This window comes from Alistipes sp. i18-0019-D1, from assembly GCF_042852885.1.
Classification (GTDB): domain Bacteria; phylum Bacteroidota; class Bacteroidia; order Bacteroidales; family Rikenellaceae; genus Alistipes.
In genome coordinates, this window is record NZ_AP031424.1 from 1,840,815 (window position 1) to 1,898,485 (window position 57,671).

General features: G+C 62.2%; 51 protein-coding genes (2 of these 51 cut by a window edge). 29 read left to right on the forward strand and 22 right to left on the reverse strand.

The window, feature by feature from the left end:
- The 3 genes from prmA to ACGHP5_RS07645 form a co-directional block, all read left to right on the forward strand.
- Window positions 1-607, forward strand: partial view of a 50S ribosomal protein L11 methyltransferase gene (prmA, locus tag ACGHP5_RS07635; RefSeq protein WP_295901064.1) — the 3' portion only. It extends 224 nt beyond the left edge of the window; only the last 607 of its 831 coding nucleotides appear in the window; its start codon lies beyond the left edge, outside the window; the stop codon is at window positions 605-607.
- 133 nt (window positions 608-740) lie between these two features.
- Window positions 741-1,466, forward strand: a complete 726-nt coding sequence (locus ACGHP5_RS07640; RefSeq protein ID WP_290532291.1) for a DNA repair protein RecO — start codon at window positions 741-743, stop codon at window positions 1,464-1,466.
- Window positions 1,467-1,498: 32 nt separating this feature from the next.
- Window positions 1,499-1,873 (forward strand): hypothetical protein, encoded by a 375-nt coding sequence (locus ACGHP5_RS07645; protein WP_290532292.1) that lies wholly within the window; start codon window positions 1,499-1,501, stop codon window positions 1,871-1,873.
- A 66-nt stretch (window positions 1,874-1,939) separates the two neighbouring features.
- On the opposite strand, the gene ACGHP5_RS07650 is transcribed toward ACGHP5_RS07645, so the two are convergent.
- Both ACGHP5_RS07650 and ACGHP5_RS07655 read right to left on the reverse strand, forming a co-directional pair.
- Window positions 1,940-2,785 (reverse strand): hypothetical protein, encoded by an 846-nt coding sequence (locus tag ACGHP5_RS07650; protein ID WP_390568302.1) that lies wholly within the window; start codon window positions 2,783-2,785, stop codon window positions 1,940-1,942.
- A 3-nt stretch (window positions 2,786-2,788) separates the two neighbouring features.
- Window positions 2,789-3,766: a hypothetical protein gene (locus ACGHP5_RS07655; RefSeq protein WP_337755650.1), complete on the reverse strand. Its 978-nt coding sequence runs from the start codon at window positions 3,764-3,766 to the stop codon at window positions 2,789-2,791.
- A gap of 368 nt (window positions 3,767-4,134) precedes the next feature.
- Between ACGHP5_RS07655 and ACGHP5_RS07660 the strand changes: the two genes are divergently transcribed.
- Window positions 4,135-5,202, forward strand: a complete 1,068-nt coding sequence (locus tag ACGHP5_RS07660) for a porin (RefSeq protein WP_337657541.1) — start codon at window positions 4,135-4,137, stop codon at window positions 5,200-5,202.
- Window positions 5,203-5,212: 10 nt separating this feature from the next.
- Window positions 5,213-6,490, forward strand: coding sequence for a putative sulfate exporter family transporter (locus ACGHP5_RS07665; protein WP_337772414.1), 1,278 nt, complete (start codon window positions 5,213-5,215; stop codon window positions 6,488-6,490).
- 91 nt (window positions 6,491-6,581) lie between these two features.
- Here ACGHP5_RS07665 and ACGHP5_RS07670 read toward each other — a convergent pair whose 3' ends face one another.
- From ACGHP5_RS07670 to tgt, 5 genes are all read right to left on the reverse strand, one after another.
- The gene (locus ACGHP5_RS07670; RefSeq protein WP_390568305.1) at window positions 6,582-8,366 is read right to left on the reverse strand and encodes a YgiQ family radical SAM protein; all 1,785 of its coding nucleotides are present in this window, start codon (window positions 8,364-8,366) and stop codon (window positions 6,582-6,584) included.
- Window positions 8,367-8,506: 140 nt separating this feature from the next.
- A complete protein-coding gene (locus ACGHP5_RS07675; protein WP_390568307.1) occupies window positions 8,507-9,592 on the reverse strand; it encodes an RluA family pseudouridine synthase in 1,086 nt (361 codons plus the stop codon).
- Window positions 9,592-10,551, reverse strand: a complete 960-nt coding sequence (locus ACGHP5_RS07680) for a PASTA domain-containing protein (protein WP_390568309.1) — start codon at window positions 10,549-10,551, stop codon at window positions 9,592-9,594. Before ACGHP5_RS07680 ends, ACGHP5_RS07675 begins: the two co-directional genes overlap by 1 nt.
- A 10-nt stretch (window positions 10,552-10,561) precedes the next feature.
- A complete protein-coding gene (locus tag ACGHP5_RS07685; protein WP_290532300.1) occupies window positions 10,562-11,665 on the reverse strand; it encodes an LptF/LptG family permease in 1,104 nt (367 codons plus the stop codon).
- A 3-nt stretch (window positions 11,666-11,668) separates the two neighbouring features.
- Window positions 11,669-12,799, reverse strand: coding sequence for a tRNA guanosine(34) transglycosylase Tgt (gene tgt / locus ACGHP5_RS07690; protein ID WP_390568311.1), 1,131 nt, complete (start codon window positions 12,797-12,799; stop codon window positions 11,669-11,671).
- A gap of 59 nt (window positions 12,800-12,858) precedes the next feature.
- Between tgt and ACGHP5_RS07695 the strand changes: the two genes are divergently transcribed.
- From ACGHP5_RS07695 to ACGHP5_RS07710, 4 genes are all read left to right on the forward strand, one after another.
- On the forward strand, window positions 12,859-14,013 hold the full coding sequence (locus ACGHP5_RS07695) for a glycosyltransferase family 2 protein (protein ID WP_290532302.1): 1,155 nt from the start codon (window positions 12,859-12,861) through the stop codon (window positions 14,011-14,013).
- Window positions 14,004-14,567, forward strand: coding sequence for an RNA polymerase sigma factor (locus ACGHP5_RS07700; RefSeq protein WP_290532303.1), 564 nt, complete (start codon window positions 14,004-14,006; stop codon window positions 14,565-14,567). Before ACGHP5_RS07695 ends, ACGHP5_RS07700 begins: the two co-directional genes overlap by 10 nt.
- A 25-nt stretch (window positions 14,568-14,592) precedes the next feature.
- Entirely contained in the window at window positions 14,593-15,216 is a 624-nt protein-coding gene (rsmG, locus tag ACGHP5_RS07705) for a 16S rRNA (guanine(527)-N(7))-methyltransferase RsmG (protein ID WP_290532381.1), read from the forward strand.
- A gap of 103 nt (window positions 15,217-15,319) precedes the next feature.
- Window positions 15,320-15,760: a hypothetical protein gene (locus ACGHP5_RS07710; RefSeq protein WP_390568313.1), complete on the forward strand. Its 441-nt coding sequence runs from the start codon at window positions 15,320-15,322 to the stop codon at window positions 15,758-15,760.
- A 52-nt stretch (window positions 15,761-15,812) separates the two neighbouring features.
- On the opposite strand, the gene ACGHP5_RS07715 is transcribed toward ACGHP5_RS07710, so the two are convergent.
- Together ACGHP5_RS07715 and rlmN are read right to left on the reverse strand one after the other, a co-directional pair.
- The gene (locus ACGHP5_RS07715) at window positions 15,813-16,241 is read right to left on the reverse strand and encodes a thioredoxin fold domain-containing protein (protein WP_290532305.1); all 429 of its coding nucleotides are present in this window, start codon (window positions 16,239-16,241) and stop codon (window positions 15,813-15,815) included.
- Between the two features lie 192 nt (window positions 16,242-16,433).
- Complete coding sequence (rlmN, locus tag ACGHP5_RS07720; protein ID WP_337657754.1) at window positions 16,434-17,462, reverse strand: 23S rRNA (adenine(2503)-C(2))-methyltransferase RlmN; 1,029 nt, start codon at window positions 17,460-17,462, stop codon at window positions 16,434-16,436.
- 157 nt (window positions 17,463-17,619) lie between these two features.
- On the opposite strand from rlmN, the gene ACGHP5_RS07725 reads away from it, so the two are divergent.
- The 7 genes from ACGHP5_RS07725 to ACGHP5_RS07755 all read left to right on the forward strand — a co-directional run bounded on the left by ACGHP5_RS07725 (window position 17,620) and on the right by ACGHP5_RS07755 (window position 24,971).
- A complete protein-coding gene (locus ACGHP5_RS07725; protein WP_253011805.1) occupies window positions 17,620-18,303 on the forward strand; it encodes an energy transducer TonB in 684 nt (227 codons plus the stop codon).
- A 148-nt stretch (window positions 18,304-18,451) separates the two neighbouring features.
- The gene (locus ACGHP5_RS07730; RefSeq protein ID WP_290532307.1) at window positions 18,452-19,081 is read left to right on the forward strand and encodes an energy transducer TonB; all 630 of its coding nucleotides are present in this window, start codon (window positions 18,452-18,454) and stop codon (window positions 19,079-19,081) included.
- A 129-nt stretch (window positions 19,082-19,210) separates the two neighbouring features.
- The gene (gene hflX / locus ACGHP5_RS07735) at window positions 19,211-20,425 is read left to right on the forward strand and encodes a GTPase HflX (protein ID WP_290532308.1); all 1,215 of its coding nucleotides are present in this window, start codon (window positions 19,211-19,213) and stop codon (window positions 20,423-20,425) included.
- 19 nt (window positions 20,426-20,444) lie between these two features.
- The gene (gene upp, locus ACGHP5_RS07740) at window positions 20,445-21,101 is read left to right on the forward strand and encodes a uracil phosphoribosyltransferase (protein WP_290532309.1); all 657 of its coding nucleotides are present in this window, start codon (window positions 20,445-20,447) and stop codon (window positions 21,099-21,101) included.
- Window positions 21,102-21,236: 135 nt separating this feature from the next.
- Window positions 21,237-23,072, forward strand: coding sequence for an LTA synthase family protein (locus ACGHP5_RS07745; RefSeq protein ID WP_390568318.1), 1,836 nt, complete (start codon window positions 21,237-21,239; stop codon window positions 23,070-23,072).
- A 76-nt stretch (window positions 23,073-23,148) separates the two neighbouring features.
- Window positions 23,149-24,081 (forward strand): LuxR C-terminal-related transcriptional regulator, encoded by a 933-nt coding sequence (locus tag ACGHP5_RS07750; protein ID WP_390568320.1) that lies wholly within the window; start codon window positions 23,149-23,151, stop codon window positions 24,079-24,081.
- Window positions 24,078-24,971, forward strand: a complete 894-nt coding sequence (locus tag ACGHP5_RS07755; protein ID WP_390568325.1) for a cation diffusion facilitator family transporter — start codon at window positions 24,078-24,080, stop codon at window positions 24,969-24,971. The genes ACGHP5_RS07750 and ACGHP5_RS07755 overlap by 4 nt, the downstream gene beginning before the upstream one ends.
- A gap of 192 nt (window positions 24,972-25,163) precedes the next feature.
- On the opposite strand, the gene yidD is transcribed toward ACGHP5_RS07755, so the two are convergent.
- The 10 genes from yidD to ACGHP5_RS07805 all read right to left on the reverse strand — a co-directional run bounded on the left by yidD (window position 25,164) and on the right by ACGHP5_RS07805 (window position 33,279).
- The gene (gene yidD, locus ACGHP5_RS07760; RefSeq protein ID WP_290532313.1) at window positions 25,164-25,424 is read right to left on the reverse strand and encodes a membrane protein insertion efficiency factor YidD; all 261 of its coding nucleotides are present in this window, start codon (window positions 25,422-25,424) and stop codon (window positions 25,164-25,166) included.
- Window positions 25,381-25,749, reverse strand: coding sequence for a ribonuclease P protein component (locus ACGHP5_RS07765; protein WP_295901106.1), 369 nt, complete (start codon window positions 25,747-25,749; stop codon window positions 25,381-25,383). The genes yidD and ACGHP5_RS07765 overlap by 44 nt, the downstream gene beginning before the upstream one ends.
- 22 nt (window positions 25,750-25,771) lie before the next feature.
- A complete protein-coding gene (locus ACGHP5_RS07770) occupies window positions 25,772-26,566 on the reverse strand; it encodes a uroporphyrinogen-III synthase (protein WP_295901108.1) in 795 nt (264 codons plus the stop codon).
- A 103-nt stretch (window positions 26,567-26,669) separates the two neighbouring features.
- The gene (locus ACGHP5_RS07775) at window positions 26,670-27,605 is read right to left on the reverse strand and encodes a DUF4271 domain-containing protein (RefSeq protein WP_337755643.1); all 936 of its coding nucleotides are present in this window, start codon (window positions 27,603-27,605) and stop codon (window positions 26,670-26,672) included.
- Window positions 27,605-28,780 carry a PAS domain-containing sensor histidine kinase gene (locus tag ACGHP5_RS07780; protein ID WP_290532317.1) on the reverse strand — a complete coding sequence of 392 codons (1,176 nt, stop codon included), beginning with the start codon at window positions 28,778-28,780 and terminating at the stop codon, window positions 27,605-27,607. Before ACGHP5_RS07780 ends, ACGHP5_RS07775 begins: the two co-directional genes overlap by 1 nt.
- A 4-nt stretch (window positions 28,781-28,784) precedes the next feature.
- Entirely contained in the window at window positions 28,785-30,446 is a 1,662-nt protein-coding gene (locus ACGHP5_RS07785) for a S41 family peptidase (RefSeq protein ID WP_337755641.1), read from the reverse strand.
- On the reverse strand, window positions 30,439-30,909 hold the full coding sequence (locus ACGHP5_RS07790; RefSeq protein ID WP_337657255.1) for a hypothetical protein: 471 nt from the start codon (window positions 30,907-30,909) through the stop codon (window positions 30,439-30,441). Before ACGHP5_RS07790 ends, ACGHP5_RS07785 begins: the two co-directional genes overlap by 8 nt.
- Before the next feature lie 102 nt (window positions 30,910-31,011).
- Window positions 31,012-31,881 carry a 4-hydroxy-3-methylbut-2-enyl diphosphate reductase gene (locus ACGHP5_RS07795; protein ID WP_337755640.1) on the reverse strand — a complete coding sequence of 290 codons (870 nt, stop codon included), beginning with the start codon at window positions 31,879-31,881 and terminating at the stop codon, window positions 31,012-31,014.
- 35 nt (window positions 31,882-31,916) lie between these two features.
- Window positions 31,917-32,615 carry a (d)CMP kinase gene (cmk, locus tag ACGHP5_RS07800; RefSeq protein WP_290532321.1) on the reverse strand — a complete coding sequence of 233 codons (699 nt, stop codon included), beginning with the start codon at window positions 32,613-32,615 and terminating at the stop codon, window positions 31,917-31,919.
- Window positions 32,602-33,279, reverse strand: coding sequence for a LysE family translocator (locus tag ACGHP5_RS07805; RefSeq protein WP_290532322.1), 678 nt, complete (start codon window positions 33,277-33,279; stop codon window positions 32,602-32,604). Before ACGHP5_RS07805 ends, cmk begins: the two co-directional genes overlap by 14 nt.
- A 281-nt stretch (window positions 33,280-33,560) precedes the next feature.
- Here ACGHP5_RS07805 and ACGHP5_RS07810 point away from each other — a divergent pair, with 281 nt between their 5' ends.
- From ACGHP5_RS07810 to ACGHP5_RS07865, 12 genes are all read left to right on the forward strand, one after another.
- Window positions 33,561-33,866 carry a DUF3467 domain-containing protein gene (locus ACGHP5_RS07810; protein WP_015546810.1) on the forward strand — a complete coding sequence of 102 codons (306 nt, stop codon included), beginning with the start codon at window positions 33,561-33,563 and terminating at the stop codon, window positions 33,864-33,866.
- 127 nt (window positions 33,867-33,993) lie between these two features.
- Window positions 33,994-34,617: an RNA polymerase sigma-70 factor gene (locus ACGHP5_RS07815; protein WP_290532323.1), complete on the forward strand. Its 624-nt coding sequence runs from the start codon at window positions 33,994-33,996 to the stop codon at window positions 34,615-34,617.
- A 147-nt stretch (window positions 34,618-34,764) separates the two neighbouring features.
- Window positions 34,765-35,766, forward strand: coding sequence for a FecR domain-containing protein (locus ACGHP5_RS07820; RefSeq protein WP_337657258.1), 1,002 nt, complete (start codon window positions 34,765-34,767; stop codon window positions 35,764-35,766).
- 46 nt (window positions 35,767-35,812) lie between these two features.
- Window positions 35,813-36,154, forward strand: coding sequence for a DUF4974 domain-containing protein (locus tag ACGHP5_RS07825; RefSeq protein WP_390568331.1), 342 nt, complete (start codon window positions 35,813-35,815; stop codon window positions 36,152-36,154).
- A gap of 16 nt (window positions 36,155-36,170) precedes the next feature.
- Window positions 36,171-39,137: a SusC/RagA family TonB-linked outer membrane protein gene (locus ACGHP5_RS07830; protein ID WP_390568333.1), complete on the forward strand. Its 2,967-nt coding sequence runs from the start codon at window positions 36,171-36,173 to the stop codon at window positions 39,135-39,137.
- A gap of 25 nt (window positions 39,138-39,162) precedes the next feature.
- Window positions 39,163-40,830 carry a RagB/SusD family nutrient uptake outer membrane protein gene (locus tag ACGHP5_RS07835; RefSeq protein ID WP_290532326.1) on the forward strand — a complete coding sequence of 556 codons (1,668 nt, stop codon included), beginning with the start codon at window positions 39,163-39,165 and terminating at the stop codon, window positions 40,828-40,830.
- Between the two features lie 12 nt (window positions 40,831-40,842).
- Window positions 40,843-43,572, forward strand: a complete 2,730-nt coding sequence (locus ACGHP5_RS07840; RefSeq protein ID WP_390568335.1) for a BACON domain-containing protein — start codon at window positions 40,843-40,845, stop codon at window positions 43,570-43,572.
- Between the two features lie 9 nt (window positions 43,573-43,581).
- The gene (locus tag ACGHP5_RS07845; protein ID WP_390568337.1) at window positions 43,582-45,213 is read left to right on the forward strand and encodes a hypothetical protein; all 1,632 of its coding nucleotides are present in this window, start codon (window positions 43,582-43,584) and stop codon (window positions 45,211-45,213) included.
- A gap of 20 nt (window positions 45,214-45,233) precedes the next feature.
- On the forward strand, window positions 45,234-47,483 hold the full coding sequence (locus ACGHP5_RS07850; RefSeq protein WP_390568339.1) for a DUF5689 domain-containing protein: 2,250 nt from the start codon (window positions 45,234-45,236) through the stop codon (window positions 47,481-47,483).
- A gap of 4 nt (window positions 47,484-47,487) precedes the next feature.
- Window positions 47,488-50,028, forward strand: a complete 2,541-nt coding sequence (locus tag ACGHP5_RS07855) for a sugar phosphate isomerase/epimerase family protein (protein WP_390568341.1) — start codon at window positions 47,488-47,490, stop codon at window positions 50,026-50,028.
- Window positions 50,029-50,033: 5 nt separating this feature from the next.
- A complete protein-coding gene (locus ACGHP5_RS07860) occupies window positions 50,034-50,834 on the forward strand; it encodes a S1/P1 nuclease (RefSeq protein WP_390568343.1) in 801 nt (266 codons plus the stop codon).
- Between the two features lie 12 nt (window positions 50,835-50,846).
- Complete coding sequence (locus ACGHP5_RS07865) at window positions 50,847-52,439, forward strand: hypothetical protein (RefSeq protein WP_390568345.1); 1,593 nt, start codon at window positions 50,847-50,849, stop codon at window positions 52,437-52,439.
- Window positions 52,440-52,488: 49 nt separating this feature from the next.
- Here the strand turns inward: ACGHP5_RS07865 and ACGHP5_RS07870 are convergent, their stop codons facing one another.
- The gene (locus ACGHP5_RS07870; RefSeq protein ID WP_290532333.1) at window positions 52,489-53,778 is read right to left on the reverse strand and encodes a folylpolyglutamate synthase/dihydrofolate synthase family protein; all 1,290 of its coding nucleotides are present in this window, start codon (window positions 53,776-53,778) and stop codon (window positions 52,489-52,491) included.
- Between the two features lie 13 nt (window positions 53,779-53,791).
- Complete coding sequence (gene lnt / locus ACGHP5_RS07875; RefSeq protein WP_337772377.1) at window positions 53,792-55,375, reverse strand: apolipoprotein N-acyltransferase; 1,584 nt, start codon at window positions 55,373-55,375, stop codon at window positions 53,792-53,794.
- Window positions 55,376-55,471: 96 nt separating this feature from the next.
- On the opposite strand from lnt, the gene ACGHP5_RS07880 reads away from it, so the two are divergent.
- Window positions 55,472-56,875 (forward strand): Gfo/Idh/MocA family protein, encoded by a 1,404-nt coding sequence (locus tag ACGHP5_RS07880; protein WP_290532335.1) that lies wholly within the window; start codon window positions 55,472-55,474, stop codon window positions 56,873-56,875.
- Window positions 56,876-56,946: 71 nt separating this feature from the next.
- Here ACGHP5_RS07880 and ACGHP5_RS07885 read toward each other — a convergent pair whose 3' ends face one another.
- Window positions 56,947-57,671, reverse strand: partial view of an ROK family transcriptional regulator gene (locus ACGHP5_RS07885; RefSeq protein WP_290532336.1) — the 3' portion only. 502 nt of this gene lie beyond the right edge of the window; the window shows 725 of its 1,227 coding nt (coding positions 503-1,227); its start codon lies beyond the right edge, outside the window; the stop codon is at window positions 56,947-56,949.

Genomic DNA, 57,671 nt, shown 5'->3' on the forward strand with positions numbered 1-57,671 from the left:
GAATGCCGCCTGGGAGAGCGATTTCCCGCCGGTCGACGTCGAAGGCCGCCTGCGCATCCGCGCCCCGTTCCACGATCCGGTCCCTGCGGGGGAGATGGAGGTGGTCGTGCTGCCCCGGATGTCGTTCGGCACGGGCCATCACGCCACCACGTGGCTCATGTCGCGTGCGGTGCTCGGCCTCGGGGTCGCGGGCCGCACGGGACTCGACATGGGCAGCGGCACGGGCGTGCTGGCTATCGTCGCCGCCAAATGCGGCGCGGCGCACGTCGACGCCGTGGACATCGACGACTGGGCGGACGGGAACTGCCGTGAAAATGTCGCCATGAACGGTGTCGCGGACCGGGTCGAACCGATGCTGGGCGACGTCGGCCGCATCGCGGGACGGCGTTACGACTTCATCCTGGCCAATATCAACCGCAACATCCTCGTGGCCGACATGCCGGCCTACGCCGCGGCGCTGGCTCCGGGCGGCGATCTGGTGATGAGCGGTTTCCTCGAAGCGGACACTGCGGCCGTCACCCAAGCCGCTGCGAAACTGGGCATGGAGACCGTCGCGGCCGAAACCCGCGAAGGCTGGATGATGATACGTGTTAAAAAGAAGAAGTAATCCCGGTCGCATGCGATAAGTCCCCGCCGAGGCGGGGATTTAGGGGTGGGTCAGACTTGTAAACGCGGCGGAACGCCGCGGGAACAGCGGTCCGATCCGGAAAGCGTTCAGGAAAAGAGATTAATTCTGTGATTTGAAAACCTACAAAGGCCGCGGCATCGTGCTGCATACGCTCAAATACGGCGACACGTCGATGGTCGCCTACCTGCTGACCGACGTCGGGGGCCGCCGCAGCTATATGGTGCAGGGAGTCCGCAGCCGCAACGGCCGGGGTTCGAAACTGGCGCTGTTCCAGCCGATGTTTCCCGTCGAGTTCGAGGGACTGGAATCCCCGCGGCAGCAGATGGACCGCTTTAAGGAAGTGCGTGCGGGTTTTGTGCTGCAAAGTCTTCCGTTCGACGTCCGAAAATCGACCATGGCGCTGTTTATGGCCGAGGTTTTGTACCGCCTCGTCCGGGAGAGCGAGCCGAACGAAGCGCTTTTCGATTTCGTGTGGGGTTCGGCCGAGGCGCTGGACGCCATGAACGACGGAGTTCCGAATTTCCACCTCTGGTTCCTGGCCAACCTGAGCCGCCTGCTGGGCTTCCGTCCCGGCAACGACTATACGCCGGGAGCGTGGTTCGACATCCGCGAGGGGCTGTATACGCCCGTGCGGCCGGCGCATCCCGGGGTGATGACCCAGGAGTGCGCCTGCCTGCTGGAGAGGATGCTCTCCTGCGACGTGCGGCGTCTGGGCGACGTGGGGCTGAACCGCGACCGGCGGTCGGAGTTCCTCAACGCCATGCTGGCCTATTTCGGCTATCACCTCGACGCCATCAGTGCCGTGCAGTCGGTGCGCATACTAAAAGAGGTGTTTTAACGTTAAGTTTTAAGATAAAAGGGAAGAAAATTATGAGAAAGATGTTGCTTGCGGCCGCAGCGCTCGCCGTAGCGCTGGCCGCCTCGGCCCAGGAGCCGAAATTCGATTTCAGGCGCGACTCGACCCGTACTTCGGGCTTCACGCTTCCCGATTCGCTGGCGCACATGTCGCCGTGGAAACCCGACTACAAGACGATGGCTCCGGTGAAGACCAAACCCTCGGTGTCGATGACCTCGGTGGTGGTTATCCAGAAGGAGAACCTGCCTTCGCGCGTCACCGTCATCGACAACAATACGCTGCGTCTGGGGCAGCACTTCACCCTTTCGAACGGGCAGGCCTGGAACTGGAGTCCTTTTCCCGACGCCTTCCTCGACGCACGTACGCTTTCCTTCCCCATGCCGCGGTAGCGCCTCGGAAAGATTGTTCTTCAAACACAGGCTCCTGTTTTTCGCAGGAGCCTGTGTTTTTATGCGTCAGAACTTGTGCACGGCGCGCACGCATGTCTGACCGGCCTTCGGGTATCCGGCCTCCGTTTTGTCAGGGCTGTAAAAATCCCGGTTGCCGCAGATCGCCGATGCGGATTCCGAGACTTCGGTCGAGGACCATATCAGCAGCGAATACATCCCTCCCGGGTCCCCTCCGTAGGATTCCATCAAATCCTTATTCCGCTTCCGGACGCGGTTCCAGTCGCCGAAACTTATTTTTCCCGACATGTCGACGTCCAGCAGCCGCCAGAAATCGTGCAGTTCGTCTGCCGCAGGCATATACCACCCTTCGCCCTGCGATTCACACCATTCGAAAGCCGGGAAATCGGCCCATGTCAGTTCGGTTCCGGCGATCCACTCCGTCACCCTGCGGCGGTTGTTCCAGCCGTCGGTACGGTCGGAAAGTCCGAGCCGCAGGTTGTTCAGCCTCGTTGTTTCGGCCCACGCCAGCCTGGCCTGCCCGAGCGACAGGATCAGCCCGTGGCGACCTTCGTCCGTCGTCGAGATCACCACTCCCCGCACGCCGTCCTCGTCGAACAGGTCGCCGGGACGGTAGGAGCGTGTCACCCCAGGCCACGGGTAGTCCGCCGCCGCGGACTTCTCCTCCACGAACAGCTCCCGCTCGCCGTTGGCATAGGTGATCGAAAATACCTCGGCCCGCGCAATGCGCAGCATTTTCGCGGGATCGTCCCACATCTTGCAGAGAACATCCGTTTCGGTGATTTCCGTCACACGGGCCTTTATCTCATCCGCATTGCGCAACAGGATCACATCCTGCGCGGCGACTCCGTGCCATGCCGCAAGGGCTGTCAGGAACAGTAGCATTTTTTTCATGGCTTAAAAACGGTAAGCGTAGGTCAGCCCCAGCGACCAGGGATTGCTGCCGATCGCCTCGTGCGGGGAGACGAAGTTTTGCAGCCATTGCAATCCGATCTCGGAATGGCCGAACTTGTAGCCGTATTCGAGAACGGCCGCCACGACGGCCGATTTGACCATGTCGCCCGGAACCTTATGCCACGTATCGAGCGGGTACGCCTGTAAATCTTCGTCCTGCTGCCATCGTTCCGCAACCTCGGGCGAAGCCTCGAAGCGGACTTTCATGGCCGTCGGCACGGAAACCCGGAATCCGATCCGCATGGAAAATCCTTTTTTTACGGGCGTCAGTCCATAGTAAACATGGGCGAAGACGGCGTCGAATTTGTTTTTGAACGTGACCGAGAGGTTTTCCGCCTTGAGCTGGGTCGCACCGCCCGTCTGCATGTATCCCAGTCCGAACCCGATATGCCCTTCGCCGGTCTTCCGGAAATAGCGTTCGCCGAAAACCGACAGCCCGGCTCCGATGCGCGGGCTTTGGCTCGTGGAAAAAGCATCCGGACGGGCCGAGGACAGCGATCCGATCATGCCGTTGATGTCATCCTTCATCGACCAGAAGCTCAATCCTATATCGGCGCGCACACCCCATTCCCACAACTTCGCGCGTTCCTTCTTTTTCGTTTGGGCGGCGGCGCGCGAGACTGCCGCCTGCGACGGGACGGCGGCTCCCGGGTCCGGTCTCTTTCCGGCTGCGGCAGGCCGGTCGAGCGGCGTGATTATGTCCTTGGCCCCCGATTCGTAGCGGATAACGAAGACTTCGCTGCGGGAGATCGAATAGACGGGTCCCGTTAGGTTCGTGAATTTGCGGTAGCGGATCGACCGTTCGCCGACCTCTTCCACCTTCGCACGGATCTCCTCGCCGTTTTTCTTCACAATGATGTCCTGCGCCGAGGCAGCCATCGACAGCAGCATGAACGCCGCCAGAAACAAGATACGCTTCATAAAATTTAAGTTTTAAGGGTTGATAAATTTTACAAAGGCACGTAAAAACGTGGACAATTTTCAATATCCACAAGAGAGGCCCTGGATAGCCCATGCAGTAGAATACAGATAAAATGCCCACGCCGTAAAACAGCGAGAGCACCAACTCTTATTCCTTACTGCATTAGAAATTTTCCAGGTTTCTCTTGTAAGAAAAAAGCCGATGCGCTTTTATGTCCCATGTATGCAGTCCTCACAGGCTGCATTGACAAATATAGCGATTAATCCGGGAAATGCAAAACGTTTCCGGACGGGTTTTTACGTATTTTCGCGTATTGATCCGCAGCGGCGAAATTCCGAATTTTGTACCCTGAAAAGAAACGCCGCTTATGAAACCGATTCTTCTGCTGTTGTTATCGCTGCTCCCGTTCGGGGCATTCGCCGGGGAGCCGGTTCCTGCGCCCGCAGCGGGCGAACCCACCGCCGCCGAACTTTCTGCCGGGATCGAAGCCCTGAAAGCCAGGGCCTCGGCATGGGACAAAATCCTGGCACGTCTGCCCAAAATCTCGGGCTACGTGCAGACCGGCTACGAGTGGTCGGAGACCTCCTCGACCTTCTTCATCAAGCGCGTGCGCCTGAACCTGGCGGGGGACATCGCCGAAAAACTCGACTACCGCGTGCAGATCGAGTTCTGCGGCCCGAAAATCGTCGACGCCTACATCCGTTACCGGCCTTTCGAGCAGCTGAATTTCCAGCTGGGAGAGTACAAACTGCCCTTTTCGATCGAGAATACCGACTACGTGCCCCTTAAGTACGAGTTCATCGAATATCCGCTGCCGCTGCGCCGGCTGATGGGTTTCAACGACGTGTGCGGACTCTCGGCCACGGGCCGCGACATGGGCGCCATGCTCTACGGCGGGTTCTTCAACCGCAAAGGGTACAGCGTCCTGGGCTACAACTTCGGCGTGTTCAACGGCGAGGGCCTGAACGTCAAGGACAGGAACAAATCGAAGGACCTTGTGGCGCGGCTGACGCTGCGTCCCGTCCGGGGATTGCAGATCGCCGGTTCCTACTACTGGGGCGAGTACGGCGCCGACTACCTCAAGCGCGTCCGCTACGGTGCGGGCGCCTGCTACGACGAGGGGCCGTTGGTCGTGCGCGCCGAGTGGATCTGCGGCACGACGGGGCTTCCCGCGGGCGGCGAACTCGACAGCGACGGCTGGTACGCCGTCGGCGGGTGGCGCGTGACGCCGTCGCTGATGTCCGTGGTGCGTTACGATACGTTCCTCGAAAACTCTTCGGAGAGCGCCTCGCGCCAGACCAACTACACGGCGGGCGTCGTGTGGCAGCCCGTGAAATACCTGCGCTGCCAGCTCAACTATACCTATGAAGATTACGCGTCCCGCGCCGCCGCCAACCGCAATGTGGTGTCGCTGATGCTCTCCGGAATTTTTTAATTGAATTGCCATGAAAAACTTTTTCGAAAAACTCCGTGTCGAGGACTGGGTGGTGGTCTGGGTCTCGATCCCGCTGCTGCTGCTTGCGGCGCTCATTCCCGCCGACCTGCCGAGCGTGCCCGCGACCCTCGTGGGCGAAGTGGCGTGGTATAACATCGGCCTGCTGTTCGCCATCGTGCTGGCGGTGCTCTACGTCGGCTGCCTGCTGCTGCTGCGTCCCCTCAAGGGGTTGCTGCCGTCGCTGGTCGTGGTCTTCGCCGTCTCGCTGCTGGCGCAGGTCGTGGCCAAAATCCCGGCCGTCTCCTACTACGGTTTCGAGTCGGTCTTCTTCTCGGTGCTGTTCGGTCTGGTGATCCGCAACGTGTGGCGCGTCCCCGCGTGGATGAAGCCCGCCATTCAGGGCGAGTTCTTCATCAAGATCGGCGTGGTGTGCCTCGGCGCCACGATCCTTTTCAGCGACGTGATGAAATCGGGGGTCTTCGGACTCGTGCAGGCCTGCCTCGTGGTGGCCGTCGTGTGGTTTTTCGCCTTCTGGTTCTCGCGCCGCATGAAGGTCGACGAGCGTTCGGCGATGATCCTTTCGAGCGGACTCTCGATCTGCGGCGTCTCGGCTTCGATCACCGCGGCGCGCGTGGTCGGCGGCGACGACCGCAAACTTTCGTATATCGTTTCGCTGGTGCTGATTGTCGTCGTGCCGATGATCTACCTCATGCCGTGGCTGGCCGGCCTGATCCTGCCGCACCTGTTCGCTCCCGAAGTGGCCGAGGAGGTCGCCGGGGCGTGGATCGGCGGCACGATCGACACCACCTCGGGCGTCGCCGCGTCGAGCATGATCGTCGGCGAGGTCGCCAACCAGCACGCCGTGATCATCAAGGCGGCGCAGAATGTGCTGATCGGCGTGGTGGCGTTCTTCATTGCGCTTTACCTTTCGACCCGCGGCGAGAAGGGCGGGCAGGCTCCCTCGCTGGGCATCGTGTGGGAGAAGTTCCCCAAATTCATTCTCGGATTCGTCGCCGCGTCGCTCGTCTTCAGCCTCTGCCAGTCGAACGGCCTCTTTACGCTCAACGCCAAGGGCAAGCTGATCGAACCGGGTGTGGCGAAGATGTTTTCGACGGTCTTTTTCTCGCTGGCCTTCGTCTGCATCGGTCTCGACACGCGCCTCAAGGACATCGTGTCGAAGGAGAACCGCAACGTCCTCTGGTCGTTCCTCGTGGCGCAGACCTTCAATATCGTGGTGACGTTCCTTATCGCCTGCCTGCTCTTCGGCATCCTCAAACCAGCGCTTTAAGAAAGCGCGTTTAGGGGCGGTGGTTGGTATTCCCGTTTTGGGAGTGAGTCTGCGTTGCGACTGCCATTAATAAGAAAGGCTAACGAATCCGTTAGCCTTTCTTATTGAATTTCCGGAATCCCGGATTGTCTTTCCGGGGTGTTCGCTGCTCCGGGCGTCCTTTTCCGGCGGCGGGTTTTCCGCCGAAGAAATACGCCTTTTGCCGCCGCTTCTCGTCCTGCGACCGGGCGACATGGACTTTCTCGTGCGTGTAGGGGTTCTCTCCCGTGTAGAACATTACCGAGGAGAGGGTCATCGGCGTGGGCGTGAGGTCCTGCACCTGTTCGAGGTTGAAGTGCATTTTCCCCAACACCTTCTCCGACAGCGACTTCATATCCCGCTCGGTGCATCCCGGGTGTGACGAGATGAAGTAAGGGATCAGCTGATAGGGCAGATGTTCCTGACTGCAAATGCGATGGAAGTCGGCGGTCAGCCGCTCGAAGAGCGCGAACGGCGGTTTGCGCATCAGGCGCAGCACGTTATCCTCGGTGTGTTCGGGCGCCACTTTAAGCCGTCCCGAGGTGTGGTGCTTCAGCACAGTCTCCAGATAGGGCGAGCGGTCGAACAGGTCGTAGCGGATGCCGCTGCCGATAAAGGCCTTCTTGACGCCCTTGACGGCCCGGATTTTTTCATACAGGGCCAACAGCGGCCGGTGGTCGTTGTCGAGATTGGGGCACATCTTCGGGTGGAGGCACGACGCCCGGCGGCACTTGCGGCACAGCTCCCTGTCGCGGCCGCCCATGCGGTACATGTTGGCCGAGGGTGCGCCGACATCCGAGAGATAGCCCTTGAAACCGGGCGATTTCACCACATGCTCCACTTCGGCGAGGATCGACCGCTCGCTGCGCGAATTGATGAACTTGCCCTGATGCGCCGAAATGGTGCAGAACGAGCAGCCGCCGAAGCAGCCGCGGTGGATGTTGACCGAATGGCGGATCATCTCCCAGGCCGGAATGTCGCCCTTGCCCGCGTAACGCGGATGCGGGGCGCGCTCGTAGGGGAGATCGAACGAGTGGTCGAGTTCCTCGGTCGTGAGCGTCGTGTTGGCGGGCGTCACGACCACGCACCGGTCGCCGACGGCCTCCACGAGTGTCGCTGTGGGTTCCATCAGGTTGCTCTGGGTCTCGATGACGGTGAAGTTCTCGCCGAAGGCGGTCTTGTCGGCCAGACACTCCTCGTAGCTGCGGAGGCGGATCGTCGCGGCGGGGTCGAGCCGCGCGACGTAGCTTTCGTCGGAGAGGAACGCCACCTGCCGGATTTTGCGCAGCAGTTTGGCGTTATAGCCGTTGCGCATCGCCCGGGCCACCTGCTGCACGACCCGTTCGCCCATGCCGTAGATCAGCAGGTCGGCGCCCGATTCGGCCAGGATGGAGGGTTTCAGCGCGTCGCTCCAGTAGTCGTAGTGGGTCAGGCGGCGCAGCGAGGCTTCGATGCCCCCGATGACCACCGGAACGTGGGGGTAGAGGCGCTTGAGGATCTGCGAATAGACCGTCACGGCACGATCGGGGCGGAATCCCGCCTTGCCGCCGGGCGTGTAGGCGTCGTCGTGGCGCAGGCGGAGGTTGGCGGTGTAATGGTTGACCATCGAGTCCATCGAGCCGCCCGAAATGCCGAAAAACAGGCGCGGCGCGCCCAGTTTGCGGAAGTCGCGCAGGTCGTCGCGCCAGTTGGGCTGGGGAACGATCGCCACGCGGTAGCCCTCGGCTTCGAGCAGGCGTCCCACGACGGCCGCCCCGAAAGCCGGGTGGTCGATGTAGGCGTCGCCCGAGAAGAGGATCACGTCCAACTGATCCCATCCGCGTTCGCGGACCTCCTTGATGGTCGTAGGCAGAAACAAGATCGTGCGTTATTTGTTTTGTTTCGGTTGCATTTCTTGCAACCGGTGTTGTTCGCGGCTCTGCCGCGTTTGCAAGTCTGACCCCACCCCAAACCCCTCCCTCGGGAGGGGCTTGTCGCATCGCGACCGGAATGCGGCGATTAATTTTCTTCGGTTTCTTTTGCCGCTGAAGTGTAAATATTCCATTTTGTCAGCAGGGACTGGAAATCGGCCGGAAGCGGGCTTTCGAACAGCACGTTTTCGTGCGTTGCGGGGTGTTCGAAGCCCAGCAGGCGGGCGTGCAGCGCGTGGCGCGGCATCACCGCGAAGCAGTTTTCGATGAACTGCCGGTATTTGGCGAAGGTCGTGCCCTTGAGGATGCGGTCGCCGCCGTAGCGTTCGTCGTTGAACAGCGGATGGCCGATCCACGCCATGTGGACGCGGATCTGGTGCGTGCGTCCCGTCTCGAGGCGGCACTCCACCAAGGTCACGTAACCGTAGCGTTTCAACACCTTCCAGTGCGTCACGGCGTGCTTGCCGTCCGACCCGTCGGCGAAGACGAACATCTTCTGCCGGTCGCGGGGACTGCGGCCGATGTTGCCCGTGATCGTCCCCTCGTCCTCCTCGAAATTGCCCCACACGAGGGCCACGTAGCGGCGCTGGATCGTGTGGTCGAAGAACTGCTTGGCCAGCCGCGCGTGGGTCTGCTCGTCCTTGGCGATCACCAGCAGTCCCGAGGTGTTCTTGTCGATGCGGTGCACCAGTCCCGCACGGTTCTGCTCCTCGGCCGGGATTCCCTGCTTGTTGAGGTGGTGCATCAGCGCGTTGACCAGCGTGCCGCTGTAATTGCCCACCCCCGGATGCACGACCAGACCGGCCGGTTTGTCGACCAGCAGCAGCCATCGGTCCTCATAGGGGATGTCGAGCGGAATGTCTTCGGCGACGAGTTCCACCTCGCGCCGCGGGTAGGGCATCACGATCTGGATGCGGTCCAGCGGCTTGACCTTGTAGCTCGACTTGGCCGCCTTGCCGTTGACGAGGATGTTTCCGCTGTCGGCCGCTGCCTGGATGCGGTTGCGCGAGCAGTGCTCCATCCTTACGGTCAGGAACTTGTCCAGCCGCATGGAGGTCTGCCCCTTGTCGGCTGTCACCGCAAAGTGTTCGTAGAGGCCCGCTTCTTCTTCGTCCTCCGCATCCGCCGGAACGGCGTCCAGTTCCGGGTCGTCGATGGGGTATCTGTCGGTCATCAGTCGAAAAATCCGTCGTTGTCCTTTTGGGCGGGCTGCTCTTCGGCGGATTCCGCCGGGGCCTCCTCGAGGGCCGCCCGTGCGAGCGAGTCGGCCAGCTGCTGCTCCTCGGCCCGGCGTTCCTCGGCGGCGACGGCCGCCTGCTTCTCGGCCTCGGCCCGGTACCGGGCGAGTTTCTTCTCGTCGAGCGTCAGCCGCAGGTCGACCCTCGATCCCAGCGCTGCGCTGCGTTCGGCGCCCGGCGTCTGGATGTAGACGCGCGTGTCCTTCTGGTTGAGCAGGTTGACCCCTTCGTCGAAGTCCACGCGCCCGACGTTGAGTCCCAGCTCCCAGAGGCGGCCCTTGGCCTGCGCCAGCGGCAGCCCCACCAGCCGCGGCACGATCGTCGTGCCGTAGCCCTCTTCGACACCCACGTAGAGCGTCACGCCGGAACCCATCTCGGCCTCCATGCGGGTCGTGGGGGTCACGGGTTTGCCTTCGCAGTACTCCTCCAGCACGTAGTTCGTGGCCATGTCGGGGCGGTAGACCAGTTCGGCGATCTCCAGTCCGGCGATTTCGAGCATGTTCTTGGCCTGCCGCAGCGAACGCCCGGCCACGTAGGGCACGGGGACCATCTTCTGGCGGAAGGAGTTGATCGTGATGTAGACCGTGCGTCCGGGTTTCACCTCGACGCCCCCTTCGGGCAGCTGGTCGAGGACGATGCCCCCTTCGTAGGCGGGGACGAACAGCGAGTCGTTGATATGCAGTTGCAGATCGTGCTTGCGGGCGATGCGTTGAGCCTGGTCGAGCGGCACGCCCGAGAAGTCGGGGACGGTGCGCCGCGCGCCGTGGCGTGTGCCCAGTTGCATGAGGATATGCGCGGCGACGGCCATCGCGAGGATGATCGCCGCGATCAGCGCGAGGTTCCAGAGCAGCGGATGCCGCCGGAGCCGGGACAGGTAATTCTGGGGTTTCTCCATAGATCGCAGGTTATTTCGGGGCCTTCCGGTAAAGGTAGACGGCGATGCCGAGGTAAATGATATTGGGCAGCCACACGGCCAGCCCGGGCGGGAGGGTTCCGCTCTTGGCGAACTCCTCGAAGAAGCGGTTGAAAAGGATGTACGAGAAGCAGAGTCCCGTGCCGATGCCGATGTGCAGTCCCGTGCCGCCGCGGACCTTGCGCGAGGAGAGCGACACGCCGATGAGCGTCAGGATGAACGTCGAAAGCGGATAGGCGTAGCGCGCGTGCTTCTCGACCTCGATCAGGTTGATCGAGTCGGAGCCTTTGGCCCGCTGCTGGTCCAGGAAGGCGTTCAGCTCCGAGATGTTCATGGTCTGGATCAGGTCGTTGATCTCGCCCAGCTCGGTGGCTTCGAGGTTGATCAGCGTGTCGAGGTTGCGGAATTGCTCGAAGGTCTCCGTGCCCGCGGAGTCGAACTCCCGTTTGGTGTAGCGCGGGGCGGTCCAGCGTTTGGTCTCGGGGTTGAATTTGGCGTCAGAGGCTTCGAGCGAGTGGGTCATCGTGCCGCTTTCGTAGCGTTCCAGCACGAAGAACGAGGCCTGGCGGGCACCGTCGTTGTAGCCGCGGATGTAGGCGAAGATGCCCGGCTCGATCTGGCGGTAGATGTGGCGGTCGTATTTGGTGTTCTGCTTGCGTTTGATGTATTGCTGCTCGAAGGAGACGATGTGCCGCTGCGAAATGGGGATCAGCCAGAGGTTGAGCGTCAGCGACAGCGAGGCGATGATCAGCGCCCCGAGGAAATAGGGCCACATCAGCCTGCGGAACGACATGCCGCCCGAGAGCATGGCCACGATCTCGGTCTGGTAGGCCATCTTCGAGGTGAAGAAGATGCAGGCGATGAAGGTGAACAGACCGCTGAACTGGTTGATGAAGTAGGGGATGAAGTTGAGGTAGTAGTCGAGGATGACCGATTTCAGGGGTGCGTGCAGCTCCGTGAAGTCGTCGATCTTCTCCACATAGTCGAAGACCACCACGATCACGATGATCATGGCGATGGCGAAGAAATAGGTCGACAGGAACTTGCCCAGTATGTAACGGTCCAGAATCTTGAACCCCGGAAAACGCATTTTCATTGTTTAGAGTCTTCGTTGCAGTTTTTCGACCATTCCCTCCTTCCACGCCCTGAAATCCCCGGCGAGGATGTGTTCGCGCGCCGCCCCGACCAGCCGCAGGTAGAAGGCGATGTTGTGCAGCGAGGCGATCTCGGCCGCGAGCATCTCGCCGCAGACGCAGAGGTGGTGCAGGTAGGCCTTCGAGTAGAGCCTGTCGACGAAGGCCGTGCCCGCGGGGTCGATGGGCGAGAAGTCGTCCTCCCACTTCTTGTTGCGGATGTTGATGACGCCCTCGGCCGTGAACAGCTGTCCGTTGCGGCCGTTGCGCGTCGGCATCACGCAGTCGAACATGTCCACCCCGCGCTCGATGCCTTCGAGGATGTTCACCGGCGTACCGACTCCCATCAGATAACGCGGGCGGTCCTCCGGCAGTATGGCGTTGACCACTTCGATCATTTCGTACATGACCTCCGTAGGCTCGCCCACGGCCAGTCCGCCGATGGCGTAACCGTCGGCATTGTACTGCTTCACGTTCTCCGCGGCCCGGGCGCGCAGGTCCGGGTAGGTGCATCCCTGCACGATGGGAAACAGCGCCTGGTAATGGCCGTACTTGGGACTGGTCCGGTGATACTGGTTGAAACACCGGTCGAGCCACCGCTCCGTGAGGCCGAGCGACTTGGCGGCGTATTCGCGCGGGGCGTCGCCCGGGGGGCATTCGTCGAAGGCCATCATGATGTCGGCGCCGATCGTGCGCTCGGTGTCCACGACGCTTTCGGGCGTGAAGAGGTGCTTCGAGCCGTCGATGTGCGACCGGAAATGGCACCCTTCCTCTTTCAGCTTACGGCACGCCGCAAGTGAAAAAACCTGAAAACCGCCGCTGTCGGTGAGCATCGGGCCTTCCCAGGTCGAGAAGCGGTGCACGCCGCCGGCGCGTTCGATGATCTCCATGCCGGGACGCAGGTAGAGGTGGTAGGTGTTGGTCAGGATGATCTGCGCGCGGGCCTCGTCGCGCACGTCGCGGTGGAAAATGCCCTTCACCGTCGCGGCCGTGCCCACGGGCATGAAGATCGGGGTGCGGACGACGCCGTGGTCGGTCTGCAGCTCTCCCGCGCGGGCGTGCGACGAAGGGTCTTTATGTTGCAGGGTGAATTTCATACTCATATATTCGGCAAAAATACACAAAATATTTCTATCTTTGCGCATATTTCGTCAATATGCTTTTCTTCGAACGATTTCTGACATGTTACGGCTGGGAGGGCGCAGCACTCGCGGGGGCCGCGCTCCTGATGCTCGGCGTGCAGTTGTACTATTATATTTTCGTCTACGGCCGTATCCCCGGCTACAAGAACAACCGCCGTCCGCAGACGATGGACCGCGAACCGCCCGTGTCGGTGGTGGTCCCCCTCTTTTCGGAGGACTATTCGTTCGTCGAGGAGCGCCTGCCGCTGATCCTGGCCCAGAACTACCCCGATTTCGAGGTGGTGATCGTCTACGTGGGCCACGACTCCGATTTTTACGAGGACCTCGTGCGGCTGAAACAGTCGTTCCCGCAGATCACGACCACCAAGATCCACCTCGACCCCCGTTTCCCGATCTCGCGCAAGATGGCGCTCAACGTGGGCATCAAGTCGGCCCACTACGAGTGCATGGTCTTCACCTCGACCGACGCCGTGCCGCAGACCGACCGCTGGCTCTCGCTGATGGCCAAGGGGTTCATGCGCGGCGAGATCGTTGTGGGCTACTGCGGCGTGGAGCGCGGGAAGGGCTTTGCGAACTACATGATGCGCGCCTGGCGGATGATGCACTCGGCCGACTGGATCGCCCGGGCCGTGCGGCGCCGCGCCTACCGCGGGACGCTCCACAACTACGGCTTCACCAAGAGCCTCTATTTCGGGGCCAACGGCTTCAGCCACCTCAATATGAACATCGGTGAGGACGACCTGTTCATGCAGCGGGTCATGACGCGCGACAACGTGAGCGTGATCCTCTCGCCCCGCGCCTCGCTGCGCGAAAAAATGTGGGGAGGCATGGGCTGGTGGATGAGTCAGCTGCGCTATTTCGGTTCGGCGTTCCGCTTCTATCCCCGTGCGGTGAAGACCTTCGTCCGCTGGGAGATGGGTTCGCGGGTGCTGTTTTTCGCCACGGTGATCTGCGCCCTTGCTGTCATGCCCCCGGAGTACAAGCTCGCCGCACTGCTGCTCGCCGTCATCCGCTATGTCGTAGTGGCCCTCGAAGTGCGCCGCATAGCGCGGCGGCTGGGCGAGGGAGGCATTGCAGGGCGCTACTTCATCTACGACCTGCTCGGCCCGCTGTGGGCCGCGGCGCTGGGGGCGATGCTGCTCCGCCGTGACAACCGCGTATGGAGATAGCCGACTATATCGTAGCCGAAGACCGCGAGCTGGTCGACCGGGTGCTCAAGGGGGACAACGACGCCTTCGAGTACCTCTTCAACCGTTACCGCGACGCCATCCACCGGCTGTTCGTGCAGCGTTTGAGCGGCGCGAACGATGCCGACGACCTGTTGCAGGAGACCTTCATCAAAGTCTACATCAACCTCCACCGTTACAGCGCGGACTACACCTTCGGGCAGTGGGTCTACACCATTGCGCGCAACACGTTCATCGATTTCGTGCGCCGCCGTCAGGACGACCTGCCGATCGACGAGCGTTTCGCCGCCCCGGCGTCGAGCGCCCCGACTCCCGAGGAGAGCGTCATCAACCTCCAGCAGCGTACGCAGATCGAGCACTACCTCGAACGCCTCGCGCCCCGTTACCGGCAGCTGATCCTGATGCGTTTTTTCGAGGAGTACTCCTACGAGGAGATCGCGGCGAAACTGGCGCTGCCGCTCGGGACCGTGAAAACCCAGATACACCGCGCCCGCGAACAGATGTGCAGGTTCATCGCTCAAGGCGATGAACAATGAATAATGAACGATGAACGATTCGAAATTGGAGCCGATTCTCAAATATTTTCCCGATTTGACCGACCTTCAGCGTGAGCGGTTTGCGGCGCTGTACGGTCTCTATGCCGACTGGAACGCGAAGATCAACGTCGTTTCGCGCAAGGACTTCGACCAGCTCTACCTGCGTCACGTGCTGCATTCGCTGGCCATCGCCAAGGTCTGCACGTTCGGCGACGGGGCACGGATTCTGGACGTGGGGTGCGGCGGCGGATTCCCCTCCGTGCCGCTGGCGATCCTCTTTCCCGGGGCGCATTTCACGGCCGCAGACTCCATCCGCAAGAAGATAACGGTGGTCGAAGGGGTCGCGGCGGGCCTCGGGCTGGAAAACCTCACGCCCCGCTGCGTGCGGGTCGAAACCCTGACGGAGCGATTCGACTACGTCGTTTCGCGCGCCGTGACGGCCATGCCGGAGTTTGTGAAATGGGTCTGGCCCCTGATCGAACGGGGAGAGAAAGGATCGCTGCCCAACGGCATCCTCTACCTCAAGGGCGGCGATCTGGCCGAGGAACTGGCCCTGACGGGCAAACGGTGGTATATTTACGACATTCCGCGCTTCTTCGGCGAGGAGTTCTTCGAGACCAAGAAGGTGGTTTACACACCGAAAAAATAATTTTAGGGGACGCAGGGCATCGGCAGGATTTGAACAAAGGATGGCGGCATTTGAAATGGAATGATACAATATCGGAGTTTGTTTAACCTTGAATATGATGAATATGAAAAGAATCCTGTTTTTACTTGCGTTTGCAATCGTGGAATTTGCGGCAAACGCGCAATCGACCGTTTATGTGGTTTTTGCATCGACGGAGAATCGGTCTGCGGTGAATGGAGCATGGCACTCGAAAATTGCTCCGGACTCACAACTCGGTCGGGAAATCACGGCCCATGTGATAAGCCTGATTTGCGAAAGCAGCAATCGCTGTTTCACGTTTGTGTCGGAGGATAATGCCGCTCCGATCAAAAAACCGAAAGATTTTTTGAAGACCGTGGCTTGCATCGATTGGGATGTGCTTGCACCTACGCTCTCGAAATCGCAGGCCGAGATGAAATACAAGGAGATTTTGGCGCATGATACGATCTATTTTATCGACCGCAACGATATTGAAGGGGATGAAATGAACCTGATTCGTGTGCATGAACCGCGAAGCAGGTTTTGAGAACCCGGACATAAATCGAAATCGGGAAGGTTCAAAGCCTTCCCGTTTCTTTTTATCTGGATTTTGCCGCAGGCTTCTGCCGGGCGATGATCGTGCGGAGATTATCCATAAAAGTCTCGGCATCGGCGGCGCCCGTGATGCGGCCCAGCAGTTCGCCCCGGGTGTCGAACACGAGGTAGAGCGGAATCGAACCGCTGCCGTATTTCTTCAGCAGTTCGCGGCCCGTGGTTTTGTCCGTGTCGTATTTGGCCGCCACGAACCGCTGGTCCATGAATTCCCCGACGTCCTTGCGCGAGAAGACCTGCTTCTCCATCATCCGGCACGGAGGACACCAGCTGGCATAGAGGTCGATGAAGACCAGTTTACCCTGTTTTATCGCCATTTCGCGCACGGCATCCGTCGATTTGGTCTCGAATTTCACCTGTGCCCGCGCCGCGCCTGTCCCGAGGGCCAGCAGCAGCAGAAAGATCAGTTTTTTCATATAATCTGTTTTTCGTTGACGGGGTGCAAAAACCGGACCGGGCCGGCCGCTTAAAAAGAGCTTTGAGGAGTAGCGGTGCGCAGTCCAATCGCCGGGATTTTCCGGTTGCTGGAAACGCGGCAGCGCAGAACCGGTCCGACAGCGCGATAAGGTTCCTCCGCCCCTGAATCCCGGTTCTTAACCGGGCGCCCTCTAAAGCCCGCCTTTTAGGCGGGTGCTCAACAGACCGCATGCGGCCTGGATGTCCTCGCCGCGCGAAGCGCGGATCGTGGTCTGGATGCCGCGGGCGGTCAGTGCGTCGCGGAAGCGGACCATCGCCTCGTCGCCGGGCGAGAAATAGGGCGAGTCGGGAATCCGGTGGAAGCGGATCAGGTTGATGCGGCATTTGATGCCGTTCAGCAGGCGCGTCAGCTCGCGGATGTGGCGCGGAGAGTCGTTCAGCCCGCTCATCACGATGTATTCGAACGACACCCGCCGCTGATGGGTGAAGTCGTATTCGCCGAGGATCGCGACGACCTGGGCGATCGGCCACGCCCGTTCGACGGGCATGATCTCCATACGCTCCTCGTGGAAGGGATTGTGCAGGCTGACGGCCAGGTGGACCTTCGTCGCGTCGAGGAAGCGCCGCAATTCGGGCACGACGCCCGCCGTGGAGAGCGTGATGCGTGTCGGCGACCAGCCGAAACCCCACTCGGAGGTGAGGATTTCGAGCGCCCGCAGCACTTCGTCCGTGTTGTCGAGCGGTTCGCCCATGCCCATGAACACGAGGTTTGTGAGTTTGTCGCGCTCGGGCAGCGAAACCACCTGGTTGAGGATTTCGGCCGCCGTGAGCGACTGTTGAAGCCCCTGCCGCCCCGTGGCGCAGAAGCGGCAGCCCATGCGGCATCCGGCCTGCGACGAGACGCAGAGCGTGGCCCGCTCGCCGTCGGGGATGTAGGCCGCCTCGACGTAATGCCCCGCCAGGGTGCGGAACAGGTATTTTTTCGTGCCGTCGGCCGACTCGGTGACGCGCTCCGGGGCGCTCAGCGCCGGTGAAAACCGTTCGGCGAGCCGCTGGCGGTGCACGGCGGCGATGTCGGTCATTTGCAGCGGGTCCTCCGTGTGGCGGACGTAGAGCCAGCGGGCGATCTGCCGCGCGGCGAAGCGCGGCATTCCCAACTCGCCGCAAAGGGCTGCGAGCTGGTCGGGCGTTTTGCCGTATAACGATTCCTGATGTGCCATTCTTGGGGTTCCGGGGGCTGTTTTCTGTGACAAAAGTAGGTAAAAAATGAAGATTTTTGCGTCCGCATGTGCATTTTTGAATTTTTATCCATATATTTGTGGTGCATAGCACTCCTATGCCCGTTTTTTGCCCGAACAATTAAAATTATTGAGATAAATGGAAATTAAGAAATCACCCAAAGCGGACCTCCGGAACAAGCGGGGTCTTTTGCTCGAAATCGGTCTGGTCGTTTCGCTTTGCCTCGTGATCGGGGCTTTCGCCTACACCCCGAAAGAGCGCACGATTGAAAAGATGGATTTGCAGGCTGCTATCGTCGAGGAGGAGATCGTCGAGATCACCCGCCAGGACCAGAAGCCTCCCGAGCCTCCCAAACGTGTAGAGGTGAAGGTTATCGCCGACCTGCTGCAGGTCGTTACCAATGACACGAAGATCACCACCGAAGTGGACTTCGCCGAGTTCGACGAGAATACCGAGGTGATCCAGCAGGTCGAGGTGGGCGAAGAGACCATCGAGGACGACCAGCCGTTCCTGATCGCCGAGACGATGCCTTCGTTCCAGGGCGGAGACCTCAATACCTTCCGCAACTGGGTGCAGCAGAACGTGAAGTTCCCGCAGATCGCCCTCGAAAACGGTATCCAGGGCCGCGTGGTTCTCTCGTTCGTGATCGAGAAGGACGGCCGTCTGACCAATATCCAGGTGCTTCAGACGCCCGACCGTTCGCTCTCCGAGGAGGCTATCCGCGTACTGAACAAGTCCCCGAAGTGGAGCCCCGGCAAACAGCGTAACCAGGTGGTTCGTGTGAAGTATACCCTGCCGGTAGACTTCCGCGTACAGAACTAAAACCCGGGACAGGAATATCTGCCCGGCAGCCGCGGCGGAGTTCCTGCAAAAAGGCTGCATCGATTTGTTTCCGACCAATCCTTTAATGCTGACTGATATGGAAGTAAAAAAATCATTCAAGGCGGATCTTCGGAATAAGAGAGGCCTTTTGTTGGAAATCGGTGCGGTGCTGGCGCTTGGTCTCGTTATATCGGCTTTCGCCTACGCACCGGCGGAGTACCGGATCGAACGGTCGCCGATGGAGTACGGGAATGCCGATGTGATCGAGCTGACCGAAATCACCCGGGACCGGCCCAAGGAGGTGCAGCCCCGGAAAGTCGAGATCAGAATCCCGAGTCAGGTGATCCGGATCATGGATAACGGTACGCAGATCCAGACGGATGTCGACCTGTCGATTTTCGATGCCGAAACCCCCATCGAGTTCGTCACCCCCACGGCGGAACCCGCTGTCGAGGACGAGATCTTCCTGATCGCCGAGACCATGCCTTCGTTCATGGACGGAGACCTCGAAACCTTCCGGAACTGGGTGATGCAGAACGTGAAGTTTCCGCAGATCGCCCTCGAAAACGGCATCCACGGTCGCGTGATTCTCTCGTTCGTGATCGACAAGGACGGACGCCTGACCAATATCGAGGTTCTCCAGTCGCCCGACCGTTCGCTGGCGGACGAAGCGATCCGCGTGCTGAACAAATCGCCGAAGTGGAGCCCCGGTAAACAGCGGAATCAGACGGTGCGTGTGAGATACACCCTGCCGGTCGAGTTCCGCATGCAAAATTGAGGCGTTACGGCTGAACTTTTTGAGGGTATCCTGCTTTCGGGCGGATACCCTTATTTGTAGCATCGTGTTTGCAGCACGTTGTCCGACCCGGCAGAAGCCGGGTTGAAACCGGAATAAAATAGAACTGTTTTGGAAGAAAATAAACTGAATCCCCAGCCTGCCGCCGCGGCCGATTGCCGCGAGCGCGCCGTGCTGGTCGCCGTCATCCGCGACAGCCAGGACCCGCGCCAGGCCGAGGAGTTTCTCGACGAACTGGAGTTTCTGGCCGAGACGGCCGACATCTGCTCGGTGAAACGTTTCACCCAGCGCCTGCCGCAGCCTTCGTCGCGCATCTACGTCGGTCCCGGCAAGCTGGAGGAGATCGCCGCGTATTGCCGCGAGAACGAAATCGACGTGGTGATCTTCGACGACGAACTGACTCCCTCGCAGACGCGCAACATCGAAAAGGAGATGCCCTGCCGCCTGCTGGACCGCACGCGCCTGATCCTCGACATCTTCATGTCGCGTGCCCAGACGGCCTACGCCAAGACGCAGGTGCAGCTGGCCAATTACGAATACATGCTGCCCCGGCTGTCGGGCCTATGGACCCACCTCGAACGCCAGAGGGGCGGTACGGGAACCCGCGGCGGCGCCGGTGAGCGCGAGATCGAGACCGACCGCCGTATCATCCGCAACCGCATCGCCAAACTGAAGGAGGACCTCAAGAAGATCGACCGCCAGATGGCCGTGCAGCGGTCGAACCGCGGTGCGATGGTTCGCGTGGCGTTGGTCGGCTATACCAACGTAGGCAAATCGACGCTGATGAACCTGATTTCGAAAAGCGAGGTCTTCGCCGAGAACAAGCTCTTCGCCACGCTCGACACCACGGTCCGCAAGGTGGTTTTCGATAATCTGCCCTTCCTGCTTTCGGACACGGTGGGCTTTATCCGCAAACTGCCCACGGAGCTGATCGAGTCGTTCAAATCGACGCTGGACGAGGTCCGCGAAGCCGACCTGCTGATTCATGTGGTGGACATCTCGCACCCGCAGTTCGAGGAGCAGATCGCCGTGGTGAAGCAGACCCTGCAGGAGATCGGCGCGGGCGACAAACCCGTCTATCTGGTCTTCAACAAGGTCGACGCCTATACCTACGTCGAGAAGGAGGAGGACGACCTGACGCCTGCCACGCGTGAGAACCTCTCGCTGGAGGAACTTATGAAGAGCTGGATCGCACGGGCCAACACGCCCTGCATCTTCCTCTCGGCGCTGACGAAGACCAACCTGGAAAAATTCCGCTCGGATCTCTATGGCATGGTGCGTGAGATTCATGCCGGGCGTTATCCGTTCAACAATTTCCTCTACTGACAACCAAACCCACTCAATCATGACGTTGCATATCCTCTCCCAGCAGAACTCCGTTCTCAACAAATTCATCGCTGAAATCCGCGACAAGCGGATTCAGAAGGATTCGATGCGTTTCCGCCGCAACATGGAGCGCATCGGCGAGATCACGGCCTATGAAATATCGAAAACGTTCAGCTACAAACCGTGCGTTGTCGAGACGCCTCTGGGTGAAGCCTCCGTCGAGATGATCGACGAGCAGATCGTGGTGGCGACGATTCTCCGTGCGGGGCTTCCCTATCACCAGGGATTTTTAAATTACTTTGACGATGCCCAAAATGCCTTCGTCTCGGCTTACCGCAAGAGCACCAAGGACGGCAAGTTCACCGTGAAGGTCGAGTACATCTCGTGCGGAAGCCTCGAAGGCAAGACGCTGCTGCTGGTCGATCCGATGCTAGCCACCGGGTCGTCGCTCGTGCTGACCTACAACGCCTTGTGCGAGAAGGGCGGCACGCCGGCCTACACTCACGTCGCCGCGGTCGTCGCCAGCGAACAGGGGCTTGACTATGCCATGAAGAACATGCCGCGGCAGACCACTACGATCTGGACGGCCGTTGTCGACGAGGAGCTGACTTCGCGTTCGTACATCGTTCCCGGCATCGGAGATGCTGGAGACCTGGCTTACGGCGAAAAAATATAGTTTTCCGATTTTATAGGGCTTCTGCGGCACATCGCTTGTCCGTCCCGAATGGGACGTACTTTGGTACTACCCATCCGTCCCGTGCGGCGTGATGCCCGAAACTACCCTGCCTAAAATCAAAAAAATGAATAAGTAATGCGCCGAAAACTCGCTTTCCTCGTTGCCGTGTTCTGCGCGACCGTCCTTATGATGGCCGTGCAGAAACCCGTCTTTATGGCGTGGTATGCCGCGGAGGCGGCCGGGACGGGCCTCGGCGGCTGGATGGATGTGCTGTGGCACGGGCTGACGCTCGACATGACCGTTGCGGGTTATGTCACTGCACTGCCTCTCCTGGCCGTACTCCTTTCGCTGTGGGTGCGTATTCCGGAGCGGGTGTGGCGGGGTGTGCTGACAGCCTATTTCGTGCTGGTCGCCGTGACGACGGCCGTGATCTTCGCCGTCGACGTCGCGCTGTATGAGCATTGGGGGTTCCGCCTCGATGCGACGGTCCTGATTTACCTCGCCGATCCGAAGGAGGCGATGGCGAGCGTCGATTTCTGGCTCGGCGTGCGGCAGACCCTGCTGGCCGCTGCGTATGCCGCGCTGATGGTCTGGGCTTACCGCCGCATCCTGCGCATTTTCGACGGACGAACTGTCGGCTGGCGGCTGGCCCTGCCCGGAAGCCTCGTCGTCGTCGTGCTCGCGGGATTCGACTTCCTGGCGATCCGCGGCGGATTGGGGGCCTCGGTGGCCAATGTTTCGAAGGTCTATTTCAGCCCCGTGCCGTTCCTGAACCATGCGGCCACGAATCCCGTTTTCTCGTTTCTGTCCAGTCTCGGCGACCGTGCCGACTATGCCGGCGAATACCCCTTCTTCGACGAAGAGACGCGCGCCGCGAAGTTCGACGCCCTGCGGGGCAACGGCCCGGCAGCGGGTCCCACCGAGCGGGTGCTCGATACGCTGCGGCCCAATGTGGTGATCGTCATTCTGGAGAGCTTCGCCCGGACGGTGATGGACGAGGAGGTCGGCGGGGAACCCGTCATGCCCAACATGCAGCGGCTGAAGGGCGAGGGCATCTGGTTCGAGAATTTCTTCGCCAACTCGTTCCGCACGGACCGCGGCGAGGTGGCGATCCTGAGCGGTTTCCCGGCGCAGACGCGCATGTCGGTCATGAAACTCCCGGCCAAGAGCCGCAACCTGCCCTCGGTGGCGCGTTCGCTCGCGGGGGAGGGCTATAAGACGAGTTTCGCCTATGGCGGCGACCTCAATTTCACCAACCAGGCCTCCTACATGTACGCTACGGGATGGCAGGAGCTGATCTGGCAGAAGGACCTGCGCTTCGACGTTCCGGCTTCGGACTGGGGTTACGACGACGCGCTGATGTGCGACTGGTTCGCCGACCGCGTGATCGCATTGAGCGAGTCCCGGGAGCCGTTTCTCGCGGGACTGCTGACGTTGAGCAGCCATACGCCCTTCGACGTTCCCTACGCGAAGTTCGAAGACAAGGTGCTGAACGCAATGGCCTTCTCGGACGATTGTGTGGGGAAGATGATCGACCGCCTGAAGGCTTCGCCCGCGTGGGAAAACCTGCTCGTCGTGCTGGTCGCCGACCACGGCTATCCCTACCCGCGGACGCTCGCCTACAACGAGCCGCTGCGCCACCGCATTCCGATGATCTGGACGGGCGGGGCCGTCGCGCGGCCGCGCGTGGTGGAGGACTACGCCTCGCAGATCGACATCGCCGCGACGCTGCTCGCCCAGCTGGGCGTCGCGCACGGCGACTTCGATTACAGCAAGGACATTTTCGCCCCGGCGCCTCCGCGCAAGTTCGCCTACTACGCCTTCAACGACGGCTTCGGCGTGGTCGACGCTTTGGGCGAGGCGGTGTGGGACGTGACGGGCGGCCGGGCTGTGACGGAGACGAACCCCGAACTGCTCGACGTGGGGCGCACGATGTTGCAAACGACTTACGTGGATATCGGCCGCCGCTGAAGAATCCCCCTTTTTAGGTATTGCGGCATGGCGCTTGTCCGCATATCTTTGTGCACGGAAAATAATACCTATGTTTATGTATAAGAATGGTGGATATACGGGCGACGACCGGATGTGCGATCTGGTCTGCGACCGCTATGCCGTGTTGCAGGTGATGAGCCGTTTCGGCATTGCGCTGGGATTCGGCGACAAGACCATCGCCGAGGTGTGCGCCGAGAACAAGGTGGACGCCGCGACGTTCCTTGCCGTGGTGAACATGCTGATGAACTTCGGCAACGGCGCGGAGCTGGCCGGCGAAGTCTCGGTCCGTTCGCTGACCGACTACCTGCACAACTCCCACGGTTATTTCCTGGACTTCCGGCTTCCGGCCATCCGGCGGAAGCTGATCGAGGCGGTCGACTGCGCCCAGAGCGACGTTTCGTTCGCCATCATGCGCTTTTTCGACGAGTATGCCGCCGAGGTTCAGCGCCACATGTCCTACGAGGAGCAGACCGTTTTCCCGTACGTCGAGTCGCTGCTCTCGGGCGAGAAGAACACGGCCTATTCGATCGACATTTTCCGCCGCCAGCACGACCAGGTCGAGATCAAGCTGCGCGAGCTGAAGAACATCATCATCAAATACTATCCTTCGGGCAGCACGAACGAACTCAACGGCGTGCTGTTCGACATCTTCAACTGCGAGCACGAACTCGCCTCGCACAACGCCGTGGAGGACGAACTCTTCATTCCGGCCGTCGAGCGGCTGGCGGCGACGGGTCCCCGCACGGTGAAGCCCGAGCCGCTGAGCGTCCGTGAAAAGGAGATCATCGTCTGCGTGGTGAAGGGCATGACCAACAAACAGATCGCCGAGGCGCTCTGCATCTCGGCCCATACCGTGATCACCCACCGCCGCAACATCGCTGCGAAATTGCAGATACACTCCGCGGCGGGGCTTACGATCTATGCCATCGTCAACAAACTGGTGGAACTCTCTGAAATCAAGGATACCATAATCGATTCGCAGCCATGACACACGAACACCATCACCACGAACACGCGGTCACGTCGCTCAACAAGGCCTTCATCCTGGGCATTGCGCTCAACGTGGCTTTCGTCGCCGTCGAATTCGCCGTCGGCCTCTACTACGGCTCGATGGGCCTGCTGTCCGACGCCGGGCACAACCTCTCCGACGTGGCCAGCCTGCTGCTGGCCATGCTGGCCTTCCGGCTGGCGCAGGTGCAGGCTACGCCCCGCTACACCTACGGTTATAAGAAAAGCACGGTGCTGATCTCGCTGCTGAACTCGGTGATCCTGCTGATCGCCGTGGGGGTCATCGTCGCCGAGAGCATCGGCCGCATGCTGCATCCCGCGCCGGTCGAGGGCGGCGCCATCGCCTGGACGGCGGGTGTCGGGGTGGTGATCAACGGCTTCACGGCGTGGCTCTTCATGAAGGACAAGGACCGCGACCTGAACGTCAAGGGCGCTTACCTGCACATGGCCGCCGATGCGCTGGTGTCGGTCGGGGTGCTTGTTTCGGGACTCGTGATTTCGTGGACGGGGTGGACGATCGTCGACCCTGTCGTGGGGCTGGTCGTCGCCGCGGTGATCGTGGCGTCGGTCTGGTCGCTGACGCGCGACAGCCTGCGTCTCTCGCTCGACGGGGTTCCCGGGGAGATCGACATAGCCGGGATCGAACGGAAGATGACCGCCGTTCCGGGCGTGAAGGCCGTTCACCACATCCACGTTTGGGCCATCAGTACGACCGAAAACGCTCTGACGGCCCATGTCGTGCTCGAAACCCTGTCCCGGATGGAAGCAGTGAAACGCGACCTGAAAGACCTCCTGGGCCATGCCGGGATCCCCCATGCGACGCTCGAATTCGAATCTGCGGCCGAGCGATGCGACGATTTGCACGACTGATTCGTGTACTTGGACGAAATCGTTCTGTTTAAAGGCGGAATCCCGACCCTAATCGTCAGGGTCGGGATTGTTTTTCCCTGAAAAGGGTATGATCTTTGTTTTCAGGAGGAAAGATGGGTTTAAAAGTAAACAGTGACGCAGCTCTTCGGAGGGAGGGGACGGTCGGCCGGTTGGCCGGCCGTTTTTTTGCACCTACGGCACGGGATCGTAGCCGCTTCCGCCCCACGGATGGCATTTCGACAGCCGCCGCAGGGTGAGCCACAGCCCCTTGACGGGTCCGTGCCTGCGCAGCGCTTCGAGCGCATACTGCGAGCAGGTGGGGGTGAACCGGCACGACGGAGGCGTGAAGGGCGAGATGCAGAGCTGGTAGAACCTCACCAGTCCGATCAGCGGCAGGGCGCAGGCCTGTTTAAAGATGCTCCACGACCGACTCCAGAATCCTGCGGACTGCATTTGCGACGGTTTTATAGGGCAGCGCCTCCTTCGACGAGTAGATCAGCGCCAGGTCCAGGTTGACCGGCCGGCCGTCGTGCAGGATCTGCTTTTGCAGGCGGTAGGCCTCCTTCGTGCGGCGGCGCAGCAGGTTGCGTCTGTTGGCCCGTTTGTGGAACTTTTTGGGGACGGAAAAGAGTACTTCGACCGATTGTTCGGTGTCGGGTTCCGCGAACCACACATAGCGGAACGGAAAGACGAAGCCGCTTTCGCCGCTCTCGAACAGACGGCGCACGGCCCCGAGCGAACGGAGCCTTTCGGTGCGGGGTAGCGAGTGTGCGGGCATGGCGGCAGGGGGCTTGCGGCCCTTATTTGCGGGATTCCGTGGCCGGGCGGCGCGTGCGGCCCTTCTTGGCCAGCTTGTGCTGCTGGCTGCGGATGAACTCCTCCTTGCGGGCGTCGGTCACCAGCTCCACCGGCTCGATCTCCTCGCCTTTCTGCACCTTTTGCAGGTAGAGGTCGATGGCCTTGACCATCGAGGGGGCTTCGGGCGTCGGGGCGTTGGCCAGCACGGTGATTCCGGCCCCGAGGGCGGCGCGCAGCGTACCTTCGCCGAATACCGCCACGGCGGGCAGGTCGTCGGTTCCGAACTTCTCGATGAGGGTTTTCACGTCCGAGGGCGAATAGAGCGCCAGCAGGTCGTAGTCGGCCATTTTAACGTCGTCCAAATCCCCGGCGACCGTGCGGGCCAGGATGACGGGATCGAACGAGAGTTTGAGCTTGGCGAGCGTTTCCGGCAGCTCGGGTTTGTGGGGTTCGCTCAGCGCCAGCAGGAATTTCTCCTCCTTGTGTTTGATGATCAGCTCGACGAGCGACGTGAACGAGCCGTCGGCAAACGAAATCTTGCGTTTGCGGTAGACGATGTATTTCTGCAGGTAGAGCGCCACTGCCTCCGTCTGGCAGATGTATTTCATGGTTTCGGGCACGGTGATGCGTGCCTCTTCGCAGATATGGAAAAAACTGTCGACTGTCGTGCGCGATGTGAATATGACGGCCGTGTGCGTGAGTATTTCGACCCTTTGGGCGCGGAACTCCTTCAGGGAGACGCCTTCTACGCGGATGAAGGGCCGGTAGGCGATTTCCACGTGGTGTTTCTGGGACAATTCGTAGAACGGGGACTTTTCGATGACAGCGGGCCTCGGTTGCGAAACTAATACACTCTTTACTTTCAATGTTGCGAATTGATTTAGGTTTGTCTTTGCCGTTTCATCTTACCGCAAGCAGCCATAATAGGCTGATTGGGAAGACTTCCACGGTGCAAAGGTACAAAAACCAATGCAAAATCGAAACTTTTTTGGAAAGAAACAGGTTTAATGTCTCCTTGAGGTATAAGACGGCCGCTGCGGTCAATTCGATGGCGACGATGCAGAACCAGACGCCGCCCGTGCCTTGCGGGCAGAGCGCGAAAAGCAGCAGCGGGGGTGAAATGAGGACCACCCCGAGGGCGAAATAGGTGCGTTTGAGCAGCATGAGCTGTGCGATGAAGGGCTGCGAGAGGGTCAAGGTCCCGGCCAGCCGCACGGCGATTGCCTGATAGGCGGCTACGCCCAGCGCAGCGAGCGAGGCCAGGAGGCTCAAAATCAGGACTGCGCCCTGCGGAATGGCTTCCGCCAGCCGGCCGGGCATCAGCGTGTCGCCGTATTTGATCGCCGCGACGCCCAGAAAGAGCAGCCCGATGGCGGTGGCGATGTTCAGGAAACGGGAGTAGCCGCTTCCGCCCGGGTCCTCGGAGAGGCGTTCCCCCGTGGCCGTGTCGCGTGAAATACGTCCCAGCAGTGTGCGCACGTCGCCCAGGTTGCGGTAGAGCAGCATGGCGTAGGTCGCGGCGAGCAGCAGCACGAAACTTTGGAAAACGGCGTTCTCCGTGAGCGACGGAGGCGGTGCGAGCGGAATGCGCGCGGGTTCCGCAAGGGTGGACTGCGCTCCGAAGATTGCGGCGGAGGTCGTGTCGCGCCATTCGGAAGGAGCCGCGCCGGTCGCCGCAAAGGGGAACAGTGCGGAACCGCTTTCGCCCGATGCCGTTTCCGTCCGGAGCGTATCCGGCCTGGGGGCGTACTCCGTCAGGACCGGCGCTCCCGGAGTCCCGGACGCCGAATCCGCCGCAGGCGCTGCGATTCGCGTATGTGCCGCCGATGGGGTCATCAGGCGAAGTGGCGTTTGAGTGTGATACGGATGGTGGTTCCCTTGCCGATTTCGGAGTCGATGACGGCGATCTTACCCTGGTGGTACTCCTCGACGATGCGGCGCGAGAGCGACAGCCCGAGGCCCCAGCCGCGGGTCTTGGTCGTGAATCCCGGTTCGAAGATGCGTTTCCAGTTGCTTTTGGGAATGCCCTTGCCCGTGTCCTTCACGTCGATCATGACGCTCTTGTCGTCCGACGAAATCCGCACGTCGATGGCCCCGTGCCCTTGCAGGGCGTCGAGCGAGTTCTTCATCAGGTTCTCCACGACCCATTCGAACAACGCGGCGTTGATGTTGGCCTGCACGGGGGCGATGGCCAGCCCGTTGTAGTCGAGCGTCACGTTGCGGGGGATGCGTTTACGGAAGTACATGACCGATTCGCCCACCACTTCGTTGATGTTCGCCGGGGTGAGGGGCGTCTCGGAACCGATTTTCGAAAAACGGTCCACGATCTTCATCAGGTGCGTGAGGTCCTTGTTCATCTCTTCGACGGCCGTCTGGTCCACGTCTTGCGAACGCAGGTATTCGATCCATCCCAGCAGCGACGAGGTCGGGGTTCCCAGCTGGTGGGCGGTCTCCTTGGCCAGTCCGATCCAGACGCGGTTCTGCTCGTCGTGTTTCGACGAGCGGAAGGCGATGAACCCCAGCGCGATGAAGGCTGTGATGACGAGAATCTGCACGTAGGGGAAGTAGTAGAGCGACTTGAGCAGCGCCGACTTGCCGTAGAAGATGATGTGGTAGTGCTGCGACGACCAGAAGAACTTCACCGGGATCGGCGGGTTCTCGACCGAAAATTTGTCGATCTGCTTCCGGAGCCGTCCGGGGTGGTTGATGATCTTCTCGGGGATGAGGTGCGAGTTGATGACTTCGAGGTTCTCGTTGGTGATGATGAACGGGATGTTGTTGCCGTTGGACATGATGTCGGCCACGAACGGGTCCTGGATCGTGCCGCCCAGCACGTCGCGCGTGACGCGCTCCATGGCGTGGGCCCACAGCGCCACGTCGTGCTGCTCCTTCTCCTTGAGCCGCTGGGCCATGTTGTTGGTGTAGAGCAGCGACACGGCGCCGAGCGTCACCCCGACGACGATCACCACCACCCGGTTGCGGAACGAGAAGAATTCGCTGCGGAGTTTCATGGCCCTATTTGCGCTTGGTGTCCTGCTCGCGGGTGATGCGCCCATACGTTGCGGGGTCGTTCAGCACTCTGACGGCCTCGGCCACCTCCCTGTCGCCCGGCAGCGAATGCTCGATCACGCCCGCCTGGTAGCCGTGGCGCATGACGATGTCGTTGTTGATCGCCTCGACGACCTGCGTGCGGTAGGTTTCGAGGTTGGTCTGCGTGTCGTCCTTCAGCTCGGCCTCCACCTGCTCGAACTTGTCCTTCAGCTGGGCGAAGCGGTCGTCCTCGGCGGCCTTTTTCAGCGCCTTGAGCGCCCGCCGGGTGTCCGATTCGTAGGGGACCTTCTTGCCTTTCATGAACTCCGCGAAGTCGGCGTAGTCCTTGTCCGTGATCGAGAAGGTGCGGATGTCGATCTGCCGGCCGGGGTTGCGGCGCGTGTATTCGTCGCCGAAATCCTCGATGAATCCCAGCGCATAGAGCGTCAGGGCGAAGCGTGAAATGTACTCCGGGTCGGTTGCGATGTCGGGCATCACGCCGCCGCCGTCGTAGACCTTGCGGCCCGCGCGGGTCGTGAACTCCGAGATCAGCGAGTCGGGCACGGTCCGCACCGAACCCTCCTGCGAGTGGGAGTAGTCGATGGCCTGGATGCAGCGGCCCGAGGGGATGTAGTATTTGGCCGTGGTGAGTTTGAGCATGGCGTTGTAGCCCAGCGGGCGGGTCGACTGCACGAGTCCCTTGCCGAAGCTGCGCTGGCCGATCAGCACCGCGCGGTCGAGGTCCTGCAACGCCCCGGCGACGATCTCGGCCGCCGACGCCGAGTTGCCGTTGATCAGCACCGCCAGCGGCAGGTCTGAGAGGATCGGCTCCGCGTCGGTGCGGAACACCTGTTTCGAATCTTCCGAACGCCCCTTGGTGCTGACCACCTCGGTTCCTTTGGGGACGAACATTCCCAGGATTTTGACCGCCTCCTGCATGATGCCGCCGCCGTTGGAGCGGTAGTCGAGCACCAGCCCTTTCAGCGGCTTCTCGGCGCGCAGCCGTTCGATGGCAGCGCGCATCTCCTCGTAGCATCCTTCGGTGAAGTCGCCGTGGCGGATGTAGCCGATGCCGTCGGCGACCCATCCGGCATAGGGCACGCCCGGGATGGCGATCCGCTCGCGGCGGATCGTCGCCGTCTGCTGCGTGCCGTCGAGGTGTTCGACGGTCACCTTGACCTTGCTCCCCGGTTCACCCTTGAGGCGCGAGGAGACCTGCTCGGTGGTGAAGCCCTTGGCATCCTTGCCGTCGATCGAGAGAATCTTGTCGCCTATCTTCAGCCCGGCCTTGTCGGCGGGCGATCCCTGGTAGGGCTGCGCGATGCGGACGTAGTCGTCCTTCTGGCGGATGAGCGACCCGATGCCGCCGTACTTGCCCGTGGTGAGCAGTTCGAAATCCTGCATCCCCTCCTCGGGGATATACTCCGTGTAGGGGTCGAGGTCGCTGACCATGCCGGCGGCGGCCCCCTCCATCAGGCGGTCGGGGTCTACGGGGTCGACATACCCCAGCGAGAGTTCGCGCATCATGTTGACGGTGATCTCCATGTTGCGGCCCAGCCCGAAGTCGTTGCGGGCGGCGAATGTCAAGAGGCCCGCGGCGCCGACAGCGGCCGCCGCAGTGAGCAGGTAACGGTATTTTCTAATCATTGCGTGTCATGTGTATGTACGAATCGAGCCGGTACTGCACCCGGGCGACGCCGCGGCGGATGCCGTCGAGCACGATCCATTGTCCGTACTGTGAAACTTTTATCTCGTCTTCGCCCAGCAGCATCAGCTTCTGGCCGAAATTGTCGGCGCGGAAAGTCATCGCCCCGTCCTCTTCCGAGCGCAGCGAAAAGCCTGCCGAGCGGAACGCGTTCAGGATCTGTTCCCGGTTCTCCTCGATGTCGCCCTCCACCCGGCGCACCACGAACCCGAATCTGGGGTAGACGGCGGCCAGCACCACGATCGCCGCGAAGAGCATCAGGTAGCGGTCGGTGTGCAGCATGACGTAGAGCGTGTCGTCGAGCGACAGCGCCGAAGTCCCGGTCATCAGCATCAGCCCCATCAGGGCTATACAGAGAACGCACAGGGCGAAGAAATATTTTAACGAGCGGACGAAGTATTTCATAAGTTGAAAGTGGAGAGTTGAAAGTTATCAGTTTAAAGTCGGGAACCGGGTTATTGTAGGTTTTTGGGGGAAAGCAGAAAGAAACGAAGCGAATTTTTAACTTTACACTTTTATCTTTCCATTTTCGATGTGGTCGGCCACCTCCTGCATCAGCCATTTGGGCGTCGACGTGGCGCCGCAGATGCCCACCGTCGCGGCCCCCTCGAACCATGCGGGATCGATCTCCGAGGCCTCTTCGACGACATACGTGCGCGGGTTGGCCCGGCGGCACACTTCGGAGAGCACCTTGCCGTTCGACGACTTGCGCCCGCAGACGAACACCACGGCATCGAACCGTCCGGAGAACTCCGTGAGGTGCTGTTCGCGGTTCGATACTTGCCGGCAGATCGTGTCGTCGATGCAGACCTGCCCCGCATCGGCGGCCCGGCGGCGCATTTCGGCGCCCAGCCGTTCGAACAGCCCGATGCTCTGCGTGGTCTGCGAAAGGAAATAGACCGGACGCGAGAAGTCGATCAGGGCCAGGTCCTCCTCCCTTTCGATCACGATCGTCGGGTCCGCGACCTGCCCCGTGAGGCCCACCACTTCGGCGTGGCCCCGTTTGCCGAGGATCACGACCTGCCCGCCGATGGGACGCATCCGTTCGTGGGCCTCCTTCACCCGGCGTTGCAGCCGTGCGACCACCGGGCAGGTGGCGTCGATGATCCCGATGTCCATCGCCCTTGCGGCGGCGTAGGTCGTAGGGGGTTCCCCGTGGGCGCGGATGAAAAGGCGGCAGCCCGCCAGGTGCGGCATGTCGGCGTGGGTCACGGTCCGCAGTCCCAGCCGTTCGAGGCGCTGGACCTCGATGCGGTTGTGAACGATGTCGCCGAGCGAGTAGACCGTGCCGCCCTCCGCGAGGGCGCGTTCGGCCTCCGTGATTGCGCGGACAACGCCGAAGCAGAAGCCCGATTTATCGTCGATCTCGACTATCATAGCCCTTTGCGGTGCGCCCGGCGGCGCTTTATCGGTTATCGGTTGATTTTAGCGAATTGCTCCATAAACCACGCCATCTGTTCGTCGACGGTCATGTGGCTGTTGTCGAGTACAATGGCGTCGTCGGCCCGGCGCAGCGGCGATACGGCGCGGCTCATGTCGGCCTTGTCGCGCTCGCGGATGTTGCGCTCGACCTCCTCCATCGTCACCGACATGCCCTTGCCTGTCAGCTCCTTGTAGCGGCGGCAGGCGCGCACGGCGGTGTCGGCCGTCATGAACAGTTTCAGTTCGGCATCGGGGAATACCACCGTGCCGATGTCGCGGCCGTCCATCACCACGCCCCGGCGGCGGCCCATCTCCTGCTGCATGGCCACCAGCTTGCGTCGCACCTCGGGGATGGCGCTCACGCGGCTCACGCAGTTCGAAACCTCGATGGTGCGGATCTTGCCCTCGACCCGATCGCCGTTGACGTAGATGTCGCTGGCCCCGCGTTCGGGGTTGAAACGGAAGGTGATTGAAATATCGTCCAGCAGTTTCACGACGGACTCTTCGTCGACGATGCCCGACCGGATAGCCCCGTGTTCGAGGGCGTAGAGCGTCACGGCGCGGTACATGGCGCCCGTGTCGATGAAGATATAGCCCAGGCGGGCCGCGATGGCTTTGGCGAAGGTGCTCTTTCCGCACGACGAAAAGCCGTCGACGGCAATGATGATCCTGTGTTTAGTGTCCGACATTGGGGAATATATCAAAGAAGGTCGATAATATGGTGTAAATGCCTAATATGCCGATCAGAAGACCCGCGACGTGGTTGATCGTGAGCATGTGCCGCGGACGGAAGCGTCGGCGGAAGAGGTTGATGACGAAGGCCAGCAGGGTCCACCACGCCACCGCGCCGCCGAAGAACCCGGCGATGACGAACAGCGAACGCATGAAGCCCCCGAAGGTGTGGTCGGCCATGTCGCCGCCCGAAATCTTGAACACCGCGAAGAAGGCCAGGATATAGGGGATGACCATGATGAAATTGGCGATCGTAAGTCCGAAAATCGAAGCGAAATCCTGCCACAGCGAGGTTTTTCCGGCACGGTTGCGGCGGATCTGCGGCACGGGATTCTGCGCGAAGATGAAAACGCCGACGATCACCACGAAGATGCCGCCGATCACCCGCAGCAGCGTGTCGTACTGTTCGATCTGTGCCTGTAGCATCGAGTAGAAGAACAGTGCGGCCATGGCCATGAACGTATCGGCGCAGGCGACGCCGATGCCTGAAACGATGCCCGAGCGGCGGCTTTTCGACAGCGTGCGCTGGATGCAGAGCACTGCCACGGGGCCTACCGTGATCGAAGCGGCGATGCCTACGCAGATGCCGCGGAACAGGGTCTCGACGATTTCAAATGCCATTTTCTCGGTTTGCTGCGCGTCACGAACGCGCCTGTTACTTATATTGCCCCTGCGCGGAAGACGGCCCGGAAAAAGGCGTTGTCTCCGGCTCTGCGGCGGGTTTCCGTATTTGCGAAGCAAAGATACAAAAAAGCTCCGACATCCGCCTATGAAAAGGCAAAAAAAGGGCGCGGCGGGTTATTCCGCAGGTCGGATATGTTGATAAAATATCGAAAACTTTGGCCCCGTGCTTGCATATCGTCCGTTGAAAATGAATAAATTTGCAGAAACAGTACTCCACAATGGCAGAGATGAAACAATTCGGCATCGACCTCGAACTGGACGACGCCGTGGCCCAGGGCCACTATTCGAACCTGGCGATCATATCGCACTCCACTTCGGAGTTCATCATCGACTTTGCGACGGTGCTGCCCGGTGTGCAGAAAGCGCGCGTCAAGAGCCGTATCATCCTCACGCCCGAGCATGCCAAGCGGTTGCTGCGTTCGCTGCAGGAGAACATCGTGCGCTACGAGAGCAACGTGGGCAAGATCGAGATTCCCTCGCCCCAGCCCACGCCCGACGCGGGGCCCAAGATGGGTCAGGCCTGAAAACCTGCGGCGCTGCACGGCAGCGCCTTTTTTGCACCCGGCGCGCCGTGTCACGTTTTTGTCGCGGCCGAAAATTTTGCGGCATGGAAAAAAACGTTACTTTTGTGGCAAAAGCCCAGATTCTGCCATGTCCACACCCTCGCCGTCAGACCAGCGGTTATTCGAAGGCATCCGATTCGGCAACGAGGCCGATTTCGAGTGCTTCTTCCGGCGTTACTATCCCCGATTGGTGAACTACGCCGCCCGGTTCGTCGCCGGGCACGAGACGGCGCGCGACCTGGTGCAGGACAGTTTTGCGCGCCTGTGGGAGCGGCGGCGCGAGCTGCGCGAACTGGATCTGGCGTCGCTGCTGTTCACGATGGTGCGCAATGCATGTCTCAATTACCTGAAACACAACGGCGTCGTGGCGCGTCACGAACTCGAGTACACGGCCCGCATGCGGGGTGAGGAGCGGATTTACAGCTACGATTTTTTGAGCGACGCCGAGCAGCCGTGCCTCTACGAGGAGTTGCAGCGCGAGGTGCAGAAGGCTGTCGACGCGCTGCCCGACCGCTGCCGCGAGGTTTTCCGGATGAGCCGCTTCGAAGGGCTGAAGAACCGCGAAATCGCCGCGCGGCTGGGCATCTCCGAGACGGCTGTCGAGAAACACCTGGCCCGTGCCGTCGGCCGGTTGGGCGAGCACCTGCGGCGAAGCTGTTCGTTCGAACTTTCGGTGGCCGTGCTTTCGTGCCTGCTGGCGAATTACCTCTAAAATCAGATAGACGATCATTGACCCGACGGCGGAGATTTCCCTCTCCGCTGTTGTTGTTTTTCTTTCTTTTTGCGACTTTTTTCGATTTTTTGTGATTGGGAAGGTTGGGGAAAAGTAAATTCGGTTGTTTTAAAATATGTAACGGAAATGGAAGAGATGAAATTCGATCAGGAAGAGATGCGGCATCTGGCCGGACGCTATTTTGCGGGAGAGATCGCCGCCGAGGAGGAGCGCGAGCTGTTCCGCTTCGTCACCTCCGACGCCGCATGCCGCAGGCAGTTCGCCGCCTGGCGGCTCGAATGGGAGGCGATGCCGGCGTCGGACCCCGCGACCGACCGCGACTGGCACCGCCTGCGGTCGCGTATCCGCCTGCAAGGTCCCGGACGGAGCGCCCGGCTGGGGCGGATCGCCGTGATATGGCGCGTCGCGGCCGCCGTGGCGGTGGTGTGCGCGGCCTTCTTCGGTGCGCGGCTCTACGACCGCCTGCTGCTGGAGCGCGCCACGGAGTGCTACACCGTGACCACGAAGAGCGGCGACCGCAGCACGGTCTGCCTGCCCGACGGAACGCAGGTGCGGCTCAACGGGTCGTCGACGCTGACCTATCCGGCCAATTTCAACGCCACGAACCGCTCGGTCGAGCTTTCGGGTGCCGCCTACTTCGACGTTTCGCCCGACGAAAAGCACCGCTTCGAAGTGAAGGTCGGAAACTGTTCGGTGGTGGTCAAGGGCACGAAATTCGACGTGACGGCCTATCCCGACGACTCGCTCATCACCACCACGCTGCTCGAAGGCGCCGTCGGCTTCACCGCGCCGCGCGGGGAGACCGCGCTTCGCCCGGGCGAGTCGCTCACCTACGACCGCTTCGCCGAGACCACGGCCATCACGCACGTCAACACGGCGCAGTACCTGGCCTGGATCGAGGGGCGCATCGAGTTCATCGACGTGACGATCGTGCAGCTGTGCGAGAGTTTGAGCAGTCTTTACGGCGTCGAAATCACGCTCGACGACCGCCTGCGCGCCGACGGGACTTTCATCACCATCCGCCTGAGCAACCAGGAGTCGCTCGACAGCGTCCTGAAGGCTCTCGATCTGATCGTTCCGGTCTCGGTCCACCGGCAGGGTCCTTCGGTGCGTCTCTCGGCCAAGTGACGCCCGCATCCCGAAACACCTTTAAAACAACCAATACCTTAAACAAATGAAGCAATTCTCCAATCTGAAACGGGCGTTTCTGCCGTGTCTGTTCGTGTTGCTGACGCTCCCGGCGTGGGGGCAGATGCAGCCCGTCACGAAGAACTTCCGGAAAACGCCTCTCAAAAACGTGCTCAAGGAGGTGGAGGCACAGACCGGGCTGTCGATCATGTACGACACCCGGGAGCTGAACCTCGAACGTCCGGTCACGGCTTCGTTCGACCGCACGCCCGTGTCGCAGGTGCTGCGCGAGGTGCTCGACCGCACCGTCCAGTATTCGATCAAGGACAAGATGATCGTGATCTACAAGGCGTCGGCAACTCCCCCCCCCCGCAGCCGGGAAAGGTAAGACCCTGACGGGTACGGTGCTGGATGAAACGGGCGCGCCGATGGTCGGCGCCGCGGTCACCACGCCCGACGGCCGCCGCGGCACGGTCACCGACAGCAACGGCCGCTATTCGCTGACGCTCGGTGCCGGGGACGCCCTGATTTCGGTCTCCTACCTGGGCTATGTCACCCGGCAGATCGTCATCGGCGACCGTACGGAAGTCGACGTCAACCTGGTTCCCGACGCCAAGAACACCATCAACGAGGTGGTGGTCATCGGTTACGGCGCGGTGAAGAAATCCGACCTGACGGGTTCGGTTTCCAACGTGAAGATGTCCGACATCCGCGACGTGCCCAACACGTCGGTCGACCAGGCTCTGCAAGGCCGCATCGCCGGTGTGGACATCATGTCGACTTCGGGTGCGCCGGGGGCCACGACCTCGATCCGCGTGCGCGGCACGCGTTCGATCTCGGCGTCGAACGAACCGCTGATCGTCGTCGACGGCGTGATCGACGCCGTGAGCGACCTGAACGACATCAACTCGGCCGACATCGAGCAGATTTCGGTACTCAAGGACGCCTCGTCGACGGCCATCTACGGCTCGCGCGGCGCCAACGGCGTGATCATCGTCACCACGCGGCAGGGAGTCACCTCGAAGCCGTCGGTCACGGCCAAGGCCGAATTCGGCGTCTCGAAACTCGCCCGCGACCTCGACCTGATGGATGCGCAGGAGTTCGTCCGCTATCTCAACGACCGGAACTATTTCTCCTCGCGCGACCCGCAGCGTCCGCCGCGCTTCGACCCTTCGGAGTACGGGCGCGGGACCGACTGGATCGACGAGATCACCCGCACGGCCCTCTACCAGAACTATAACCTTTCGGTCAGCGGCCGCAGCCAGAAGTCGAGCTACTTCGCGGCCCTCGGCGGCAACGACACGCAGGGTATCGTCGACGGCAGCGGGTTCCGCCGCATCACGGCCCGTCTGAATCTCTCGTACGACTTCGCCAAGTGGCTGACCGTCGGTTTCAAGGGCAGCTACACCTTCCGCGACGAGAATCCCAACCGGGCGACCATCGGCGGCGCGAACATCTGGGACGGCGCCGTCTACCTGGCCCCGACGATGGGTCCCAAAGACTATATCAACCCCCTCTACGAGAACGGCGTGCGCATCGATACGCCCCGCGCCAAGATCGACTGCAACGAGAACGAGAGCGAGCGCATGACCAATACCGACGTGCTGGAGTTCACGATCAGGCCCGTGCGCGGGCTGATCATCAAGAGCCAGAACTCCTACATGGTCTACCAGCGCCACGACTATCAGTTCTGGCCCAGCTACCTGCCGAAGCGTACCGAGGGCGAAGGCTCCGACGCCTACCGTTACGAGGGCGATGCCCGGCGGCTGACCTCGGAAAATACGGTCTCCTACTCGAAGAAATTCGCCTCGGGGCACTATTTCGATGCGATGGCGGGCTTTTCGGCCACGCACGAAACGGTGAACTCCTTTTCGCTGAAGGCCGAGGGGCTGCTCACCGACGATCTGAAGTGGAACAACATGAACACCATCGGCAGCAAGGAGAACTACAACGCCGGGACCAATGCGAACAAGGTCGTGCGCGAGTCGGTGCTCATGCGCCTGAACTACAACTACAAGAGCCGTTACTACTTCACCTTCACGGGCCGTTACGACGGGTCGTCGAACTTCGCCGAGAACAACAAATGGGGCTTTTTCCCCTCGGCGGCCGTCAAGTGGAACGCCAAGAACGAGAATTTCCTCAAGCAGGTGCGCTGGCTCGACGAGCTGTCGCTGCGCCTGAGCGCCGGACGCACGGGTAACGACGCCATCTCGACCTACCGTTCGCTCGAAGCCTACGGCACGACCACCAACGGCTATCTGTTCGGCGGCACGCAGTCGGCGTCGTTCTTCCCCTCGCGTGTGGCCAACCCCGACCTGACGTGGGAGAAAACCACGCTCTACAATGCGGGACTCGACTTCTCGGCCTTCGACGGCCGCCTGAACGTCACCGTCGACGGCTACTATTCGACCACCCGCGACCTGCTGCTTTCCTTGCAGACGATCCACACCACGGGCTACACGAGCCGCTTCACGAATCTGGGCAAGACGTCGAACCGCGGCGTCGAGGTATCGGTCGAGAGCCGTAACATCGTGAAGCCGAAATTCGGCTGGACGACGAGTTTCACCCTCTCGCACAACAAGCAGATGGTCGACGACATCGGCCACGAAGAGTATGTCTCGTGCCTCGAAAGCGGCGGCAATACCAACTACATGATGTACGGCTACAAGACGGGCTATCCCCTCAATGCGCTCTGGGGATTCCAGTACGCCGGGGTCTGGAAGACGACCGACCAGTTCGAGCGCAACCGCTTTACCAAGAGTTACATCTCCTCGTCGACGGGCAGCGACGCCCAGCTGATGCTGGGGTATCCCAAGTACGTCGACCAGAACCGCGACGGCATTCTTTCGGAAGAGGACCTGATCTATCTGGGCAACTCCGACCCCGTGCTTTACGGCGGTTTGCAGAACACCTTCAATATCGGCAACCTGCGCATCGGATTCTACTTCTCCTACTCGCTGGGCGGCAAGATCTACAACTACTCCGAACTGGCGATGGCCGGCGGTTACGCCACCAACCAGTACCGCTACATGCTCGACGCGTGGCATCCCGTGCGTAACCCGGATTCCGACCTGCCCCGTGCGGGGACCGACGACCGGCTGGTTCCCAGTTCGTTGCAGGTGCACGACGCCTCGTACCTGCGTCTGAAGAACGCCACGGTCTCCTACACGTTCGACCTGCGGAAGAAGACCCGCCTGCTGCGCGACATCACGCTGGCCGTCACGGGCGAGAATCTCTGGCTCTGGACCAAGTACAACGGTTTCGACCCCGACGTTTCGAGCGAGGGGACCAGTTCGACCCTGCGCCGCGTCGACATGGGCGCCTATCCCCGTTCGCGGATGTTCGTGTTCAGCATCCAGCTGCGTTATTAAATCCACCCGACAATTTCCGAAGAAGATGAAAAACTTCAATCAATTCATACTGACGCTCCTCGCGGCGGGACTGCTCGCCTCCTGTTCGCTGACGGAGGAGCCGACCTCGTTCGTCAACCGCAAGTCGTTCTACAAGAACGAGTCGCAGTGCATTGCGGCGCTCAATTCGTGCTACATGCCCGCGAATGCGATCTATACGGCCAACTTCATGCTGGTCACCGAGGCCTGCACCGACATCTGGTACTCCTCCTCGACGACCGTCGACGCCTGCCTCGACGTGACCCCCGCCAAGCCGCAGTACGGCAAAACGGTCTGGACGCAGGGTTACAAGGGTGTCATGTACTGCAACGAGTGCGTCGAGTGCATCTCGACGGCCGACCTGGCCGACGGGGTGAAGATGCCCCTGGCGGCCGAAGCCCGCGTGATGCGCGCGCTTTACTACTATATCCTGACCTGCATGTTCGGCGACGTGCCGTTCTACACCACGATGGTCGACACCGACCAGCGGCTGGCCGAAATCCGCCGCCTGCCCCGCACCCCGGCCCACGAAATCCGCCAGGAGCTGTACGACGACCTGGAGCAGAACGCCCTGCCGTGGTTCACCGTCGAGAACGGCCGCAAGTGCCGTGCCTCGGAGGCCGTCGACAACCGTTCGGGCTATGCGCTGGCGCTGATGCTGATGGCCAAGTTCGCCCTGTGGAACGAGGACTGGAACGGGGCGCTGATCCCCCTGCAGGCCCTTGAGGAGCTGTACGGCGACTTCAACGAAGGCAACTACCCGCTGGCCGAGACCCAGTGGCGCTACAAAAACCCCGCGGAGACCATTTTCGAGATCCAGCACGCCTGGTCGCTCACCGGCACGCAGTACAACGGCAACGTGGCGGCGATCATGATGCCCACGCACAACGGCGACGGGGTCTTCGACGGCGTACCTCTGAAGGGTTACGGCACGTCGATGCCCGGCTGGTCGTCGCTGCGGGCCAACAACCGCTATGCGATCTTCCGCCCCGCGACGGGCAACACGCAGACCGAGCATACGGCCTACATTGACGCGCTGTTCAACCCCCTGCCCCTGACCTACGACACCTACGACGCGACGCTGAACCGCTATACAGTGAAGATCGACCGCGAGGCGCTGGCCGCCGGGGAGATCCGCGGGCAGAAGATCGACCGCCGCGTGCAGTACTTCCTCGGCCTGGGCGACCTGGAGGCGGGCGAGACCTTCAAGATCACGCGCAACTACGGTGTGCCCTGGCCCGGTCCGAAATTCTGGTGTCCGGACATCGAGCAGAACTACGACTCGAACAACTACCGCATTTTCCGCTATGCCGACGCCATTCTGATGATGGCCGAATGTTACTGCAACCTGGAGAACGCCGAGGAGACGATGCGTTACCTGAACCTGGTCCGCGAACGTGCGGGCGTCGATCCCGTCACCAATTTCACGGGCTTCGAAGACCTCACGCTGGCCATCCGCTGCGAGCGCGCCCGGGAGTTGGGCGGCGAGTTCCAGCGCAAGTTCGACCTCGTGCGCTGGGGCATCTGGTACGATCAGACCTACGCCTACACCAACAACGCGACGCTCAAGGGCAAGATGCGTCCCTGCCACCGCTATTATCCCATTCCCGACGCGCAGTGCGCCCTCTCGGGCTATGTGCTGACCAACGACGAGTACCTTGCCGACGGATTATAAAAACCAGAACCGATGAAACGAATCAACAACCTGATACTGGCGCTGGCGGGACTCTTCGCGGCCGCGTGCGCCGACACCTTCGAGGAACGTTACGACCTGGCTGTCAACACGGACCGCTATTCGGTCACGGCCGAGGCCGGCAAACTTCCCGTCACGGTCTACTGCTCGGGAGCGTGGACCGCGCAGCTCACCGCCGAATCGGCGTGGGCGACGCTCGACCGCACGGCCGGCAGCGGCATCACGACCATCCGCCTCAATTATGCCGATAACCCCGGACTGGCCCGCTCGGTCGGGGTCGTGCTGCGCGGCTCGGGACTTGAAAAGACCGTCACCGTGGTCCAGAAGGCGGGAATCACCGCCCCCGAACTGATCTTCCTCTCGAAGGACCTCGCCTTCGCCAACGGCGCCTACAAGGGTACGGCGGCCTTCGAAACCAACCTGCCCGACGAGCTTCTCCGCGATGTCGTGCCGGCGGTGACCTACGCCGCGGAGGGCGACGCGTGGATTTCCGACGTCGCCTACCACGCCGACGACACGGAGGCGGGCGAGACCGAAATCCCGCTGGCCCGCCGGGGGCTGATCACCTTCTCCACGGCCGCCAACGCCACGGGAGAACCCCGCACGGCAACGGTCGGATTCTCGGTCGAGGATGCCGACGGCAATGTCTTCGGCGACTCGTTCACCGTGACGCAGAGCGCCGACGAGGGCCGCATCACGCTCGCCGACGACGTGGTCCCCATCGAGGGCGGCCGACGCGCCGTGGCCTTCTCGACCAACCTCGGGGCGCTGCTTGCGGAGATGAAGGTCGAAGTCACCTATGCCGATCCGGCCGTCGCGGGCTTTATCTCCGATGTCGAACTCGGCGCCGGGGAGCTGACCTATGCGATTGCGGCGAACGAGGGCGTGGAGAAACGTTATGCAACGATCACGGTCTCCTGCACCGACCTTGCGGGCGGTGTGGTTTCGGCCTCTTCGAACATCACCCAGCGGGTGACAGCCCAGCCGCGCGAACTTCCGTTCGCCGACCTGCGGGCGCTCTTCACGGCCGAGGACAAACCCTACGCCAGCGACGAAGACCATATCGATTACCTGCTGTGCCGTGTCATCGGCGATGCAGGAAACCCGAACATGGATCAGAACCTCAATACGGGTCCCAACAGCATCACCACCGACGAAAACGACCGCACGAACTACGTGCAGAGCATGGACGGCCGCTACGGCTTCCGCCTGAAGTTCGCCACGGCCGCCGACAACGTCTGCCTGCGCGGCGAACAGGTGAAAATCCTGCTCGACGGCGTGACCCTCTCGCGCGAAAGCGATCCGATGCGCTACACGCTGCGCGGCGTGAAGGCCGAAAACATCGGGAAGGTGGCCGAAGCCTCCGCCCTGGAACCCAAGGCGCGGACCATCGCGACGCTCACCGACGACGACATCTACACCTATTGCGCGCTTTCGGGACTGGAATTCTCCGTCAAGGAGGGTGCCTACACCAATGTCCGCGAGTACGACGCCATCGGCAATCCCTGCAACGAAGGCATCGCCTTCCCCGGCAGCGCACAGGCCCAGAAGGCCAAGGACGGCGCGGCCAACCTGCTCTACGACGGGGACAACGACGCGATCTACATGCTCGTGAACATGAACTGCGGCTGGCGCCGCACCGGGCAGAGCGTGCCGCAGGGCGTCGGCACGGTCGGCGGCATCGTGGTCCACACGCCGATGGAGCGCTGGGGCGGCAACGTGGGACGTTATTCGATCCGGCCTTTCGACGAAGGGGACATCGCCATCCCGCGCGCCGCGGCGTCGGCCTATGCGACGCTCGTCGAATGGCGGCTGGACAAGGCCGTGATTTCGGTCGGGGCCTACAAGTGGAACGACAACGGGACCTACACGGTCGGCTCGGCGGCCAATTCGGCCACGCAGCTCGTCCAAAACCGGATGCACGCCACGACCGACAACACAGGCGGCGGAGCGCGGCTTTACAGCGAGAACCGCATGCTCAACCAGACGGTTACCGCCGACCGTTCGTACCCCATCGCCATCGTCCACGGCTACCGCGGGCTGAATGTCTCGAACTATGTCTCGGGCGACGGCACGACGATGGGCATGTCGAAATACACGATGCTGGGCTTCCTCGGCAACGTCGCCGGCTGGTACGAGTGGAACGGCGATACGTGGACGGGCCGGACCAACGGCATCGTGATGGAGTTCTCGACGGCGGGCGTCGGCGGCTCGGCCGCTGCGGTCAGCTTCTCGACCGCCGCGGGCAAGCACAGCACCAACGAGGCCGCCTGCTCGTGGACCAACGCCAGCTCGTATCCCGTCTACTGGAAGGTGGAGTACGCCACCTCGGCCGACGGGGTGACGTGGAGCGACTACACCGAAGCCGTCAACGCCGCCACCGGGAAGCGCGGTTTCGAAATGCGCTCGCTGCCGTGGTGCATCAACAACGGCGCCTCGCGCACGTCGATCTACGATACGGCCAACCAGACGGGCCTTTACACCCAGTCCGACTTCGGATTCGGCCTCGTGCCCTACCGCTTCGTGCTGCCCGCCGAGGTGCTCGGCAAAGCGAAGGTGCGGGTGCGCATCAGCCCGTCGTCCGACGTCATCGCGACATGGAACACCGGTATCGGCAGCTACGCCCTGGGCCAGACGCACCGTAACCTGCGCATAGCGCGGACCTATCCGTTCGACATCGCCAACGGCGTCTATGTCGAAGACCTTTCGATCCAATACAAATAGTCCCGAACCATGAAACACCTGCTGAAATACCTGCTCGCCGCCGCGGTCCTTCCCCTTTGGGGGCAGGCTGCGGCCGACGGGCCGTTCGGACAGCTCCGCGGGCTGTGCGAACCCGGGAAGTCGGTCTTGCTGACCGCTCCGACGGTGGTCGAAGGCATCGTCGTCAGCGACTACCGCAGCCCCAACACGGAGCTGAATCCCAACCTGAACTACTTTTCCGTCGATCTCGAAGAGAACGACCGCACGGCCTACGTCGAGGCCGCCGACGGCAGCTGCGGCATCCGTCTGCGCTTCGACGAGGCGAGTGAAAACCGGCTCGCCCGCTACGACCGCGTGCGTCTCGATCTTGACGGCTGCCGCCTTACGCGCACGGCTTCGCCCGACTGCATGACGCTGACGGGCGTGCAGGCGCTCAACGTACTCTCGGTCGCGCCCGGCACGGCCGCGGACCTTCCCCTAAAGGAGCGGACCGTCGCGACGCTCACCGACGACGACCTCTATACCTTCGTGACGCTGCGCGATGCGGAGTTTGTCTTCAAGGAGGGTTCCTACACCAACATCTGGGAGCCTTACGCCCAGTCCTGCGGTGAACTCCACCACTACAAATACGACATCAACAACCGCATGGACGGCTGGGCGTCGCTGGTCCGCGACGCCGAAGGCGGCACGATCTACATGCTGGTCAACACCCTCTGCGCGTGGCGCCGTGCCGGCAAACCCCTGCCGCAGGGCATGGGTCCGCTCTCGGGCGTGGTGGTCCACACGCCGATGCGCCGTTACGGCGGCGACATGGGCCGCTATTCGATCCGCCCGCTCGACGAGGGCGACATCGCCGTCAGCCGCAAGCGCAACTCCCCGTGGAAACGCCTCACGGGGTGGCTGCTCGACGGTTCGGCGGGCGCGTCGCTCGAATTCGAACTGCTCGGCTACCAGAACCTCGGAACCGAGGGCCGGAAGGGCGACCGGGTGCTCAGCGACGCCGGAAGTTCGCGCGGTTATCTTTGGACCGACTGCGGCGCTTTCGTACACGTCGACGGCGACTACAACGCCCTCGGGACGCAGAACAAGGGATGGGTCGGCAACGGCGCGGTGGTCTTCAAGGCCCCGACGCCCGACTGGTACAAGTGGGACAACATGGGGCGCATGGTCGGCTCAAACGCCTTCTACATCGCTTTTCCGACCAAAAAAGCCCGCGGCACGGCCCTGCAACTCGCCTTCGAGTGGGGCGCAGGCAACCAGGACGGCAATTTCTCGTGGAACTTCCCGCTGGAGTGGAAGGCCGAATATGCGGTCGACGGCGGCGAGTTCCAGCCTCTCCGGGACGCCGCCACGGGACGCGGGACCTTCGTGCTGCGCTCGCTGCCCTGGTGGGACAAGGTGATCGACGGCTCGGGCCATACCGACCGTCTGCGCACGCCCTACGACTGCGGCATGGGCCTTCAGCAGCGCGTTTTCCGCCTGCCCGCCGAGGCCCTCGGCCGCGACGAGGTCGTCGTGCGCCTCTCGCCCGCCTCGGGTCTGTTGTCGCAGATCCGCGGCAACCCCTCCGCCGACGTGATGATCCCGACTTCGGTGGTCCGTAAAAACTGCAAACAAACCACCGTCATCCGCTTCGGCACGATCACGGTCGATTACAAATAACCCCAAAACAGAATCTGAACATGAAATCCTGCAAGATATTACGCTACGGCGCGGTGTGCGGCCTGGCGGCCCTCGCGGCCGTCGGCTGCTCGGTCGACGATGCCGAGACCATCCGCGTGCGCGAACTCACGGCCGCCGAGCACGAACTTTTCGTCCCGGCGTCGGGCGGAACCGCCGAAATACAGCTTTATTCCAACGGACGGGTCCGGGTCGAGGCGCTCAACGACATCGGCGGCTGGGCCTCGGTCGACCGGACGGAGTTCGACGGCGACCGGATGGTTTCGGTCACCTTTACGGAGAACGGTTCGTTCCGCCGCATGGCCAAACTGCGCTTCGTGCTCGACGGCGGCACACGGGCCGACACGGTCTGCATCAAGCAGTACGGCGTGGTTCCGTCGCTCGAATGCCCGGCTCCCTACAAGTCGATCCGCGGCAGCGTCGAGACCTTCACCCAGTTCGAAATCGACACCAACGTTCCGCTCGGGGACTTCGCCGTCACGACTACCTACGTCGGCGCGACCGGAGACTGGATACGCAGCGTGCAGCCCGAGCAGGGCATGCTGGTCGTCGACACGAAACCCAATCCGGGCGACGACGTCTGCAAGGCGGTCGTCAACCTGAGCTACGTCGACGGCTGGGAGGAGACTTTCTCGGTCAACCTCTACATCACGCAGGCCGACAAGGACGACGAATTCGGCCGCGAGGTGTCGTTCGCCGACGTGCGGGCGCTGGCGACGGCCGAAGGCACGGCCGTCGACGAGGACATCCTGATCGAAGGCATCGTCGTCAGCGACTTCCACAGCAAGAACATGGAGGCCAACCCCAGCGTTTCGTACGACAAGGTCGACGTGACGGTCAACGACTGCACGGCCTACCTCGAAAGCCCCGACGGCCGCTACGGCTTCCGCCTGCGCTTCGACACGCCCGGGGACAACGTGCTGGCGCGCGGTACGCGCTTGTCGCTCTCGCTCAACGGCACGGTCCTCACGCGCGAGGAGAATCCCGAACGCTACACGATCAGCAGCCTGGTCGGCGAAAACATGGTCGAAAGCGCTGCCGGAGAGGTGATTCCCGCCAAGCAGCGCCGGATTTCGGAGCTGACCGACGACGACGTATACACCTTCGTCTCGCTCGAAAACACCGAATTCCTGTTCAAGGAGGGCAGCTATGCCAACGTCTACGAAAATTACAGTCTTTCGTCCGAGGTCAACGCCTCGCAGACGGGCAACAACAACCGCATGGACGGCTGGGCATCGCTGCTGATGGACGACGCGGGGAACTCGATCTACGCCCCGGTCAACATGCTCTGCCTCTGGCGCCGCTCGGGCCAGGGCGTCCCGCAGGGGACGGGTATGACCCACGGCATCGTGGTGCACAACGAATTGCCGCGCTACGGCAACGTGGGGCGCTACCAGATCCGCGTGCTCGACGAGTCGGGCTTCGGCATGGAGTGGGCCGGGGAATCGGCCTATACGGAGTTTGCCGAATGGGACGGCAACCCTCACAAATACTCGTTCGGGACCTATGCCAAGCTCAACAGCCGGTATGCCTATAACCGGCTGGAATCGATCACGCCGTCGGACGACATTTCGTCGGACAAGACCGTGCCGAACGCCGAGCTGTTCTGCGAAAACCACGTCGAAACCACGACGACAGAGGCCTGGCCCATTGCGGGAACAGGCAATTACAACAATCCGGAGGTCGGCTCGCTCGGAACGTCGCTCACCTGCAAAGCCTATTTCGTCAAGGCCGGCGTGAAGGGCTGGTATCGCTGGGAAGGGAACGAAGTGGCAGGCTACAACGGCCTGCGTCTGGAGTTCTCGACCGCCTCGATCAGCGGCTCGCACATGCTTCTCGGCTTCTCGTTCGCCGCGGGGACCATTTCGGCCAACACCTCGAAGACCTATCCGGCGCACTGGTGCGTGGAGTATTCCGTCGACGGGGGACAAAGCTATACGCTCTGCCCGAGCGCCGCCACGGGCGCCGACTACGTGCACATGCGTTCGCTGCCGTGGTGGGACGCTTCGCTGGCCGGAAACCGCTACAACACCTGCTCTTCGGCGGGTATCGGGCTGACCGACCACCTCTTCCGCCTCCCTGCGGAGGTTTTCGGCAGGGAGCGGGTGGCGGTCCGCATCCGCCCCTACGACAAGGTGATGACCGTGCTGCCGCTCGTCTGGAACGGCGATACGGAGACCGCCGAGATCAGCGCCGCCACGACCTACGACAACCAATTGCGGTGGGGTATCATCACCCTGCGTTACCGGTAGCGCCATGTCTGCGATCCGTCATACGGTATGGGGCCTGCTCGTCCTGCCGCTGCTCTTCGGGGGCTGCGGCGGGGACGGTGCGGACGACGGGGACAAACCCCGTCCGCCCGCGGGCGGCGGGGTGACCCTGCGGCTGAAGGTGGCTGCCGGGGAGTCCGGCCTGCGTTGGGACTGGTCCGGGGAGCCGCGCGCACTGGTCAACGGCGTGGTCCGCACGGTGGGCATCGACGCCAACGGCGTGCCGGTCGTGGACGCCGATGTCTCTGCGGACGGTCTCTATACGGTTCATTTCCCGGCCGACGCTTACAGCCGCGCGAAGCAGGCCTTCGTGCTGCCGCCCGCGCAGTTCCCGGCTTCGTGCGGCAGCCTGCAGGCCGCCGCATGCCCGATGTACGGCACGGTCCGGACCACGGACGATGCGGCCGAGGTGACGCTCTCGCCGCTGTGCGGCGTCGTGCGGATTCCGTTAGCGGGCGATGCGCACATCGCTTCGGTCCGCGTCGGGGATCGCTCGGGCGGGGCTGTCTCGGGCCTGTTTCCGTTCGACCCGGCGACGCCGGGGATTGTCCGGAACGGCGGTTCCGGGAACCTGTCGTGGGTGGTGCTCGACTGTGCCGGGACGGGCGGCGGGGTTCAGCCCGCGGCTTCCGGAACGGAGTTCTGCGTGGCGGTTCCCGCAGGCGATTACGCCTCGGGCCTCTCCGTCCGCGTCACCGACTGCGCCCACCGTTCGGCGACCTGGGACATTCCCGGTCCGTGTGCCGTCGCGGCGGGCGGGGTGACGGCCCTTGCACCGCTGAATTACGCTCCCGACCAAGGCCTGCTCTTCGCCGAGCATTTCGACAACTGCGTCTGGGGGTGCGATTACGCCGCGGAAACGGGCGGTTACGGCGTCGGGGCAGGCAGTTCCGTGCCGTCGCCCGCCACATCGGCGGGGACCGAGGCGGCCTATGTCGCCAAGGGGGCCGGGACGCCCGGCAGCGCGCTTTTCGAGACCTCGGACTACAACTCCGCGCCTGCCGCGAGCGCGACGCTCGCCGTGCGCCGCGACTACCTGCGCAACCGCGGGCTCTACGACTGGCAGCGGCTCTTCTACGCCGCGGAATACCGCGGCTGTCTGTGCGGCGGCGACATCGGCGGCTACGACAACCGGGGCATCCTCGTGACTCCCCGCATGGCCAACGCCGGCGAACCGTGCTATGCCGAGCTGTCGTTCCGCATCTGCACCGAACGCGGCATGGCGAGCGACGTGGCCTGCATGGCCGAGTCGGGCGTGCTGCTGGGGTGCGAGGTCGACGGCGTGCCGGTCGATGTCGATGTCGCGACGGGGGCCGACATTTCGCAGTCGGTGCAGGGTGTCACCCGTACGGCCGTCCTGCTGCGTGCCGCGAAGCTGACGCCCGGCATGTGGCACCAGGTGCGGATGTCGTTCGGGGCCGTGGCCGCCGGAAGCGCATTCCGCTTCATGCCCACGGTGATCCGCAACGCCAAAAACTGCTTTTGGATCGACGACGTCGAGGTACGCCGCACGGACCGCTACGCCCATGCGGGCGATTGCGTCACGGTCGAACCCACGACCGAGCGCGCCGCCGCGGGCGGGGATGTCTTGCGCCTGCGCCTGCGTCCGAGCGCCGTGCTGTCGATGGCCAACGAGACGACCTACACCGTCACGCCGGGTTACGGCATGACGTGGATCTGTCCCAGCCTCTCGTCCGACGAGTCGGTCTGGACGCAGGACGTCGCCTTCGCCGAAAAGCAGCTCGCCGCCAACGGCTGCAAGGTGTGGTGCATCCACCTGCCCTACGGCTCGACGACTGCCGTGCGCAACCGCGACCTCTGCGCCGCGGGCGCCGACCGTACCGCCTCGGTGGCCTTCTTCACCCGGGCGATCCGCGCCGTCGCGCCCCTGAAGCCGAAAAACGTGCTGGTCCACTGCAACCAGACCCTCGCCTTCGACGACGGCAGCTCGGCCGCGAGCCTCGCGCTGTCGCTGCACGAGTTGCAGACGGTCGCCGATGCGATTGGGGCGCATGTCTGCGTCGAGAACATGTCCTACGGCGTGGGCGCCGATGCCGCGGTGCTTGCCGCGGCTGTCGACGAGGCCAATGCGATGGGCAGCCACCGCCACGAGGTCCGCATCGCCTTCGACACGGGCCACGCCAACCTCTACCTTACGCGCGAACAGCCCGGGAAGACCGTCCTCGACTGGCTCCGCACCGCCGGTGCACGCATCGGACAGCTGCACATTCACGGCAACCGCGGCTGGGACGGGCGGATCAACGACGACCACCTGATGCCGGGCTACGCCGGGCGGCTGGGCTATGCCGACGCTATCGGCCGGGCGGGGCTGTGGGGCGAGTTCTACCATGCGCTGCTTGCCGAATGCCGCTACCGGGGTCCCTTCACCTACGAAATCGCGAGCCGCACGTTCGGCACGGTCGCGGGGGAGGAGCGCAGCGACAACGTTTCGGCCCCGTGGACCGTTGTGCATAACTACGACACTTACCTGTATCCCGCCTTCCGGGAGTACGCCAACCGAAAATGAACGCCATGAAAAAACTGATTTGTCTGCTGCTGATGCTCTGTGCGGGCACGGCGGCCTTCGCGTGGGGCGGGCGTGAACACCGCCTGATCGCTTACATCGCCGAGGCGCACCTCACGCCCCGCACCCGGCAGGTGCTCGACCGTTACCTCGACCAGTCGATCGTCGAGTATTCGACCTGGATGGACCGCTACCGCACGGCCCCCGGTTACGAGATAACGACCTATTGGCACATGGTCACCATCGACGAGGACGGCAACGTGCCGCCCGAACCCCTGCGTTCCAACGGTGACGGCGACGCCGTGCGCCAGCTCACGCGCGCCATCGAACGGCTGCGCAACTACCGCGAACTTTCCGATTCGACGGTCAATGTCAACCTCAAATACGTCATCCACCTCGTCGGTGAGATGCACTGCCCGGGGCACATCTATTTCGCCGACCTGCCGGGCGGCATGGACGCCCCGCGGCACTACGACTTCTTCCACCTGAAATACAAGGGTAAGGAGGTGACCTACCACTGGGTCTGGGACGGCTCGGTTTCGCGCCAGTATTCCGACTGGACCGAGGAGGATTTCCGCCGCGAACTGGACAGGTGGCCTGCCGAAAAACAGCGTGCCGTTAGCGAGGGCACGCCGACGGACTGGGCGCTGGAGTGTGCCCGCAGCTGCCGCGTGATTTACGACTGGGCCAAACCCGGCGACGACATCGACGAGGGGTTTCTGCGGGAACACGGCGCCCTGCCCGTCGACCAGGCCCTGCGCGGGGCCTACCGGCTGGCGCGCGTACTCAACGATTTGTTCGACAACTAAAACCTACCGACCATGAAACATACGATCCGAACGGCAATGGCCGCTCTGCTCTGCCTTGCCGCCGTCGCGGGCGTGCGGGCCGGCGATTTCGGGGCGCTGCGTGCCCAGGCCGCGGGCCGCACCGTGCGGCTGGCTCCCGGCACGCAGCTCGAAGCCCTCGTCGTCAGCGACTACCGCTCGCAGAACATGGAACTCAATCCCAACAGCTCTTACGAGAAAGTGGACCTGGGTGAAAACCTCCGCACGGCCTATGTCGAAAGTCCGGACGGCCGTTACGGCTTCCGGCTGCGTTTCGCCGGCATCTACGAAAACCGCCTCGAACGGGGCGACCGCGTGCGGCTCGACCTGGGCGGCTGTTCGCTGACCGGGGAGGCGGATCCCGAACGCTACACGGTCGACGGCCTGCGCGCCGCGAATGTCGAGGTGCTCGAGCGCGGCGTCGCACTGCCCGGGAAGGAGCGGCGTATCGCCGACCTGAAGGACGAGGACCTCTATACTTATGTGACGCTTACCGGGACGGAGTTTTTGAGCAAGCAGGGATGCTATGCGAACGTATTCGAATCGTGCGTCCAGCGGTCGCGGCTCAACGCCTTCGACCAGCCGTCGCGCCGCACCGACGGGTGGGCGTCGCTGCTCAAGGATGCCGACAACGGTTCGATTTACATGCTCGTCAATACCAAATGCGCGTGGCGGCGCGACGGCCGCGGCGTTCCCCACGGCGTCGGAGCCGTCTCGGGCATCGTGGTCCATACCCCGATGCGCCGTTACGGCGGCGACATGGGACGCTATGCGATTCGTCCGCTCGACGAGCGCGACATCGCCATCCCCCGCGACACGGCCTCCTCCTATGCCGTCGTCGCCGAGTGGAACTGGGACCGCAATTACGACGCCGCCATCCGCTTCGAGAAGCAGGGCTACACGCCCCGCGTCCCGAAGTCGGGCGTCGCGGGCGACCGTGTCCTTCCCGACGCGGGCGAGGGATTTCTCTCGACGACCTCCGGAGCCAGGATGCGGCTCGACACGGAGTACGACACGCGCTATGCGCAGGACGGCGACGGCAAGGCCATGCGCGTCAACGCCGCCCTGCGGCTCGATTCCGACACCCACGACTGGTTCCGGTTCGACAGCCGCGGCCGCATGAGCGGTGCGGAAGCCGTCGTCGTCGAGACTTCGACCGAAGGGATCGAAGGGCGGAGGTTGTCGTTCGACTTTTCGTTTCTCGCGGGCAACCACGACATCAACCGTTCGTGGGGCTATCCCGTGGAGTGGAAGGTCGAATATTCGGCCGACGGACTGCCGTTCATCGACGCGGGGCGCATTTTCGTACTGCGTCCGGTCGTTTACAACGACGCCGTGATCAAAGACCTCGGCCTGCGCAGGCTTTCGTACGACGCAGCGCCGGGATTTACCGAATACAGCGTGCCGCTCCCGGCTTCGCTGCTCGGGCACAAGCGGCTCACCGTGCGGTTGACGCCCGCTTCGGCCGTCATGGCCACGATCCCCGAGAATCCGGCCGACGACTCGGCCGGCAGTGTCGTCACGGCCGATTTCCGCCAGCCCTTCGTGCTGCGGCTGGGGCGGGTGGCCGTCCGGGTGCTCCGATGACGAAGAAGCCCGCTGCGGGAGCAGCGGGCTTCTTTTATGCACGGGGCGTTTACAGCGCTTCGGCGACGACGTAGGTGCTGCCGCCGATAAAGATCATGTCCTCGGGGGCCGCCAGTTCTTTGGCCCGGGCCACGGCGGCCGTCACCTCCTCCACCGCCTCGCCGCGGAGCCCGTAGATCGCGGCTTTCGCGGTCAGCTCGGCGGCCGGGAGGGCGCGTTCGGAGCGGGCCTGCGTGAAGATGTAGTGGGCGTCGTGCGGCAGCAGGGGCAGGATGTGCGCCAGGTCCTTGTCGCGCACGAAGCCGATCACGCAGTAGAGTTCCCGGTGGGGTGTGGCTTTCAGCTGGTCGGCGACGTAGGCGATGCCGTGGGCGTTGTGGCCCGTGTCGCAGATCGTGAGCGGCGATTCCGCCAGCGTCTGCCAGCGTCCCAGCAGGGCCGTGTTGGCCGCGGCGCAGCGCATGCCTTCGAGGTAGGCGCGGCGTGAAATGGTGAGCGGCGTCTCCTCGTGCAGGAAGTCGACCGCCGCCGAGGCGGTCACGATGTTGCGGCTCTGGTAGCCGCCCTGCAGGTCGAGCGACACGTCGAACGTCCTCCCGTCGCGCGAGCGGTGGAGGCGGAAACTCTGGCCCGTGCCCTCCATGTGGTGTTCTTCGCACGAGAATTCCTGCTCGGCGTAGATCACCCGCGACTTGTTGGCCGCGGCGACCTGTTCGAAAACCCCGTTGTAACGGACGTCGGCCTCGCCGATGATCACCGGGATGCTTTTTTTGATGATCCCGGCCTTTTCCGTCGCGATCTTCGGCAGCGTGTCGCCCAGCAGGGAGGTGTGCTCCAGCCCGATGTTGGTGATGACGCTCAATATCGGTACGATGATGTTCGTGGCGTCGAGCCGTCCCCCGAGCCCCGTTTCGATCACCGCCACCTCGACGTCGCTCTGGGCGAAGTAGTCGAAGGCCATTGCGGCGGTCATCTCGAAGAACGACAGTTCCAGTTCGACCATCTTGTCGTGGTGCTTGTCCACGAAGTTCACCACCTTCTGCTTGGGGATCATCTCGCCGTCGACGCGGATGCGTTCACGGAAGTCCTGCAGGTGGGGCGAGGTGAACAGTCCCGTGCGGTATCCGGCCTGCTGGAGCACCGAGGCGATGATGTGCGCCACGGAGCCTTTGCCGTTGGTTCCGGCGACGTGGATCGTGAAGAAGTTGCGCTGGGGGTTTCCGATGTGGCGGCAGAATGCGGTGATGCGCTCCAATCCCGGTTTGTAGGCCGTCGCGCCCTGGGTTTCGAAGACGGGAAGCGACTGAAAGAGGAATTCGAGTGTCTGGGTGTAATTCATATCAGCAAGGGGTTTATTTGACGAGGTGGTTCCTGCGTTTGTAGCGGTAGGCCACGTAGTAGAGCACCGACAGCAGCAGGACATATTCGGAGATGCGGGCCAGGTAGTCGCCGTAGCGGGTGTAGAAGGTGAGTTCCGAGTTGAGCGGGACTTTGGCGGTGATCACGCCGCGCTGTTCCCAGCCGAGCGTCTCGCCCACGTCGCCGCGGGCCGAGATGAAGCCCGATTTCCCGGTGTTGGCCGAGCGGGCGATGGCGCGGCGGTGCTCGACGGCCCGCAGGCGCGAGATCGAGAACAGGTGCTTGTAACCGGGCGTGTCGCCCCACCAGCCGTCGTTCGAAATGATGGCCATGAACTGCGCGCCGCGGCGTACGAATCCGCCGTAGAAGTCGCCGTAAAGCCCTTCGTAGCAGATCGCCGGGCCGGCTTTGACACCGTTGTGCTCGAAGGCCGTGCCGTGCAGGCCCTTGCCGATCTGTCCGACCGTGCCGCCCAGGTCGATGACGAGGAATTTCAACACGTCGAAGACCCATGTCGGGGTGTTTTCGACGCCGATCACCAGCCGGCCTTTGTGGTGCAGCTGCGTGCGGCCCGCGGAGTCGAGTCCCACGGCCGTGTTGAAGCGGTCGAAATAGCCGTTGCCGAAACGCTCCGGGCGGGCCGTCTCGGTCTGCGCCCCGGCCGGGTAGCGGCGGATGGTGCCGGCTCCGGTGATGAGCAGGGCTTCGGGATGCCGGCTGCGGAGCGAGTCGGTCAGCTCCTGCCAGAATGCGCCCGGTTCGCCCGCCGAATAGAAGTCGCTCAATCCGGGTTCCAGGTAGTCGCCCGGCACGGCGGTCTCGGGCAGCAGGATGAACTGCGCGCCGGCGGGAACCTCCGCCAGGAGGTCCGCGATGTTGCGCTCCTGCCGCTGGACGTCGCCGTGGAATTTGTCGTAACAGTCCACGTTGGGCTGGATGACGCTCACTGCGACGCTCCCTTCGCCGGGTTGTTTCCAGTTTCCCCGGATGGCCAGCGAGACGGCCATCGGCACGATGACGATGCAGGCTGCTGCGATCCACCGCCGTGCGGAGCGCGTCCGGAGGGCTTCGAAGATCAGGATGTTGGAGAGCAGCACCCACAGCGTGCCGCCGAAGACGCCCGTGTATTCGTACCACTGCACGGCCCAGACCTCGTGCGAAAAGCCGTTGCCCAGGATGAGCCACGGCCACGAGAAGTCGCCCACGGTGTACCAGTATTCCGTCGTGATCCACGCCGTGACGAGCGTGACGTAGGCCAGCGCCTTGGGGGCTTTTTTCGAAACGGTGTGGAAGAGCATGAAGGCGATCATGTTCATCGTCGTCGAGGCGAGCGTGGCGGCCGGGGGACCTACGGGCGTGGCGTACCAGATCCACCAGATCGTCATCGCGTTCCACAGCACGAACGCGAGTGCCGCCCAGCCGAACATGCCCCACCACGAGCGGCGCGTGTCGTCGTACGACGCGCTGATCCACAGCAGCGGAACGAATCCGACAAGGAGCGTCATGCCCGTCGCTCCGAGCCATCCCGGCGAGAGCAGGATGGCCGATAGGATTACCGCCGCGAATCTACGAAACATGAAATGAGATTTTTACGACGGCAAAAGTAGTCAAATGAGTGCAGATTTCAAAATATTTCATACTTTTGTAACGAAACCAACCAATCTGCTATACTAATGAAGAAATTGTTCGTTTTATTGTCTTTTTGCGCTCTTGCGGGAATCTTATGTTCGGCTTTTCGCGATTCGAAAGGCTGGAAGACGGTCGACGGCGTGATCGTCTTCGATACGCCCGCGCGCGAACCGGGCCAGAAATCGGTACTGGGGCTCAAAACCGCGCCGATGGAGACGGTTCGTGTGGGCTTCATCGGGCTGGGCATGCGCGGCCCCGGGGCCGTGGAACGCTTCACGCACCTCGACGGCGTCGAGATCAAAGCCCTCTGCGACCTTTATCCCGAGCGCGTGGACAGCGCGCAGGCGATCCTCGTGCGCCGCGGGCTTCCCCGGGCGGCGTTCTATTGCGGCGAGGAGGGCTGGAAACAGCTTTGCGAGCGCGATGACATCGACCTGGTGTACATCGTGACCCCGTGGCAGCAGCACGTCCCGATGGCCGTTTACGCCATGGAACACGGCAAACACGTCGCTGTCGAAGTTCCCGCCGCCACGTCGCTCGAAGAGTGCTGGCAGCTGGTGAACACCGCCGAGAAGACGCAGCGGCACTGCATGATGCTCGAAAACTGCGTTTACGACTTCTTCGAACTGACGACGCTCAACATGGCCCGGCAGGGGCTGTTCGGGGACATCCTCCATGTCGAGGGTTCGTACATCCACGACCTCGATGCCTTCTGGGACTACTATCAGGACAGCTGGCGTCTGAAGTTCAACCAGAAACACCGTGGTGACGTCTACGCCACGCACGGCCTCGGCCCCGCCTGTCAACTGCTCGACATCCACCGCGGCGACAAGATGAACTACCTGGTGTCGATGGATACCAAATCGGTCAACGGCCTGAAGCTCGCCGAAGAGAAGCTGGGCGCCACGGAGTTCGCCAATGCCGACCATACGACGACGCTGATCAAGACCGAGAAGGGCCGCACGATCCTGCTCGAACACAATGTCTACACGCCCCGTCCTTACAGCCGCATGTACCAGCTGACCGGCACGAAGGGCTTCGCCAACAAATACCCCATCCAGGGCTATGCTTTCAACCCCGACCAGCTTGCGGATTCGGGCGTGCCCGACCACGAGAACCTGAACGCCCACCGCTTCGTGTCGAAGGAGGTGCGCGAGGCGCTGATGGCGCGGTACAAGGATCCGATCGTCCTCGACATCGAGGCCAAGGCCCGCGAGGTCGGCGGCCACGGCGGCATGGACTTCATCATGGACTACCGGCTGATCTACTGCCTGCAGCACGGTCTGCCGCTGGATCAGGACGTCTACGACGCGGCCGAGTGGTCGTGCATCGGCGCCCTTACGGCGATGTCGCTCGAACACAACAGCGCCCCGGTGGCCGTTCCCGACTTCACGCGCGGCGACTGGAACAAGACCGACGGTTACCGGCATGCGATGCTGGTGCAGTGATCCGGAGACCGTATGAACGAAAATGAGCGCAGCCCGCGGGCTGCGCTCATTTTTTTGTTCCGGGGCGTCGTTCAGATGCTCCCGAACAGTTTGCTGCGCGCGATCAGACTGGCGCCGATGACACCTGCGTCGGTTCCCAGCGCGGAGGTGACGACCGGGACGTTCTGGCTCATCAGCTTGAGCGAGTATTTGCGTATGGCCAGTTCGACGGGCTGGAGGAAATGGTAAGGCTCGGCCTGCGCCAGGTTGCCGCCGATGATGATGATTTCGGGGTTGAACAGGTTGATCAGCCCTGCCAGCTGATGGCCCAGTTCCGTGCCGGTCTGGCTGATCAGTTCGATGCAGAGCGGATCTTCGCGTTCGGCCGCTTCGATGATGTCGTTCGTCGTGATGACGGCCCCCTTCCTTACCTTGCGCGAGAGGACCGACGATTCGCCGTTGTTGATACGTTCGATCAGTTTGCGGTGGATGGCGCGGCCCGAAACCTCGGTTTCGATGCAACCCTTTTTGCCGCAGTGGCACAGGATGTTGTTGTTGTACATGTGGACGTGGCCGAACTCGCCCGAATAGCCGTCCTTGCCGTAGTAGACCTTGCCGTCGATGACGATGCCCAGCCCGAGACCCCAGCCGATGTTGACATAGAGCAGGTTTTCATACCGTTTGTTCTCCCCGGACATGTATTCGCCGTAGGCCATCGCCTTGGTGTCGTTTTCGATGAAGATTTTCAGCCCCAGCTTTTCTTTCAGAATGTCCGCGAGCGGCGTGTCGTGGGTCTCCTCGAAGTTGAAGACGCTGG

Bases quoted from the DNA above. Each gene is read 5' to 3' on its own strand.
- ACGHP5_RS07645 (WP_290532292.1), top strand. From the start codon at position 1,499: ATGAGAAAGATGTTGCTTGCGGCCGCAGCGCTCGCCGTAGCGCTGGCC.
- ACGHP5_RS07650 (WP_390568302.1), bottom strand. From the start codon at position 2,785: ATGAAAAAAATGCTACTGTTCCTGACAGCCCTTGCGGCATGGCACGGA.
- ACGHP5_RS07655 (WP_337755650.1), bottom strand. From the start codon at position 3,766: ATGAAGCGTATCTTGTTTCTGGCGGCGTTCATGCTGCTGTCGATGGCT.
- ACGHP5_RS07660 (WP_337657541.1), top strand. From the start codon at position 4,135: ATGAAACCGATTCTTCTGCTGTTGTTATCGCTGCTCCCGTTCGGGGCA.
- ACGHP5_RS07665 (WP_337772414.1), top strand. From the start codon at position 5,213: ATGAAAAACTTTTTCGAAAAACTCCGTGTCGAGGACTGGGTGGTGGTC.
- ACGHP5_RS07675 (WP_390568307.1), bottom strand. From the start codon at position 9,592: ATGACCGACAGATACCCCATCGACGACCCGGAACTGGACGCCGTTCCG.
- ACGHP5_RS07680 (WP_390568309.1), bottom strand. From the start codon at position 10,551: ATGGAGAAACCCCAGAATTACCTGTCCCGGCTCCGGCGGCATCCGCTG.
- ACGHP5_RS07685 (WP_290532300.1), bottom strand. From the start codon at position 11,665: ATGAAAATGCGTTTTCCGGGGTTCAAGATTCTGGACCGTTACATACTG.
- tgt (WP_390568311.1), bottom strand. From the start codon at position 12,799: ATGAAATTCACCCTGCAACATAAAGACCCTTCGTCGCACGCCCGCGCG.
- ACGHP5_RS07695 (WP_290532302.1), top strand. From the start codon at position 12,859: ATGCTTTTCTTCGAACGATTTCTGACATGTTACGGCTGGGAGGGCGCA.
- ACGHP5_RS07700 (WP_290532303.1), top strand. From the start codon at position 14,004: ATGGAGATAGCCGACTATATCGTAGCCGAAGACCGCGAGCTGGTCGAC.
- ACGHP5_RS07710 (WP_390568313.1), top strand. From the start codon at position 15,320: ATGAAAAGAATCCTGTTTTTACTTGCGTTTGCAATCGTGGAATTTGCG.
- ACGHP5_RS07715 (WP_290532305.1), bottom strand. From the start codon at position 16,241: ATGAAAAAACTGATCTTTCTGCTGCTGCTGGCCCTCGGGACAGGCGCG.
- rlmN (WP_337657754.1), bottom strand. From the start codon at position 17,462: ATGGCACATCAGGAATCGTTATACGGCAAAACGCCCGACCAGCTCGCA.
- ACGHP5_RS07725 (WP_253011805.1), top strand. From the start codon at position 17,620: ATGGAAATTAAGAAATCACCCAAAGCGGACCTCCGGAACAAGCGGGGT.
- upp (WP_290532309.1), top strand. From the start codon at position 20,445: ATGACGTTGCATATCCTCTCCCAGCAGAACTCCGTTCTCAACAAATTC.
- ACGHP5_RS07745 (WP_390568318.1), top strand. From the start codon at position 21,237: ATGCGCCGAAAACTCGCTTTCCTCGTTGCCGTGTTCTGCGCGACCGTC.
- ACGHP5_RS07750 (WP_390568320.1), top strand. From the start codon at position 23,149: ATGTATAAGAATGGTGGATATACGGGCGACGACCGGATGTGCGATCTG.
- ACGHP5_RS07755 (WP_390568325.1), top strand. From the start codon at position 24,078: ATGACACACGAACACCATCACCACGAACACGCGGTCACGTCGCTCAAC.
- yidD (WP_290532313.1), bottom strand. From the start codon at position 25,424: ATGCAGTCCGCAGGATTCTGGAGTCGGTCGTGGAGCATCTTTAAACAG.
- ACGHP5_RS07765 (WP_295901106.1), bottom strand. From the start codon at position 25,749: ATGCCCGCACACTCGCTACCCCGCACCGAAAGGCTCCGTTCGCTCGGG.
- ACGHP5_RS07775 (WP_337755643.1), bottom strand. From the start codon at position 27,605: ATGACCCCATCGGCGGCACATACGCGAATCGCAGCGCCTGCGGCGGAT.
- ACGHP5_RS07780 (WP_290532317.1), bottom strand. From the start codon at position 28,780: ATGAAACTCCGCAGCGAATTCTTCTCGTTCCGCAACCGGGTGGTGGTG.
- ACGHP5_RS07785 (WP_337755641.1), bottom strand. From the start codon at position 30,446: ATGATTAGAAAATACCGTTACCTGCTCACTGCGGCGGCCGCTGTCGGC.
- ACGHP5_RS07790 (WP_337657255.1), bottom strand. From the start codon at position 30,909: ATGAAATACTTCGTCCGCTCGTTAAAATATTTCTTCGCCCTGTGCGTT.
- ACGHP5_RS07795 (WP_337755640.1), bottom strand. From the start codon at position 31,881: ATGATAGTCGAGATCGACGATAAATCGGGCTTCTGCTTCGGCGTTGTC.
- cmk (WP_290532321.1), bottom strand. From the start codon at position 32,615: ATGTCGGACACTAAACACAGGATCATCATTGCCGTCGACGGCTTTTCG.
- ACGHP5_RS07805 (WP_290532322.1), bottom strand. From the start codon at position 33,279: ATGGCATTTGAAATCGTCGAGACCCTGTTCCGCGGCATCTGCGTAGGC.
- ACGHP5_RS07810 (WP_015546810.1), top strand. From the start codon at position 33,561: ATGGCAGAGATGAAACAATTCGGCATCGACCTCGAACTGGACGACGCC.
- ACGHP5_RS07815 (WP_290532323.1), top strand. From the start codon at position 33,994: ATGTCCACACCCTCGCCGTCAGACCAGCGGTTATTCGAAGGCATCCGA.
- ACGHP5_RS07820 (WP_337657258.1), top strand. From the start codon at position 34,765: ATGGAAGAGATGAAATTCGATCAGGAAGAGATGCGGCATCTGGCCGGA.
- ACGHP5_RS07825 (WP_390568331.1), top strand. From the start codon at position 35,813: ATGAAGCAATTCTCCAATCTGAAACGGGCGTTTCTGCCGTGTCTGTTC.
- ACGHP5_RS07835 (WP_290532326.1), top strand. From the start codon at position 39,163: ATGAAAAACTTCAATCAATTCATACTGACGCTCCTCGCGGCGGGACTG.
- ACGHP5_RS07840 (WP_390568335.1), top strand. From the start codon at position 40,843: ATGAAACGAATCAACAACCTGATACTGGCGCTGGCGGGACTCTTCGCG.
- ACGHP5_RS07845 (WP_390568337.1), top strand. From the start codon at position 43,582: ATGAAACACCTGCTGAAATACCTGCTCGCCGCCGCGGTCCTTCCCCTT.
- ACGHP5_RS07850 (WP_390568339.1), top strand. From the start codon at position 45,234: ATGAAATCCTGCAAGATATTACGCTACGGCGCGGTGTGCGGCCTGGCG.
- ACGHP5_RS07855 (WP_390568341.1), top strand. From the start codon at position 47,488: ATGTCTGCGATCCGTCATACGGTATGGGGCCTGCTCGTCCTGCCGCTG.
- ACGHP5_RS07860 (WP_390568343.1), top strand. From the start codon at position 50,034: ATGAAAAAACTGATTTGTCTGCTGCTGATGCTCTGTGCGGGCACGGCG.
- ACGHP5_RS07865 (WP_390568345.1), top strand. From the start codon at position 50,847: ATGAAACATACGATCCGAACGGCAATGGCCGCTCTGCTCTGCCTTGCC.
- ACGHP5_RS07870 (WP_290532333.1), bottom strand. From the start codon at position 53,778: ATGAATTACACCCAGACACTCGAATTCCTCTTTCAGTCGCTTCCCGTC.
- lnt (WP_337772377.1), bottom strand. From the start codon at position 55,375: ATGTTTCGTAGATTCGCGGCGGTAATCCTATCGGCCATCCTGCTCTCG.
- ACGHP5_RS07880 (WP_290532335.1), top strand. From the start codon at position 55,472: ATGAAGAAATTGTTCGTTTTATTGTCTTTTTGCGCTCTTGCGGGAATC.